This is a genomic window from Mycoplasma sp. 1199, from assembly GCF_034863365.1.
Classification (GTDB): domain Bacteria; phylum Bacillota_I; class Bacilli_A; order Mycoplasmatales; family Metamycoplasmataceae; genus Mycoplasmopsis.
Genome location: NZ_JAYFFA010000001.1, coordinates 57,672 through 115,342, shown reverse-complemented (window position 1 = coordinate 115,342; position 57,671 = coordinate 57,672). Strand labels below are relative to the sequence as shown.

The window sequence follows — 57,671 nt, the reverse complement described above, 5'->3', positions numbered from 1 at the left end:
CATCTTTTTCCTCAGATTTAATTATTGACTTAATGTATTCTAAATCAGTTCCATAATATAACTTCATATCATTCCTTTAAATTCAAATATTAAAATTATTATACAAAGATATTCAAATATTCTATTAGCTCTTTATTACTGCATGAGTACTAAAAAGGTATAAAAAAATAGCACAAAGTGCAGTAAGTTGGTGCCTTAGACAGGATTCGAACCTGCACGGATTTCTCCAGTGGATTTTGAGTCCACGGTGTCTGCCATTCCACCACTAAGGCATATTATTTATTATATCAATTTTTAACCATCTAAAAATAAAACAAACTGAATAATCAGCTTGTTAAATTTACTATTAAAACAGAAAGTGATAAATAATAAAAATTACAAAAACAAAACTTCTTACTTAAGGTATTTTATAATTCAGAATTCAACTAACAATAAGAATTTCTTATCTTTTTCCTCTTTTGTAAAAATCAATGAAAAGATAATTAACATTTTACTCACTTATAATAAGCATACTCCTTTAATGTCAGAAATTTGACTTTTTGCAAAATATTCATTTAGTAAAAGTGTGTAAAAACGCACATAGTTTTAAAGCTATGTGCAAGGATTATTAGGTATAAATAATAATTGTGAAGATAATTGATAAAAGTAAATAAATTGAAAAGTTAAATACAAATGGAAACTTAGATGGTGCAGGTTTGTCTATTTGTCTTTTTTTAGTTTTTTCCTTTGTATGAAGATAAGCTCTCTTTTCTTCATTAGACATAGACTTGAGTCTTCTTTGTTCTTTAGCATCTTGTAGATTAGTTCAAGACATCTTGAATTTTTCAATACTTTTTTCTAAAAAACCAAGTTTGAAAATAATACATAATAAAGCCACTAAACAAGTAACATAAGCCGGAATTGAAAAACCATTTATGAGTATGTTGTAATGATATTTTTCCTCGGCTAATAATGCATTATTTTTTCCTAAATATGCACCAACTATCACAAAGTATATAACTAGAAAAGCTAGTGATATTAAATAAAATCTAAGTGTTGCAAATTCAAATTTTAATTTATTTAAACTTCTATATATTAACTTTTTCATTAATTGTATTTACCTTCTTTTCATTTTTTAGCTTGTTCATCAGTTGCATAAATATAATGTTTATTTTTCTCAACTACATGAATTGTTGGAATATTAGGGAATTGTTGTTCATCTAAATATGATAATTCAAACTTAACATCTTGGAATTTTTCATTAGCATTTGAAATTTTAGGTATTGCTTTGAATAAATTAAGTGTGTAAGGGTGAATTGGTTTTGCATAGATTTCTTCAGTTTCTCCTGATTCAACAATTTTACCTAAATGCATAATCTGAACTCTGTCAGCAACATATTCAATCATTGATAAATCGTGTGCTATAAAAATCATAGCAATATTTTTTTGTTTACATAAATCTTTTAAAAGATTAACAACTTGAGCTTGGATAGAAATATCAAGTGAAGCAATCGGTTCATCAGCAACAATTACTTTAGGTTCTGTAATTAATGCTCTTGCTATAACTATTCTTTGTCTTTGACCACCACTAAACTCGTGTGGATAACGGTAAGCAAATTGTTTTAACAACCCAACATCTTCTAAAGACTTGTAAATTATATTTCTTACATATAAGTTACCAACTCTTAAGAAACGATATGGAGCAATTAAGAATTTAACAAAATTAGCACATCGTCTGTTTTGAAGTCACATATCTAAACTTGAAATTCCCATAAGCAATCTAATATCACTTAAGTTCGCATTTAAATATTTTGTTTCAATTTTGAACGATTCAATTCCATTTAATCTATCTGAAACGTTTGTTTTATAGATATTTAAATCAATTTGTCTTTGTTTAATTAAAGCATTATTTCTAGATGCTTTAGGCTCTTTAAGTAGTGGTTCAATTAAGTTTTCTTTGTAAAACTTAATAAAGTTAGTGTGATTTTTCTTGAAGTTTTCGAAGATCACATTATCTTTACTTCTTAACTCTTGTTGGAATTTTAATGCTTCATTAATTTCTACTCTAATTTCATAAATTCTATTTGAGTATTCTTGCAAGTATTTTGCAAGTTCAAAATTAAACACTTCTTGTTTTTGTTTAAGTTCTTCTTTTGCGACTTTGATTTGATCGCTTACATCTTGAGGATCTTTAAAGAATTCTACAAACATTCTAAAGAATGTTTTATTTTTCGTTTTTTTAGCTTCTTTATAGTTTTGATGTAACTTAGAACCCAAATGCTGTGATCTTTGAATGAACTTTGAAAGATCAAAATTGTATTCTTTTGAAACTATGTTTTGAAGTTCTTTGATTGATGATTTAAATCTTGTATCCACATTTAATTTTGTATAAAAGTCCTGTGAGTAAGCTCTAAACTCATCTGAGAGCTCAACCAAATCTTCAAATGATAAAAATTTAAGCAAACGATAATTTTGTTTTAACTGTCTATATAAGCTATAGTTAATTAAATAAAGTTTGTATTCGTGAAAATATAATTCTAAAAATGTTGTACTTCTTGCATCATTTTTGTGCATTGTGTATTCATTTTTAACTTCTGCTAAAAAGTTTTTAATTGATGTTTTTGAAATTGACACAGTATCCTTGAAATTCACTTTTTGCTCTTTGTAGTAGGCTTTTTGGTCATTGTACAAATCTTTTAATTCAAAGTACTCTGGGCTAAAACTTGCAAGTTGTTTAATTTTTTTGTATTTAAGTTTAGCTTCCTCAAGGTCAATTTCATCTAAGTCGATTTTTCTATGTCTAAAGTCAGATTGTTTTTGCTCAAATAATTGAATTAACTTCTCATTATTCTTATAAAGGTTGTTAATAACTTGAGAGTTAATTTTTGTTCTCTCTTCTAAATATGCAAAATATGAGTTAAATTGATCATCAATATTGTTTTCAATATCAAGTTGAATGTTTTCAGATAACTTTTCTCATTTTTTAATTAATGGAATGTGAAGTTTGTTAATTATTTTTAGGTTTTCGAGTCTTAACGATAATTCTTGTTCTAAAAATGTGTATCTGAAGTTATTTGTGACATCTTTTCAATCTTTTTTAATGTTTTTAATTTTATTTTTAATTATTCCATTAACAATTAATGGTTCTTTTAAAATACTGAAAATTGTATTTTGTCCATTAAGCGATGCCATTGGGTCTTGGAAAATCATTTGGATATTTTTGTTCATAAATTTCTTACGTTTTTTAGAAATTCTTTTTCCTGAAATGATTTTTCCATCTAATCTAACAAAACCGTTGTAATCATTATATAAACGTAATAATGAACGTCCGATTGTTGTCTTACCTGAACCTGATTCACCTATGAGACCTACTATTTCACCTTCTTTTAAATCAAAAGAAACATCATCAACAGCTTTGTTAACATTATTTTTGTTAACAAAGTATTTTTTAAGATTAATAATTTCTAATATTGTTTTTTTACTCATTAAACACCTTCTTAAAACTTTCTAATCTAACTTGTAATTCTTTTGATAATTCAACTTTTGGAGCATCCGGATGCAATAATCAAGTAGCTGCTCAATGCGTTGGTGAAACTTCGAATAAAGGAGGTTCTTTAAGAAAATCAATTTCTAATGCATATTGGTTTCTTGGTGCAAATGCATCTCCTAAGGGCAAGTTATTCATATCAGGTGGTGTTCCACTGATTGAATATAATCTATCTTCTCTATTTTCAGGAATAGCCGAAATTAAAGCTCACGTGTAAGGGTGTTTTGGTTCTGTGAAAACATCCTTTTTTGTTCCTTTCTCAACTATTTTTCCTGCGTACATTACATAAATGTAGTCACAGAATTTAGCAACAACTGAAATGTTGTGTGAGATTAAGATAATTGTAATATTGAATTCTTGTCTAATATTTTCAAATAATGATAACACGGAAGCTTGAACTGTAGGATCAAGTGCTGTTGTAGGTTCATCAGCAATAATTAAACTTGGTTTAAGTGCAACAACCATTGTAATAACAACACGTTGTTTCATACCACCACTAAGTGTGTGTGGATACATATCAAAAACAGCTTCAGCTTGACGAATTCCAAAACGCTTAAGTAACGAAATTAAGTATTCTCTTTTTTCTAAGTATGTTGATTTTTTTCATTCAGGATTTTTGTTAAGTGCATCTAATAATTGTTTACCAATTTTTCTAGTTGGGTTAAGTGATGTAAGTGGGTCTTGATGAATGTAACCGATTTTATGTCCCCTAATTGTTTCTCAGAATTTATCTTTTTCGCTACTGAGTAAGTTAATTCCATCAATTTCCATTTTATCAGCTGTAATAAATGAATTCTCATTTATGTTGAGTAATGATTTAGATGTAACTGATTTTCCTGAACCAGATTCACCTACAATACCTATGATTTCACCTTTTTTGATTTTTAAATCAACACCACGTACGATAGTGATAAATTTATTTCTTCTTAATTTAAATGAGACTTTAAGGTTTTTAACATCTAATAATAAATCTTTGTTTTCCATAAATTTACCTCCTATCTTGTTTTAATAACTTTTGGATCAAGAGCATCGTGAACTCCTAATGCGACAAAGTGAAGTGAAACTGAAATTAATAATAAGATTGATGCAGGTAAGATTAAGATAAATGCGTTATCTCCTGCTTGTGATGCTGCGTTAGATAAAATTGTCCCTAAGTTAGCACTATCTGATTTGAAGAATCCTAAGAATGCAAGTGATGAAATTTGCATAATAATTGATGGAATAGATGCAACGAAGCTTGTTGAAATTTTTCCAATGATTGCAGGTAATGCGTGTTTGTAAATTAATCTAGCTTTTGATGCACCGATTGATTGTGAAGCTGTAATGTATTCTTGATCTTTAACAGTAATTATGAACATTCTTGTACTTCCAACCGATCTAACTCAACCAATAAATACAAGTGCTATTCCTAAAGTTAAGTTAGATGTACCGAATGTAGCAGCAAAGATTAATAATCAAATCATTGTTGGTGGCGCCATAAAAATATCAATAAGTCTCATTATTGTTGTATCAATTCAAGTTCCAACGTGGAAACCTAAATAAGCACCAATTGCAACCCCAATAATTGTTTGAATTGTAGCAACTATTAAAGCTAATTTAATTGCTTCTCAAGTTCCGACTCAAGATTGTGTTCATATGTCAACTCCAGCTTGGTTTGTTCCTAAGTAAGTAGATAATGAAAATTGTGGATTGTGATTTAAGATAGCCTGAATGTATTCTCTAGCTTTTTCAGCTGAAATTGATGGGTCAATCTGTGATTTTTCTAAAGCAATACCGATATTTTGAACCTTGTTAAACACATAAGCATTAACTAAAACTTTGTTTGTTGAATCTGAGATATCAACAATTTTAATTGCATTAGCAGGATTATTTTCACCAAAGTAAATAAAGTCCCTTCATAAAACTCCACCATAATAATCACTACTTGCTCAAGTATTAATTAATGTCTCATAGTTATCAATGTGACCTTGAGCAGGATATCAAGGACTGCTCATCGGTGGTAGTCCTATGATGTTACTTGTTGATGAATCAATGTATTTACCAACTCGCATTGTTTGTGGATCAATTGTTCAAATTCCAACTGAATTATAAAGTGGTTTTGTAGCTGAATATTTTGCAGTTTCAGTTACAAAAATTGAAATTACTAAGATAGTTATAAATACAATTAATGCGACAACTGCAACTCAGTTTGTAAAGAAACGCTTAATTATTTCAACTAAAAGTTTTTTAGGCTTACCAGCGATTGAATTAAGCGTACTATCATCTTTAGGAGCAAATTGTGAAATGGCTGGACGAATGCTATCTAAAGATAATTTATATTTCTTTTCAAATTCTCTTGCGTTCATATTTGCTCCTTTCTATGATTGTTTTATTTTTTCATTTTCTTTAAATTGTTTATTTCTTAAGAAGTAGTTTCTTATAAATCTTGTAACACTATATGGGTTAGATGCAGAGTATTTAATTCTAGGATCTAAGAAAGCAAATGATATATCTACAAGTATTGTTGTAAATAAACTAAGTGATGTGAAGAACACTGTTGAGAACATAATGATGTTAATTTCACCATTAGGGAATGCTTGCGTAATAACTTGGGATGTACCAGGTACTCCTCAGTAAGTTTCAATAACAATTCCACCACTTAAAAGAGGAATGTAAGATGGAATTAAAATTGCAGCAAGTGGGATTGAAATATTTCTTAAAACATATTTAAAGAAAATTTCTCTTTTGCTTAAACCTTTAGATTTAGCAATTAAAATGTAGTTTGATGTAAGAACTGTAATAACTTGGTTTCTTGTGTAAGTAATGTACCCTGATAGTGAACCAAGCACGATAACTATGATTGGTGGAAGTCAACTTAATATCATTTTACCTAGACCATAGGCTTCAACTTCAGCAGGGTTATTAAAGTTAATGAAATTTGGTGGAAAGTTCATTGAGAACAAGATTGAAATAATAATAGGTGCGATAACAAATGATGGAAGCGCTATAAAGATAAGTGCAAAGAAGTTAATTGATGCATCAGCAACTGTTCCACGTTTGTATCCTGAAACTATTCCTAAAGTAATTCCGATAAGAGAAGAAATTAAGAAAGCAGGTAATGTGATAATAATAGAGTATTTAAGGTACTTAAAGAAATATTCAGGAATTGTTTTAACGTCTGCATTTTCTAAAAGTGAATTATTGAATGGATATCCAAATGGGTTTGATGGGTTGCTAAATAAATCTCCAACTCAGTAACCAAATCTGATAACTGGATTTAGTTTCATATTAAATCATTCTGTTTTAACATTCTCATAAATCAAATTATCAGGTATTAAATGGTACTTAACTGAGTTTTCAAATAACCTTTTCATCTCACCTGCATTAACTGCTGAAGAATTATTTTCACCAGCTTGCTCAAGTGCTTTTTTAGCAAATGGGTTATCTGAAAACTGAGCAACCATAAGGTAAACTACCATTATAATGATAAACAAAGTAACGATAGCAAAACCTATACGTTTAAATAAGTATTTAAGCATCTTTCTCCTTTCAATTATTTTCCGTTAACTGTTCTAATATCTACTCAATATGGAATTTCTGTTTCAAATTCAGGAACTAAATAGTTAGGGTTTTTAAGTCTTTTAGCAAGTATTGATGTACTCATATATGAGAATGCACTCGGTACTGCTCCAACAAAGTTTCCAATTTCTTGTGCTAAATGAACTAAATCTAATTTTGAAACCATTTCACCAGTAACTGGATCTGGATTTTGTGTGTAATCTAATCAGAAGTTTGCATTTAAGTTATCTCAAGATGTATATGAACTTAAGTTATCTGATTCATCCATTCTGATTAATTTTTCACCATCTCATTTGTACATACCCATAATGTTTGAAAGATGTTGAACTTGACTGTTTGTTAAATTGAATGTAACTTGTTCTGGTGTAATTGATAATTTATTTCCATCAATTTTGATAAATTCACCAAGTCTTTGTGCCACTTTATAAAGTTGAGGATATAAAGCTTGCATTTTTTGTGCATATTCGGGGTCAGCTAAAATTGCAAGCATTGCAGTAGTTATATGAGCTCTTTGCGCGATTCCTGTAATACCTGAACCAATTCCGTTGTAGTCGTATCCTCATCCAATTAAGTCTACCGGAGATGGTGTTGTAGTTCAGAATCCTCTTCACTCGTCTTTATCTATTGGTTTGATTAATTTAATGTTTAATCTAGGATCTAAACCGTTTCAAGCCTTAATAAGTAAATCAAGTGCATTAACGGCTAAAGTTGGATAGTTGAAGAATCTATAAAAAATACTAATATCTACTGTTTTACCTAGGAGAGTGGGGTTTTGAGCATAAACTCTATCGAGTAAGTCTTTCATTCTTGCTTTAAGTTGCTCATAAACAACACTCTTAACTGAATCATCAGCTGTTGTATTAATGTTTTGAGTATCGCTCGGATTTATTAAGTTTCCAATTGCACCGAAATCAACTCTTTGTCCTGTTTGTGAATCAACTACAAAGAACGCATTAACAATATCACTATTGCTTCTTAAACTGTTTGTGGTTGAGTTATCTAAAGCGTTTGAATTAATATCATTATCAGGTGCAAGGTAACTTACTCACCCAACTGCAGGTTGTGGTTTTCTTTGCATCATACCGATTGTGTTTCAATCAATTGCAGCTGATAAAATTGTTTTAAATTCAGCTCCTGTACCTACAGATACTGATTTAATTGCATTTTTAGAAGATTGAGAAATTGCTTCGGCAGTCGACATATTTCACATTACATATGAATAAGCATCATTAAAGTAAGTTGTTGATGAACCTTCTTTTGGTAAAAGTGATCAAATAAAGTTTTTTGTTAATGAACCTTTATTTGATAACTTAACTGAGTTAAGTCCATAGTCATTTGGATCTTGTAACACTGCATCTCTTCTTTTTTGAGTTAAGGCTGTAAATGGATATGATGCTTTTTGACCAAATAAATATTGGTTATATGATGAATCATCAAAAATTGCAGCATCAACTAAATAGTTTTGAAATCTTGAAGAAAATTGATTAATTGTTGTTGGGTTATTAACAAACTCTGAATCTCAATAATGCATATTTTTAAATGTTGATTGAGTCAATGTGTCTGAATTAAATTTAGAACCATAGTATTTTCCGGCAAATAAAGTTTTATCTTGTGAAAATCCATATCAGTAGATACCTGAATCTTTTGCAAGTCCATCAATCGATTGAACTGATTGTCTAATTTTGTTAATTTTGACTTCATTACTTTGATCTTCTTTAGTTTGTGGAGTTATGTCCTGATCATTTCTTCTGTTTTTATCTTTAATAAATTCAGATGGAGCTGCAGCAAATTCATATGATTTAGTAATCATATCTAAAATATTTACAAATGATGCTGTTGCATTTTCATTAAGACGTTCAAGTCCGAAATATGAGTGTCCATCTTTGTTAACAACTGAATTTGAACGATCTAATATTTTGTCTAAGCTTACATTAAATAAATCAAATAAATAAGAGTTTGTATATTGTTGTCTATCATCAAAAAGTTTATTTGGTTCAGATAACATCGATCTAATATCATCATCTGCAGTTTTGCTTCCACCATTTTGTCTTCTAAATAGTGTGTCATTCATTTTTGTTCTTAGAATTGAAATATAAAAGTCATCTGCAACAACAGGATATTGTGTTTTATTACCGTTTGAATCAACTCAAAATACACCGTTTCTAATTCTAAATTCCATCCTGTGAGCTAAACCTACTTTTTCGAAGAAGTTAGCTGAGTTAATAGAACGTGGATTAGATGAAGTTCTTTTAACAATACTTGTTGTGTAGTAATCTACATTAAGCACATCATCGTGTTCAGTTGGTCCAGGAACTAATCCAGCGTCATCTTGATCAAAAACAATAGCTTCTAAAATTGGCTTACCATTTGAGTCAACTAATTTAGTTCCGTTTTCTTCTTTTTGAACATATAGAATGATTGCGTCAGCTAAATCTAATTTAAATCTTTGTAATGTAGGTTGTAAGATAAGTTCTGTTTTCTTGTTTGTAATTCCATCTTCAGAAAGTGCTGATTTTTCATTGTTAATAAATTTTGCCTTACCTGAACTTTCTAAAGAAATAAGAGATGAATAAGTTGTTCAAAGTAATGGGTCAACTGGATTACCATATCCAGCACTTGCATCTCATGGATATGTGCTTGATGAATAAACTGAGTTATATACTTCTTGATAAATTTGTTTTTGAGCGAATCTATCACTGACTTTAGATTTATTGAATGCAATATTAGGATAAAGAATGTTTTTAACTTGTGCACTTGTCAAAAAGTTATTTTGACCAGCATTTTTATCAACATAATCTTGTCGATATGAAGCTAAATCATCTTCAATTAATTGGGCTTGATAATTTCTAGCTAATTTATTATGAAGATTGAACTTTTCTAATTCAACTTTCATTTGTTCTGCATATTGAGAATTGAATTGATTTTCGATTTCGACAAGTTTCGATCTATAGGCATTATCGGCAGCATTGAATTTTTCATTGGTTTTGTTGTATTCAACTTCTGCAGATTTTACTTGTTCTGTTAATTCATTTAGCTTTTGTTGTCTTTGTTCTGCAAAACTTGAGCCCATTAAGACATCTTCATTAATTAACTGTGTTAATTTATCTAATGTATGTTTCGCAATTTCTTGTTTAGATTTAATATCTGCAATTTGCTCGTTTAAATCTTGAATATTTTGTTCTAACTGACTAATTGTTGATTTGAATTTTTGTGCCTCTTCTGAATTTTTATCTTCTAACTTCTTATATTCAGCAGTTTTTTCTGCAAAAGATTTTTTATTAATATCAAGATTAATATTTTGGTTTTCTAACTCTTGCTTTAATTTTTCAATATTAGAAAGTGTTGCGTTATATTGTTCTGATTTAGGTGTTGAACCTTCTTCTAAAACAACTTTATAAGATTTATTTGTGTAGTTCCCTAATATATCTAAAACTTCTAAGTTGACATCATTGTTTTTAGGTAAATTCTCAACTGCTAAAATTAACGCAGATAAATCGTTTGAGCTAGACACCAAGCTATAAAAGTTTTTTTCTGATTGTAATGAAACTAATTTTCTAAATGAATTTGTATTTTCATTTTTAGCAGCTCTATATTCAGTTTCAGTATCGTGTAATTGTTCATAAAGAGCTTCTTTTTTGGCGTAATACTCTTGATATTTTGCTCAAGCTTCATTAGCAAGATTTGTTTCTTGGGCAGATAATCTTTGATAATTTGTTCTCTCTTCGCTGCTCAAAGGTGGTTTTTCTGGTTTATCACCTGTATTCGAACACGAAGCAATTACTAATGGTGATATTATGGACAAACCGGATATAGCACCTAATAATAATTTTTTGTATTTTTTCACGGATACCTCCTTATTTTTTATCTAATTTGAAAATTTTGTTTCCTAATTTAATTCATTGATTTACTAAATCTGATAAGTAATCAAAACTTTGTTTATAGAAGTTTTTATCAAGTAAATCAACTCCAACTTTTTTAAGAATTTCAAGTGGATAGTCGCTTCCACCGGCTTTTAAGAAATTGTCAATGTAGTTATCTAATGCTTCTTTACCTTTTTCTTTATATTGAGCAAAGAAGTAATTTGCTGTTAATTGTCCAACTCCATATTTATATACATAAAAACCATAGTAATAGTGGGGTACATAAATTGAGCCTAAGTTTTCTTTAGCTACATATTTAGCTTTTTTACCCTTCTTAGATTTGTATTTGAATTTAAGTGAGTTTTCGTGGTAAAGTTTTGAAATTGCTTCATAGCTTCCTGCAACATTTCCTTCTTCTATACCTTTGTACAAGTTGTATTCGTATGAAGCTCATTCAACTTGTCTTACTACTGTACCAATAAAGCCTTGAATAATTTTTGATAAGATTTCAAATTTAAATAGGTCGTTTTTAGATGTTTTAAGTAAGTAGTCATATAACATTGACTCATTGAAAATTGATGCAATTTCAGCCAAGAAAATTGGATATGAGCTAAGTGGTAATGGTTGATATTTAGTTGCAAAATATGAATGCATTGAGTGGCCTAATTCGTGAGCTAAAGTTTCTACTGAATCTAATTGACCATCAAAGTTCATTAAAATGTACTTCTTATCAATTCCATAAGTTCCACCTATACTGTAAGCTCCTGAACGTTTGTTTTGGACACTCATAAAATCAACTCAATTTTCTGTTAACGCTTTGTTAGCTTCGTTTGCGTATTCTTCACCAAACGGTTTTACAGCTTCATTAACTAAATCAATCGCTTCTTCAACTGTGTATGAGGTTTTAACATTTACAAGTTCTCTTAATGTATCTCATTTTTCCATTTTTGACTTATATTTGGCTTTATAGAATTTTTTGTATGCTTCTGAATATTTAGCTAATACTTTAATGTTAGAAGCGACTTGATCAAATAATGTTTGTAAGATTTCATCAGTAACTTTATCTGAATTAGTTAACATCATAACTGCTGATGGGTATTTTCTAACTTTTGCAGCTACGGTTAAGCTCTTAAAGTGTTGGAATAAAGTTTCTGCTAATGAATCTTTGTGTTTGTAGTAAGCATCTCAGAACTTTTCGAAAGCTTGCTTTCTAACTTCTTTTTTATCTGATTTAAGTAATTGATTTCTATTTGTTTTATTTAATTTAATTTTCTTTTTGTCTGATAAATCAACATATCCATAATCTAATTCTGAATTAGTAATAATTGAGAAAATGTTGTGTGGATCAGGTTCTCCATATGATGTTTGCAAAATGTATTCTTCAACATCATCACTTAATTTATGTTTATGTTGTTCAATTGTTTCTTCAATTTGCATTTTGTAATCTGCTAATCTTGGATCATCTTTTCAAACTTTCATTTTGTCTAAGTTTGCATAAAATCTATTAATTTCAGAACCAAATTCAGTTTCAAGTTGATTATCTAAAAATTCAACATCTTGTGATTTTTTGATAATTTCAGGATCAATCAAATTAACATTTTGTTTGTTACTTAAATAATTAGAAACCTTGTTACTAATAAGTGTTAATTGCTCACTAACTTTTAAATCTTCTAAATACGCTTCAATTGAGTCGTATTTTGAATCTTTATTTTTAATTCTTTCTTTGTATAGTGCTACATACTCATCGATTCAGTCATCTAATTTTTTACCTTGTAAAATGTCTTCTAAATCTCAACGATATTTTTTAGGTACATCTTCATATTTTTTGTATTGTTTTGCTTTCATAATAACTCCAAATAATTAAATAAAAAGTTTTGTAGAACTATAAATCTACAAAACTTTAATACAAAATTTAAAATAAATTAATGTTATTAAAAGGATGTAAATCTATAGCACCAATGGTTAAACCAAAGAGTAGAAATCTTTTATGCTTTTCTACCAATATAGAAGTTTGCCAACCTCTATATTTCGGCTTTTATATCCTTTCAATATTCATCTTCGCATGCCTGCTAGAATATTTACTTTTATTAAAAGCTCCTCTATAGTATTTATCACATAACAGATTTCATTTTTAATGTAATCTGTTATGTTTTTGTTAACAGAATACACCAAATTAAACGTTAATATGAAATCAACGAATATTGGTGATATTAATAATTCTGTTTTTCTGCATTTTCATTTTTTTATTATAAACCATAATATTGATTTATTTTTAAAAATTAAAATATTTTTATATATGTGGGTAAGGGATAAATAAAAAATAGCATTACTGCTACTTTTTATAATTTGTTAACTTCAATGATTGCTGAATGTTTTTTATTTTTAACTAATTCAATCACCTTGAAGCTAATTTCATCTTCGATAGTGAATTTTGTTGATTTAAGTAGTTTAGTTGAATTTGTCTTAGTTAATAAATAAGTTTTTAAGTCCATAGCTTTTTCATCATCGCTTATAAGTTCTTCATCAATCTCAAGTTGCTTAATTAAATCAGACATTTTAACGTTTGAATGAGCTTTAGCTCTTTCGAGTGAAATTTCATAAATTTGCTCATCATCATCGTATTCATCATAGATTTCTCCAATGATTTCTTCAATGATGTCTTCAATTGTAATGATACCTAAAACATCTGTAGAGTTGTTGTTTTCAACAACGAAAGCCATTTGAGCTCTTGCTGCTCTCATTTTTTCAAGAGCACTTGAAAGAATTGAGTTAGCTGAAATGCTTGGAACTTGTTTCATATAATTAATCACTTTACCTTTTTTAAGTGAGAATATGTCTTTTAATAGAACGATTCCAATAAGTTGCCCATCTTTTTCAATTGGTAATCTTGAATAGTTTGTATCCTTGAATATTTCAATTGCTTCTGCTACACTAGCTTTATAAGAAATGTAAGTTACATCTTTTAATCTAATGTAGTGTTGTGCAACTTTTGTTGAATCTAAATCTAAAGCATTTTGAGCTAAAATACTTTCTCCGGTTTGTAGCACTCCTTCTTCGTTAGCGAGTGCTAGCATTGATTTAATGTCACTTTCTGAGTTTGTAACATAAACATTTTTGCTAAGTTTGCTAATAAAGAAAGTGATTGGGAAGAATATTCAGAACATTAGTTCATTGAATAAACAGAAAACTTTTAAGTATCTAATTGGATTATTTTTAGCAATCAATTTAGGTGTTATTTCACCAAATAATACTAAGATTGGAGTAACTACCACTGTTGAGATAATAACAACAAGCGAGTCATTATCAGAAAGATATTTTGATAAAACATAAGACATTGTAGCTGATGAAGCTACGTTAACTAAGTTGTTACCAATTAAAATGGTACTTAGAATTTGATTGTATTTCTTAACTTGCTTGTCAATTAACTTTCCAAATCTATGTTCGTTTTCAACTAATTCATAAACTTTAGCAGGTGAAACTGTTGAGTAAGCAGTTTCACTTCCACTAAAGATACTACTTAAAATAAATAATATAAGCATAACTATGCATAAAACAATTGTAATTACTGTTTTATGACCCATAGCACACCTCTGAAGAATTATTTTTTTGGTTCCTATAATAACTGGAGTCCATTAAAATCCACCTCTTTCATTTGTCATATCGTCTAAAAATTGTACATATTTACCTGTGTAAATTAAAGTTGCTTGACCAGGTTCACCATTACGGTTTTTAGCAACTGATAGAGTCACAGGGATTGATTCGAATTTTTTAACTTCGTCATCATCACTGTGTGCTGATTTTTTAAGTTTCTTTCTACTTAAGAAAATAACAATGTCAGCATCTTGCTCAATTGATCCGGATTCTCTAAGGTCACTTAATTGTGGACGCTTATCTTCACGATTTTCAACACTTCTGGATAACTGTGAAAGAGCAATAATTGGAATTTTAAGCTCTAGAGCAAGTGTTTTTAGTGAACGTGAAATCATTGCAACTTCGTTTTGTCTATTTCCTGTTGCTTGATTTCCTCCTGAAATCAATTGTAAATAGTCAATTACAATTAAGTCCACTTTGTTTGTGTTTTTAATTAAATGTTTAATTTTGAAAATGATTTCATTAATTTTTGATTTAGGATCATCATCAAATCAAATTTGATTTTCAACAGGTGTTCTTTGCATACTTGAAACAACGTGATGAATTTTCATTAAATCTTCATAATTGTTTTTTAAGAGTTTGATATTTTGCAATTTGTACATATCTATTAGTGTAGAAGTTGCTAAATATCTAGTTGTAAGCTCTGATGTAGGCATCTCAAGAGAAATGAAAGCTACATTTTTTGGTTTACCATCTTTCATTCCTTTTTCGATAATGTTTCTTGCAATGTTTAATGCAAGCGCGGTTTTTCCAACTCCTGGACGAGCAGCTAAAATAATTAGCTGACCAGGTTTAAATCCTTTAACATATTTATCAATTGCATTAAATTCTGTAAGAAGAGCTTTTTCTTCATTTTCATCATTCTTAAGGCGACTAAAGTATTTCTCAAGAGCGCTTTCAAGTGAAATAAATTCACTATTTTTGATTGATAAATTATTACTACTAATAATGAAGTTTTCAACATCAGTAACAATGTCTTCTCAAGTGATTTTAGGATTTTGCCCTAATACAGCTAAATAATTACTAAAGAAAGCTTCTGCTTGTCTTCTTTTGTGAAGTTCAATTAACTTTTCAACATTTGGTAAAAAGTTTTCATCTGAAGAAAGTGTTGAAACAATTTTGTTTAATGTTTCAATTGATAAAGGAGCTCATTCAAGACTTGGGTTTTGAGCTTTGAATTTAGGTATTTCGTTTAAAAGTGTGTTGTAATCAAAAATGTAATTTTGATTAGGTTCACTTGCTTTTCTAGTTTTTAAAAATCTAAATAATGTAGAGTATTCAAGGTTGAAAAATGCTTCAGGGACAAGGTAGTCTAAACCAAGAGTTTGTTTTTCAGTATCATTAATTATCGTACTTAAAACTTGTCTTTCGATTTTTTCATCTTTGTACAAAGTATTTGCTAAAGGACGAATTATTGTTTCAACTCACTTGTATAAAGAGTTTTGATTGTTTCTATTATTTCTTAACATTTTTAATTTTAATTTCCACTCTTAAAGTTGCTTTTATATCTTTGTATAAAACAATTTCAACATCGTGCAATCCTTCTGATACTAAATGCACTTTTTGGATTGAATGTTTTGGTAACTTGTAACCTAATGAAGTTAATTTTTTATCAACATCTTTTGTAGACACTGAACCGTGTACATTTAAATTAGAATTTCCATCAATATTAGCTTCTAAAGTAAATTCTAATCTTAACTCTTCTAATTTTTCTTTAAGTCTTAAAGCACCTGTTCTTTTTTCATGTTCATCAGCTGATAAATCATCTAATCTTCTTTGTAATTGTCTTGCAGTTTGTTCATTGTATGGAACTCCAAAACCATTTTTAACTAAGTAGTTTGAACCATAACCATTTGATACTTCGATAACTGTGTTAGCTTTTCCATCTTTACAATCTTTAATTAGTATAACTTTCATCTTTTAACTCTCTTTCTGTTGTTGTTATTGCGTGGTGCACATTGTTAACAAATGTTTCTAATTCCTCATTTGAAATAGCAGCAGCTGTTCCAAAGTGTCCACCTCCACCAACTTGCTCCGTAATAATCTGAACGTTTGTATTTATACCTCTAGCACTAAGTTTGTACAAGTTTGTTCCCTTAAGTCTTGCAATAACGAAGGAAGCAACTCTGCCTTTTGTTTTAAGAAGTTCATTAGCAGCCATTGAAATAACGTCAGCTTCAACTTCGATTGGAGAATACGCTAAGTAGTAGCCTTTTTTAACTTCTTGTGCATTTTCTAAAATAGTATTAATTTGTTCTTTTGTTGTTTCATCAATTTTAAGAATTTCGCTTCCTTCAACTACATTTGCACCTTTTGATTGCAACCAAGCACTTGCTTGGAATGTTCTAGCTGAGACTGATTTTGTAAATTGTACTGTATCAACTAAAATACCACCTAAAAGTAATTGAGCACATAATGGCGAGAATTTTCATTCCCTATCTGTGAGCATAAAAATTTCAGTAACAATTTCTGAAGCTGAAGAAGCTGTTGTTTCAACATAAATATTTGTAACAGGACAATAATCAATTTGCTTTCCAACTCTGTGGTGGTCAAATACGAAAATATTTTCCCTGTCTGCATTTAAAATAGCATCCTTATTATCTGTACGACCTGGATCTGAATTATCTACAAACACAACTAATGTGTTTAAATCTGTTAATTTTGACGCTTTATTTGCACTTATGATAATTTTTTCTAAGTTTAAATCTGTATCTTCATAAACATTGTTTTTGTAACTAAGTTCATTTCTAAAATATGTTGTAGTCATATCGAACGATTCAGCACATATGTAAGCTTTCTTACCTCTTTGATGAGCTAAATATGCAATTCCATATGATGAACCTAATGAGTCCATATCAGCTGATTTGTGTCCATAAACAATAACTTTTGTAATTTGTTTGCTATCAAGTTTTTTAAGGAACTCATCTGAAATTTTCTTAATTTTAGTCATATTATTGTTAGACACAATTTCGATACTTGAACCATAATAAATCGCAGTCTCAGTATCGCTGAAAATCGCAACCTGGTCTCCTCCACGGTTTTGAGCTTGAACTAAAGCTTTTTTAGCTTGCTCTAATTTTTCTTTAAGCGAGCTTCATCCTCTAGCAAACCCAACACTAAGCGAAAGTTTACCAATTGATGTGTCCGGAACATTCTTTTGAATATTTGTAAATAAAGAAAACTTATCTTTAGACATATTGTAAAGTGAAACCTGGTCTGTAATAACAATGAACTTACCATTTGTATATTGTCTATAAATTAAGTTGTATTCTTTTGAATATTCATTGAATGTATCAATAATTGTTTTATTAACTAAGTAAAGTTGCTCTTCAGATAAGATTGATTGATACATTTGGTAGTTATCAATTTCAATTTCACCAATAACAGTTTTTTGATCATGAACTTCATTTTTAAATAAAGTTTCAGTTGTAATATCACGAATAATTATGATGTTTGATAATGGTCAGAATTGAGCTTCATAAATGTTTTTATTATTTTCAAACTCAATTTTAGTTTGATTCATATCAAGCTCTAAAAATTCTTTGTTATCTGAAATTGTTGTAAAGAATGTTTTAATGTGAATATCAATAAAATCTTTGTGAAACTTGTTTTTGATAAAGTTACTTGCTCAAATGATTTTATGTTCAGCATTGTAAATAACAAATCCAATGTTATTACTTGACATAATATCTTCAGTAAATGAATCAAAAGAGTTTTTAACAATGTTTCTTGACCTTGCAAAAATCTTTGTAATTCAAACTAGTGTAGTTGCTAGTGATGCAAAAACTAAAATCATTGCAACAATAACTAAACCAATTTCTCAAGTTAATGCAGTTGTTTCGTTATTTTTTACTAAAATTGCAGTTAGTAAAATAAACAGAATTACAAAAACTACGCATAAACACGAAAGTAAGCTTATTTTGTATTTTGTTTTCATTCAAATCCTTTTTGTTTGTGTTGTAAAAATTTAAATATTTAATATTTAAATTATATAAGTTTTGCAGAAATTGTTATCAATATGTTTTATTACACCGAAAATATCTACAGGAATATGATAAATAAAACAAAAACTCACAATTAATGTGAGTGATTGTGTGTATGGAATGAAAGAATTAATGCAGCAAAGATTACACCAATAAATAAGAATGCAAGAATGAAATATCATTTTTTCTTCGACATATGTGAATGATAAAACTCAGGAATAAACTCAATTAAAGTAGTGAAAATGAAAATTCCTGCGATTGCTGACATCATCATCCCTTTTAGTATTCAGTTTTTCTCAATTGCTGCTCCTGCATAGCAACCAATTAACATAAATGGTAAAAATAATGAAAGCCCTAAAAATGATAATAACAATGATTGAATTCTTGAGTAACCTGCCTCTCTAAGTCTGAAATAGAAGATTGTTTCTTCAGGAATTAAGTGTAAAACTAAAGAAGCAAAATAAGCCATAGTAAGTGAGTTTTCGTGACCGTTTGCTGCTAAATTTAAGTTGTATCCTAATAATAATCCTTCTGGAATTCTGTGAGTTAAAAGTAGTAATAAAGCAATAACTTTTAATTTATTTGAAGCTGAATTAATCGCTTCTTGTTCAGCTTTAATAATTGACTCATCATTTGAAAAGATGTAATCAGGATGATAATGAACGTGTTTTGAGTTATTATAATTTTTACTTTGTCTTAAAAATATATTTTGATTTTTATTATATTTCTTAACTTCGTAAAAATGTTCTGAATGTGGGTGTGAGAAATCAAAATCATCGTGCTCGTGTTCATCGCCGTGATCGTGGTCGTGAACAAATGCATTTAACTTTCTATTATTTGATTTTTTAAGTTTTTTATTAATTTGATAAGTAATCGCATATTTAAGTGTGAATGAAAATAAGATACCTACAGCAAGACCGACAACTACGACTAAAATGCTATACCCATAGACGTTTACATTGTCTGTTCATGCACCTTGATTCGCTAATTCAAGCGATTCTCTTAAAAAACCAAATGTAGCTAATACTAAGAAAAAACCTGTTGAAAAAGAGTATAAATAAAATGACAGATTTTTTCAACCATTCTTACTTAATTTAATAAGTGGAAAAATGAATGAAAGAATAGTTGGTATAGCTAATAAGCAAAGTAATGTGACAAGTATTAGAATGAAGTAAGATAACCCTTCATTACCTGTGCTTAATTTGAGGGTTTCGAAAAAATCTCTAATTATTTGCATTATTCTTCAGTTTCGATGTTATGGTAAACATCTTGAACGTCATCATCCTCTTTTAATTTGTCTGCAAATTCTAATAATTTGTCTTTCTTTTCTTGATCATATTCTACATACATATCTGGCACATATGTTACTTCACATTGGATAAAGTCAATTTGACCGAATTTATCTTCAATTGCATTTTTTAAATCTGTGAAGTTTTCAGGTAATGTAGTTAATACAAATGATTCATCATATGTTTCAACATCTTCTGAACCATTTTCAAGTGCAACTTCCATTAAATCATCTTCATTAACTAATTCTTTAGCAATTTCAATGATTCCTAATTTTCTAAATGGATATGGAATTTGACCTGTTTTACCTAATGTAGCATTTTGTTTGTTAAAGTATGACTGAATATTTGATTTAACTCTGTTAAGGTTGTCTGATAATGTAACAACAATAAATGTTGCTCCTCCACCTACAGTAGCGTTAAAAACAGTTTCGATAAATGCGTTTGCATTTTTATCTCCAGCTGCTTTAGCAATTGCTCTTTCAATGTTGTCTTTTGGCATATTTTTTGATTTAGCTTTAGCAATTGCTAATTTTAAAGCTGGGTTAGTATCAGGATCTGCTCCTAATCTTGCTGCAACAAAGATTTCTTTAGATAATTTTTGAAAAATTTTTCCTCTTGCTGCATCTTGTGCACCTTTTCTATGTGCTATATTCGCTGCGTGTGAATGTCCTGCCATAATTTATCTCTCCTAATCTATATCATTTGGTTTATAAATTGAATCTCTTTTGTGTTGTGAGATTTTATGTTTATATTCAATTTTCTTAATAACTTCTTCTGGTAATACTGATTTGATTTGTTCATAGTCATTTAAGTGATCTAAATAAAAATCAAGTTGAGCATATGAGAAACCTAATTCATCTTCATCAGTTTGATTTTCTCATAATCCTGCTGATGGAGCTTTGTCAATAATTTCACTTGGTACATTTTGAAGTGAAGCTAAAAATCTAACTTCACCTTTTGTAAGATGACAAATTGGAAGTAAATCAACTCCTCCATCACCATACTTTGTGAAGTAACCAATGAATGTTTCATCTTTATTATCTGTTCCTAACACAAGTGAATTATTTTCTTGAGCTAGAGCATATAAAGTTGTCATTCTTAAACGTGGTTTAATGTTAGCAACTGCTAATTGATTTTTAACATTAACTTGCTTGCTTAAAGCGTTAAAAGCATCAGTTAAATCAATGTACTCAAATTTATCATCAAACTTTTCTTCAAGTTTTTTAATGTGTTCTAAATCACTTTGTAACATTCCATTGACCGACATCACAACTCCCTTAACTTTTAAAGGAAGTTGTTTTGCTATTGCATACACAAGTGAAGAATCAATCCCTCCACTGATGCCTACAATAAAACCGTAACAATTAGCTTCTTTTGCTTTCGCTACTAAAAAGTCTTTAATAACCTCAACATAAGCTAATCCATTTTCTTTGTCATAATATGGTTTGTTATCTTTGTAAAATGTAATCTTACCCATATTGCCTCTTTATTAACTAAATTGAATATTTTTAACAAAATATTGATTGTAAAAATATACTTAATTTTACCATAACAATCTAAAAAATAAACTGAATATATTACTTTTTAATTGTTTAAAATTCAACACATTTGTTTTTTATAGTTATATGAAAAATGAACGAATTCAGTCTCTAGTTCATAATTTGTTCTTTTTTGCATTTTTTTACTAATAAGATGAAATAATGATATTATTTAATGAATATATTTTTATATCGCACAAAAGAAAAAAGTGCAGAAAAGGAGGAAAATAATGCAAAAAAAACAATTTTTAGTTTGAAATAACAAAAATATGAATGTTATTTTCAAAATCGCTTTCACAGGCTTGATGTTAGCTATTTCTATTGTTTTTAGCATTATCGGAAGTTTTATTCCATTTAATTCATTTTTAACTTTCAATTTCCTTTTAATTACAACTTTTTTAACTGCTTTTATTATTGATATTCAATATTCGTTAATAATGCTTATTTCAAACTTTTTGATAAGTCCTTTTATAACAATTAAATCAACTACATTAGACATTGCATTTCTAGGAAACTTTATTCTTTTATTAATGCAAGGTGTCTTTGTTTTCAGTTCTTATTTATTTGGAAAATTATTATGAAAATCTAAGCTTAAAAAAGAACTTTCAATCCTTGTAATCTTAGGTATAAGTTCATTAGTGACAATTGCAATAATAACATTTTTGAATACATTTTTATTTAACTTAATTTATTTCAAATTATTCAAGCAACTAGATGCTGTTTCGTTTAATGAACTGCTTGCTAATTATGATAAAAAATTCAAAATTTTCTTCTTTGGTATTCCAAATTACTTTGCAGGTTCTATCGCTTTATATTTATCATTTAATTTGAGCAATATTGCAATAAATTATTTTATAATTTATATATTTATTTTTACCTTATCTAAAACTAAGTTTTTAGATAACATCCTAAATAATTTCACAGTGAATAAGTGTGATTCATAGAAAGGTGTTTATGTCAAAATTTAACTTTAAAGAAATTGATTCAAAGTGAAGAAAAATCTGAGCAGAAACTAATGCTTTTGAACCAAAAGATGATTTTAGTTTACCTAAAAAATATGTCTTAAGTATGTTTCCTTACCCAAGTGGAAAATTGCATATGGGACACGTTCGTAATTACTCAATCGGTGATGCTGTAGCTAGATACTTTAGAAGAAAAGGTTTCAATGTCCTTCACCCATTTGGTTGAGATGCTTTTGGTTTGCCTGCTGAAAATGCAGCAATCAAAAACGGAACACATCCAAAAAGCTGAACATATCAAAACATTACATCAATGGATGATGAAATTAAAAGATTAGGAATTTCATTTGCTTGAGATTATGAAACAATCACTTGTGATGCTTCATACACAAAATGAGAACAATACATTTTCATCAAACTTTGAGTAAAAGGTTTAATTTACAAAAAGAAAAGCTCATTAAACTGATGTGAATTTGACCAAACAGTTTTAGCTAACGAACAAGTTGAAGATAACAAATGTTGAAGATGTGGAAATCAAGTTATTCAAAAAGAAATGGATACTTACTACTTAAAAATTACCGAGTATGCTGATGAATTACTTGAAGATCTTAAATCTCTTGAAGGACATTGACCTCAACAAGTTCTTACGATGCAAAAAAATTGAATTGGTAGAACTGAAGATTACAAATTAACATTTGAATTTGCAGATAACAGTCAAAACACACTTAATGTCTATGAATCAAATTTAGATTACATTTCAAAAATTGATTATGTTGCTATCTCAAATAAACATCAATTAGTTGATGCCTTAAAAGAAGCAAACTACTTTAATCAAGAAGCTTTAGACTTACTTGAAGAAATCAATTTAAACTTTGTTAAAAAAGAATTTTCAAAGAAAATTTTTATCAAAACACCTTACACTGTTAAAAATCCTTTCGATGGTAGCTTAGTTCAAGTTATCATTACTGATTTTGCATCAAATAATCCAAATAAAGATGCGACGATTGTTTCATCAAATAATCAAACACACACCACTTTTATGGAAGTTAACAATTTAGACTTTTTAGATAATAATTTAGTTCAAGTTGAGGAAACTAAATTAACTAAAGAAGTAAAATACAACTTACGTGACTGAGGTATCTCAAGACAAAGATATTGAGGAACACCAATTCCTCTTGTGCACTGTGAAAAATGTGGAACAGTTCCTGTTTCACTTGAACAATTACCTGTTTTATTGCCTGAAGAAGTTAAGTTCACAGGTCAAGGTAATCCACTTTTAACTAATGAAGAATGAATGAATACAACTTGTCATCTTTGTGGTTCAAAAGCAACAAGAGAAACTGATACATTAGACACATTCTTTGAATCAAGTTGATATTTCTTAAGATATACTACACCATCAAACTTACGTGACGAAGTTATTTTCAAGAAAGAAAACTTAGATTACTGAAATTCAGTTGACTTATACATCGGTGGAATCGAACACGCTATCTTACACTTACTTTATGCAAGATTTTTCACCAAAGCATTATCTGACTTGGGTTTAGTAAACTTTAGAGAACCATTTGCTAATTTATTAACTCAAGGTATGGTGCTTAAAGATGGCGCTAAGATGTCTAAATCAAAAGGTAATACAGTTGAACCTGGAGAAATGATTAACACCTATGGCGCTGATACAACTAGATTATTTATCTTATTTGCAGCTCCTCCTCAAAAAGAACTTGAATGAAGTGATTCAGGTGTTATTGGATGTTTTAAATTCATCAATAGACTTTACGATAGAAGTTCTGAAATTGATGTAAATTCAGACTTTAAAAACATTGACAAGTCAACCTTAAGTGCTCAAGAAAAAATTGCAAGACTCAAACTTTACCAAGGAATGCAAAAACAAAAGAACACATTTGAAAGTGATGATAATTCATTCTCATTTAACACTTTAGTTTCTTGAACTATGGAAATTATGAATGAATATGATTCAATCACAAAACCTGAATTAATCACAGAAATGTTCTATGTTTTATTAAACATTCTTGAACCATTCATTCCACACGTTGTTTGAGAATTATCAAGCAAATACTTTGACTCAAAAAACCTATATGACTTTGCTATAGATAATTCTGCATTAGAAATGGATGAAGTAACTTATGGAATTACAGTTAACGGAAAAGTTAGAGCTGAATTAACAGTTTCAAAAGCAGCACAAAAAGAAGAAGTTTTAGAAAAAGCAAAAGAACAAGTAACAAAATGATTAGAAGGTAAAGAAATCGTCAAAGAGATCTTTGTACCTGGAAAAATCGTTAACATTGTTGTAAAAGACAAATAGAAGGAGAATGATGACTTTTAATGAATATATTAAAAAAGCGAAAGCTGATAAATCAGGCTATATAACATTCTTTGAAACACCAGATTTTTATTCAATTCCTGGTGGTTTTATGGAAACTGAGGTTACAGAAAAAGTTCTTGTTGAAGATCTTAAAAAGAACCGTGAAGAATTACTTAAAGAATCAGGAAGAGCAGTTGTTTTATATGCTAAACCTGAATCAACAGATGAAATTGTTTATGGTAACTATGTAAAACCACTTGAAGTAATTTACAAAGCTACAACGGATTCATTTATCGTAGTTTATAAAGTTATTTCACAATTCTATTTACCTAATGGATTTAAAATGCTTGAAACTCTTCCTGAAGGAGTTCAATCACACGTTGAATATAAAGGTTTCATAGGTTCAGAAAATGGAGAAGGTGGAGCATTTGTTGACTTGCCTGCTACATTATCTAAAAAAGAATTAAGGGAAGTTTATGACTACTTGCAAACTTTCTCAATTTTTGCAGGTGTCGGAATTGACCTTGAAGAAGATAAACCACAACAATTTGCTGATTCCGATTTTATTGGCTTATTTAAAACTGAACCTTTATCAGGAAGACACTTTACATTCACAAGTATTGTCGATTTAACAAACAGATACTTTGAAGGTAGAACTGATAGATTCTCTGAAGATTATGCAAGTGCATTAATCGCTACTTTCTTAAACCACATTTCACCTGTAGTTGTTCCAGAAAGACTTGAAATTTTCAAAGAACCATACAACAGATTTTGATACCAAACTTACTTAATTCAAGCTACTGCAAAAATTAATGAAATTCTTCAAGCAGAAACAGAATTAAAAGGTAAGATGACACAAAAATTAAGTAAGCAACAAACAGAATTCTTACTTAGAGAAAAATTAAAAGCTCTTCAAGAACAAATTAAAGAACTTAACCCATCTGCATCTGATGATGAGTATGCACAAATCATCAATTCAAAATTCAAAGACATCTTCCCTGAAAGTGTTATTAAACTTATTGATGCCGAAACTAAAAAATCAGAAGAAATGGTTCCTGTTTCTCCTGAAGCTTCAATCATCAAATCATACATTAATACTCTTAAGAAACTTCCTTGAAGAAAAGTTCAACACGAATTATTAGACATAAACAGAGTTAGAGAAGTTTTAGATAAACACCACTATGGTTTAAATGAAATTAAGCAAAGAATTATTGAATACTTAGCTGTTATTATTAAAAACAACCAAGTTAAAAAACTTGATGAAAATAAAATCAAGATTGATGATAAATTTGAAATTGACCTTTCATTGTTTAAAAACAATGAAGAAACAAACACATTTAACAATGTTCCTATCTTAACTCTTGTCGGTCCTCCTGGAACAGGGAAAACATCACTTTCAAAAGCTATCGCAAGTGCTTTGAATAGAAAATTCGTTAAAGTTTCACTTGGAGGAGTTCATGACGAAAGCGAAATTAGAGGACACAGAAGAACTTACGTAGGAGCTATGCCTGGAAAAATCATCAAAGGAATGATGTATGCAGGAGTTTCAAACCCTGTTGTCCTTCTTGATGAGATTGATAAAATGGCATCTGATATGAAAGGTGATCCAGCAAGTGCAATGCTTGAAGTTTTAGACCCAGAGCAAAACACAAGATTCCAAGATCACTACTTAGAACACGAATACGACTTATCAAAATGTATTTTCATTGCTACAGCTAACTACTACGAAAACATACCACCTGCATTAATTGACAGGGTCGAAGTTATTGAATTATCTTCATACACATTGAGTGAAAAATTAAGCATTGCTAGAGAACACTTAATACCAAAAGTGCTTGAGCAAGCTACTTTAGCTGAAAAATACTTCCAGATTTCAGATGATATGCTTAAATACATCATTCAACATTACACACTTGAAGCTGGAGTCAGAGGTCTTAAACGTACATTAGATAAGATTGCTAGAAAAATAGTTGTTAAGACTTTTGATGAGCCATCATTAAAAGAATATGTAATTACACTTGATAAAATCGAAGAATTACTTGGTGTAATTAAATTCAAACAAGAAGAAAAAGAAGAAGATGTTGTTCCAGGTTTAGTAACAGGATTAGCTTACACATCATTTGGTGGCTCAACATTGCCGATCGAGGTAACTACATACCCAGGTAAATCAGAAATTAAGTTAACTGGTTCACTTAAAGAAGTTATGCAAGAATCAGCTCAAATTGCTTTAACTTTCGTTAGAGCAAATGCTGAAAAATTCGGTGTTGATGAGTTTGATTTTGAAAACAATACAATTCATATTCACGTACCTGAAGGAGCAGTCCCTAAGGATGGACCAAGTGCTGGTGTAACATTTACAACTGCAATTATTTCTGCTCTTTCAAAAAGACCAGTTCCTAACACAATTGGAATGACTGGTGAAATTACATTAAGAGGAAAAGTCCTTGAAATTGGTGGTTTAAAAGAAAAATCATTTGCAGCTAGTCAAAAAGGACTTGAAATGATTTTCATACCTGAAAACAATATTAAAAACTTAAAAGACATTCCTTTTGAAATTAAAGAAAACTTAACATATGTACCTGTTAAAACATATGATGAAATTTACAATGTAATTTTCAATAGTCAAAAACCTTCTAACGAAATAAAAGCAAAATAATAAAAAATGCAAAAGCAGTTCACACAGAAAAGTTTTACATTTTTTACAATTAATTTTGTCGTTGGTATAGGTTTTATAACTACAATATCAACAATTATGAACATATCTTACTGAGGGTATCTTGTAATGATACTCTCAGCATTTATATGCTTCGGAATAATGTTGGTATTCTCTAGATTATCAAATCAATATAATGATCACTACGGTGGTTCGTATGCTTACGCAAGACATTTAGATGATGATGTTGTTGATGGTAAATTAACAAAATCAAAGAAACGCGGTCTTAGAAATCTTGTTTTCTTCATCGGATGAAACCAATTTATTCAAACACCACTTTTATCAGCGATTGCACCTTTATTCTTAGCTGATGTTGTTGAAATCATACTACCTAAACCAGAAGAATTTCCTCAACACAGCTTAGTTATGTGAATAGTTAGAGGGATTTCGATCTTACTATTCATTTCCATAATTGCTATTTCAACAATTGGATTAAAAACAAATAAGAAAATTATTTTCATTGCCTCATTATTTAAATGAATAATACTTATCTTAGCCATCTTTGTAATGTTAGTTGCTGTTTCAAAGGAAGCTACATTACCTGACTCGGCTACATACAAAAAAGTTACACCTCAATTAATTATCGCTGATGTTCTTTTATTTATGTATGCTTTTGCAGGAACTGAAGATGTTGCTGCTATGGCTAAAGATGTTAAGTTCAAGAGTTTTAGAAAAATATTATTAACATCATTAGCTTTCATATTTGGATTTTATCTAATATTCTTTTCACTCTATTTATTCATACCAAACTCATTAAAAGTAACTAATGGAGATGGCTCAAACGAAATTTCAAAAATCTACACCTATGGATTAGGTGCATTTGGAGTTTCTATCTTCATTATTGGATTATTATGTAATGATTTAGGATTTAGAATTTTTCAAACAGTTGCGACTGCTAGAAAGCTTGTTCCTCTTTCTGAAGATGGTTACTTATTCAATTCATTGCATCATAAAAATAAAAAGGGTGAATTTAAAAATGCGATCGTTTTCTCTACAGTTATAATAATGATTTCAATGATTACATTATGACTTGTTCCTACTATATTCTTAGATAAAGAATATAGCGATGAGTTCTTCAAAGCAACAATTATAACCAGTTCGATTGCATTATTAATTGAAGACTTAATCACATTCTTTATAGCATTCAGATTAGCTGCAAAGAAAAGAATTTCAAAAATACCTGTTTGAGAAAAAACTATTTACATTATTGATATTTGTATAATGTCATTTATCTTATTAATCACATTCTTCCCTTGAATTTTAGGTGGCCAATGAGAATTCAAAAATACAGTATCAATTATCATTTACGTAGTATTTATTGGGGTTGGTTTTGCACTAAAACTTCTCAATAAATACAAACACAAATTCAAAATTTACAATAAATGAATTGCTAAGCACAATAAGCAATTTGATAATTTAATTTTTATAAAAAATAAATAACCAACTTCTGTAGCTGGTTATTTTTTAATAATTATTTTTAATACGGTCGTAGTTCTTTTGATTTTTAAGAACATACGCATCATATAAATCTTCATATGTAAACCCTAACATTACAAATGAACCCAATGCAACTTGAAACGCGTGTTCGATATTTGATTTATTAACTTTTTTCATTATGTTTGCTAATGAAATAAATAAATGTTGGAATTGAATGTTTATATCCTGATTAATTATTTTTGGTTCTATTTCAGGTAGAACATCAAATTTATAAGCAAAATTAACTAAGAAATGGATTAAATCAGCAAATTCTTCAGTTACAGCTAATTTATTTACATTCTTTTGTGATTTTCAATATTTAAAACTTTGAACTTCATTTACATATTCAGCAGCTTCAATTAAAAGCGCTAGAGTTTTTTGAACTATAAAGTCTTCTTTGTTAAATGTTGGATTAAGACTTAAACTTTTTTCTCTGATTTTATTATCCAATTCTTTTTGCATCTCAAATATCTTTATTAAATTCATGTTCTAATTATATTACAAATAAATGTTTGTATATTTAAACTTTTACAGCTTGCAGACTATGCTTTTAGTTTTTGAGAAGTTAAATAAAAAATCAGAGAACTGAATCTCTGATTTTCAAATTATTCGTTTACGAAGTCTTCTTCATAATCATCATCAGATGCATATGAATCTTCAAATGAGTTTTGTAATTCTTCGTTTTCTTGTGCTAAGTCACTTAAAACTTCGTCTAAGTCACCCATTTTTTCAGATTCTTTTAATAAGTCTGATGTGTACTTGTTAAAGTCTTCTGAAATGTATACATTACCATTTTCATCTTCAAGTGTATCATCTAAGATAATTTTGTTTGTGAAGTATGAACGTGGGTCGCGAATGTCATATTTACCTTTAAGTTGGTAATTTGAGTTTGTTCCAGCAGGAATTTTGTGACCTAAAATAATGTTTTCTTTAAGACCGTCTAAGTTATCAACTCTTTCTGCGATTGATGAGTTAACAAGAATCTTAGCTGTTTCTTGGTATGATGCAGCTGATAAGAATGAGTCACTTAATAAAGGAGTTTGTTTTGCTCCACGGATTTTAACTTGACCATAAGCTGGTTTAAGTCCTTGAGCAATTAATCTTCCATTTTCTTTTTGGTAGATGAATGTATCCACTAAGCTTCCTGTGAAGAATTTTGAATCTCCTGGGTCTGTAATCATAATTTTTGAAAGCATTTGTCTAATAATGATTTCAATGTACTTATCTGAAATTGTAATACCTTGTAAACGGTAAAGTCTTTGAATTTCTTTTAATAAGTAGTTTTGAACTGCACGTGTGTCAGCAACTTCAAGAAGGTCATTAATAATAATTGGTCCTTCAAAGATTTTTTGTCCTGGTCTAAGTGTTTGTCCAACTTTAACACGTAATTTTTGAGAAACTCTACCTGATGTTGTAACGATTTCTTTTTGTCCATTTGGTCTTGTTGTTTCAATTTCAACAAGCATAATGTCATTTTCTTTTCCGTTTTTATCTCTAGCTGGTGCAATTGAAACAACTGTTCCAGTTACAGGTGAGATAACAGCAGGTTTTCCTCAAGGTTTTTCATAGGCATCGATAAGTTCAAGAAGACGTCCAAATCCTCCTGTAATATCTTCAACCCCGGCAACCCCTCCGGTGTGGAATGTACGCATTGTAAGCTGTGTACCAGGTTCCCCGATACTTTGCGCAGCAACAACCCCAACAGCTTCACCGATGTTAACTAAACGGTTTGTTGCAAGGTCTTTTCCATAACAGTGAACACAAACTCCATTTCTTGTATGACAAGATAATACTGAACGAATTTCAACTTGGTCAATGTTGTATAAGTTAACAATTTTATCAGCCATTTCTGCTGAAATTAATGTGTTTGCATCAATAATAATGTGACCATTTGCATCAATAATTGGTTTGTTTGTGAATCTTCCTTCGATTCTTTCTTGTAATGACTCAATAACCGTGTTTGTCTTTGTATCTCTGATGTCTTTTACAACAAATCCAAAGTCTGAACCACAATCAACTTCTTTAACAACAATACTTTGAGCAACATCAACAAGTCTACGTGTTAAGTAACCTGATTTAGCTGTGTTAAGAGCTGTATCTGTAAGTCCCTTACGAGCCCCGTGAGTTGATGAATAGAATTCGTAAGCACTAAGTCCACTAAGGAATGATGATTTAACAGGAACTTCAATTGTTGAACGAACAACACGGTCGTTTTCAGCATCGGCTTTAAGAACTTTAGTGTTGTTACTCATAAGTCCACGCATACCAGCTAACTGTGTAAAGTTAGATGAGTTTCCACGAGCCCCTGAAGTGAACATCATAAATAATGGGTTATCAATATCTGATTTTGTAACTTCTTTAAGATCTTTTTCAATAGATTCTTTAACTTGTGATCATTTTTGAATTGTTAAGCTGTAACGCTCATCATCTGTTAAGTAACCTTCAAGGAAGAATTGTTTTAATTGGTCTGTGTATTCTTCTCCTTCTTTGATCTTTTGAGCTGTTGTATCTAATGTTGTAATATCATTCATCGAAATAGTTGTTCCTGATATTGTTGAATATTTGAACCCTAATTCTTTGATATTGTCAAGAATAGAAGCAACATAGTTTGTATATCTGAATCAAACTCTTTCTAACACTAATGTGTAGTCATTAATGTTTCATTGTCTCTTAAGTTTGTGTGTTTCTTCATCTGTACCAATGATGAAGTTGATTCTTTCGAATTCTTCTTTAATGAAGTTTGAAATGTTTGTTGCGTGAATTGTAGGAATACGTTCACCTGCATAGTCAATTAATGCAGCACAGTCATTGAAACGACTTTCAAAGTTGTTTACATCTGTAGAATCAATAACACCTGCGATGTCTTCCATTGTTACAACGGCAACATATTTTTTGTACACATTAAGAACAATTTTTGCAATGTCTTTTTTGTTTAATCCTAAGTTGACAGGGATATCTTTAAGATATTCAGCAAAGTTTGTTCCATAAGGCATTGTGTATTTGTCTAATGCATTTTCTGATGTATCTAATCTTTCTTTTTCAGAAACTGAAATTGAACCATCTGCATTAACTGTTTCTTTTCTTACTATTGATTTACCAAAGATAAATTCAAAATCTGATGGGAAAACTTTGTTCAAGATGAATTTACCTACTGTTGAGAAAATGTAAGGATTTGATGTATGTAATTTAACTGAATTTTTATCTAATTCAGAAACTGGTAACACAACTCTTGTATGTAAGTTAACAATACCATTTTCATAAGCTAACATCATTTCTTCATAGTTAGCAAAGATTTTACCTTCATTAGGTTGTCCTGTTTTTTCAATAGTTAAGTAGTAAAGACCTAAAATCATATCCTGTGAAGGGTTAATGATAGGTTCTCCATCTTTTGGTCCAAGGATGTTTTTAGAAGCTAACATTAATTCACGAGCTTCTCTAACAGCTTGATCTGAAATAGGGACGTGAACAGCCATTTGGTCCCCATCGAAGTCGGCGTTGAACGCTGTAGTTACTAATGGGTGTAATTTAATAGCTTTTCCTCTAATTAAAACAGGTTGGAATGCTTGAATTGATAAACGGTGCAATGTAGGAGCACGGTTTAAAAGAACTGGTCTTCCATCAATAGCTTTTTCAACATATGGTCAAATGATTGGGTTTAATGAGTCAATCATTTTCTTAGCTGATTTAACAGATGTGATTGAAGTTTCATTCTCTAATAATTCTTTGATAATTCAAGGTTCGAATAATTTAGCAGCCATATCTCTTGGGATACCAACTTCGTGCATTTTAAGAGTCGGTCCTACAACTATAACTGAACGACCTGAATAATCAACACGTTTTCCTAAAAGGTTTTGTCTGAAACGACCTTTTTTACCAACAAGTGCATCAGAGATAGATTTAAGAGGGTGTCCATCTTTTGATGTAACTGGTGTAGGTTTCTTTCTGTTGTTGTCAATTAAAGCATCAACAGCTTCTTGAATCATACGATACTCGTTTTGTTTAATTAACATAGGAGCATCAGCTTCGTTTCATTTAGCTAAACGGTTGTTTCTGATAATGATACGACGGTAAAGTTCGTTAACATCACTTGTTGAGTGTCTTCCACCATCAAGTTGAACTAATGGACGTAAGTCAGCTGGAATAACTGGTAAGTTGTAAATCAACATATTTTTTGGGTGTTGACCTGATTTAATAAATGAGTTGATGATTGTTAAACGTTTGTAAAGTTTTCCTCTTTCTTGTTCTTTTGTTGAAGAAAGATTTCCGTTCTCATCAGCTTCTTGGTTAATTAAATCAATTTCAGCTTGAACTTTTTTAGCTTCTTCTTCTAAATCAATGTGAGTTAATAAATATTCAATCGCTTTTGAACCTGTGTCAATTTTAGCATCTGAATATTCGTGAATGATTTCGTTGTATTGATAGAAGTCAATACCGAAGTCTTTACCAATTTTAGATTCAGCATATGTTCTTAGTTCATCTAAAGCTGTAGCGATGTCTTCGTATTCATCTGTATCTTTATCATACATTTTTAACATTTCCATTAATGCAGCTTCATAAATGTTTGCAGCTTCGTTAATATCAATGATTGTGTTTTTCTTTAATGACTCTAAACCTCCATCTTCTAAAACGATGTGTGATTTGTAATAAATTAATTTTTCTAAGTCTGCTTTTGTTACTTGTTTTGAAGAGTCAGCAACTCTAAGTCCAAGTAATTTAGCAATAATTGAGTGATCGATTTTGAAGAATCAGAAGTGGACAACAGGGTTGTGTAATTTGATGTGTCCCATTCTGCTTCTACGTGTTATTTTAGGTAAAATAACTGGTTTGTATTTTTCACAAGCAGGTGTTCTAGTACATACTGAGTTTTCATCACTTTTTTTGTATTTTGTACCACAAACAGGACATTTGTAGTCTGTTGTAGGTCCGAAAATAAGTTCATCGAATAAACCATCTTTTTCTGGTTTATATGATTTATAGTTAATTGTTTCAGGTTTTGTAACTTCACCGTGAGATCATTTTAAAATGTCTTCATCTGTTGCAAGTGAGAGAGTAATTTTATTGATTTTATCTTCTACTGATTTAGCATCGAAATTTGAATTATTCATATCAATCTCCCCCTGTTTCATGTGAATCTACATAGTGATATTGTTCACTATCATCGTAATCATTGTCGTAGTTTTCTACTTCAGTTGTTTCAAGTTTCATCCCAAGACCTTTAAGTTCATATGAAAGAACGTTAAATGATTCTGGAATACCTGGTGTAGGTAATTGTTTTCCTGATACTAATGCACTATATAACGCATTACGTCCAGCGATGTCATCTGATTTATATGTAAGGATTTCTTGAAGAACGTTTGTTGCTCCATAGGATTCGATAGCTCATGTTTCCATTTCCCCGAATCTTTGTCCCCCGTTTTGAGATTTACCTCCAAGAGGTTGTTGTGTAATAAGTGAGTATGGACCAACTGAACGAGCGTGCATCTTGTCATCAACCATATGGTTAAGTTTAAGCATATACATAACACCAACAGAGATAGGTTTATCAAATTTTCTACCTGTAATAGGGTCGATTAAAATTTGTTTTCCACTCTTGTTTAATCCAGCTTCTTCTAAACAAGCTTCAATGTCTGACTTCTTAATACCATCGAATGATGGAGTAACGAATTTAACATTTAATTTTCTAGCAGCCATTCCTAAGTGAAGCTCAAGAACTTGACCAATGTTCATACGTGAAGGAACCCCTTGAGGGTTAAGCATAATGTCAAGTGGTGTTCCGTCTTCTAAGTATGGCATATCTTCTTCAGGAAGTACGATTGAGATAACCCCTTTGTTTCCGTGACGACCAGCCATCTTATCCCCGACTTTGATTTTACGTTTTTGAGCAATAGAAACCTTAACAATCTTGTCAATTCCTTCTTCTAAAACATCACCTTTTTCTCTAGAAAGAACTTCAACGTGAATTACAGTACCATTGTGACCGTTTTTAACTTTAAGAGATGTATCTTTTGATGTTTGTGGACGCTGTTGAAGAATAGCCATTAAAAGTTTTTCTTCTTGAGATGGGTTTTCTTCTCCTTTAGGTGATAATCTACCAACTAAAACGTCACCAGCTAAAACTTCTGATCCAACTTTAACAATACCGTTTTCATCTAAGTTTCTTAATGAGTATTTAGAAACGTTTGGAATGTCGTTTGTTAAGATATCGTCACCAGCACGTGATGATCTGAATTGAATTGTTTGTTCTTCAATGTGAATTGATGTATAAACATCATCTTTAACCAATCTTTCATTGATGATAACAGCGTCCTCAAAGTTGTATCCGTTTCAAGTTGTAAATCCAACAAGAACGTTTTTACCAAGAGCCATTTCTCCATCTTTGAATGAAGAACCATCAACTAATAGGTCACCAGCTTTAATTTCTTGTCCAACTTCAACAATTGGTTTTTGTTGAATTAATGTACCTTGGTTGCTTCTTTCGAAGTTTCTAAGTGTATATTTATCAAAGCTTTCTTTTGTTGTAATTTCTCCTGTTTTAGGATCTTTTACTTCTTTAAAGTGTTTTACGTGGATTTTTGATCCATCAACAAAATCAACAACCCCATCGCCTTTAGCTCTTAAGTTGTATGATGAGTATTTAGCAATATCTGCCTCAATACCTGTTCCAACATATGGAGCTTCTGCTTGGATTAATGGAACTGCTTGACGTTGCATGTTTGATCCCATAAGTGCACGGTTGGCATCATCGTTTTCTAAGAATGGGATAGCAGCAGCAGCTATAGAAACAATTTGTTTTGATGAAACCTCTATGAAATCAATTTCATGTGGTTTACCAATGATATAGTTGTAATCACGTCTAATTGTTAATAAGTCATCTGTAATTTTGTTGTCGTCATCAACGTGAACTGATGATTGAGCAAATGAGTATCCAATTTCTTCAGCAGCTGTTAAGTATCTAATGTCGTTGTAATCTACAACCCCATTGTTAACTTTGTAGTATGGAGTTTTTAAGAACCCTAAATCATTAACTTTCGCATATGTTGCATAGTTTAAGATAAGACCGATGTTTGGTCCTTCAGGTGTTTCAATAGCACAAATTCTTCCGTAGTGAGTTGCGTGAACGTCACGAACTTCGAATTGAGCTGTATCACGGTTAAGACCTCCAGGCCCAAGTGATGTAACACGACGTTTGTTTGAAACTTCTGATAATGGGTTAATTTGATCCATAAATTGTGAAAGTTTTGATGAGTTAAAGAATTGTTTCATTTGGTTTGTTACAAGTTTGTTGTTTGTAACGTTTTTAGGTGTAACCTTGTCAGCTTCTTTAGCTCCCATACGCTCACGAGTTGCTTTTTCAAGTTTTGTTAAAGCAACTGATAATTGACCTTCTAATAATTCACCAACTGAAACGATACGTTTGTTTGTTAATGAATCTGGATCATCGTCTTTACCAATTCCATCTGTTAAGTTGAAGTAGTAGTTAATTGCAGCAACTATATCTGAAATTAATAAGTGTGGCTCAACTGATTTTGGATCGTTACCGATTACTAAAACAGGCTGTTCTGGTTTTTCTTCCATTCATTTTCTAGTTGGGTAAACTCAAACTTTAACAATGTGTGTTCTCTTTGATAACACCTTGCTGTTCTTAATAACGTGGTGGTAAACAATTTCTGGATCAATTCCAGGAATTCTTTCGTATGAAATTTTTCCTTCGTTAAATAAGTTTTGAATTTCTTTAGCTTTTCTAATGTCGATGAATGTTCCTCTTGTAAATGCAGGTTCATCTGCACCTTTAAGGTAAATATCTTTAGCTAAGTATGTGTTTGTAATTCTGTCAACTAAAGAAAGTTTTTCATTTAACATATGACGACCTGTTACAGATAAGTTGTAACGTTTCTTATCAAAAAGCATTCCTGGTAATAATGAACGTTTAGCTTCTTCAGAAATACGGTCACCTTTTCTTAAACCTCTGAAAAGTTCTTCTTGACACGCGTCAAGTAATTCTTCAGATGTGAATTCTGAGTTTAAGATAAGTTTGTCTTTCTTAAGTGTTTCATCAAGTAATTCATTATTTTCACCAAATAACTCTCTAATTGTTTTTTGTGAAAAACCAAATGCTCCTAAGAATGTAGCTAAGTTAACATTTTTGTTTTTGTCAATTTTAATCTTAACTGCATCTAATGTTGATGATGTAACTTTGTGAGAAACTTCAAGTCAAGAACCAATTCTAGGTAAGATTTCTAATTTGTTGAAAAGGTCATCAGATTGTTTGTTACGCACACCTAATCCGAAGTATGCTCCTGGTGAACGAATTAACTGACTAACGATAACTTTTTCAGAACCGTTGATAATAAAACTTCCACCACTTGTCATGTATGGAATTTCCCCAAGTAAAACTTCATCTTCTTTAATTTCACCTGAGTTTTTAACTTCACTTTTTAAAGTAACGAAAACTTTTGCACTAAAGTTCATTCCCTTCGCTTTAGCTTTTTTGATTTCTTCACTTTCACTAGTGATTTTTTTGAAAGGTAATTCTAATCTAACAGAACCCTTTTTGTATTCAAGCTTAACTTCTCTGTTAGCAGCTTCAATAGGGTAAATTTCTAAAAGACATTCTTGAATCTTTTTGTTCATAAAAAGTTCGAAACTTTCTTTACTTGTTTCAAGAATATCAAAAAGTGGAAGAGTAGTCTTTGTGACTGAGTAATCTCTTCTTCAAGTTTTTGGACCAAATTTACGTAATTTGTAATTGTGTTGTTCCATATTTGTCATTCCTTTCTTGCAGATAAACCTTCAATAAGAATAAAAAAATACACCTCTATGTACAATTTATATAAAAGGTATATAAATTTTACATTAAAAATGTAATTTTTAAAGGTGTATTTTAAAGCATTTTAAGTGAAATCATAAGATATTTTTTAGTATTTTTAAACCTATGTGCTAGGCTTAAAAATTTATTTTGTAAAATTTTCTCAAAAAATTTTGTTAAAAATCTTTTTTAAAGAATAGTAAATCTTGCGATTTTGGAATAAAATTTTGCTGCTTTTTGAATGAATTTCATAACTTTGAATTATTGATATAAAACTTGAGTTTATCTTTGTTTTTGAAGATTAAATACGCAAGTTCCAACATAATTAAAAACACATAAGCAGGCAATATTAAGGGAACAATTTTCGAATACTCTTGAGTCTCTTGATATTTATTAATAGTTTTATAAATACTGATATTCGCAAATGCTCCATAAATAATTGCATTTCTAAATGATTTTTCATATTCAAATAAGTTAGTTGAAATTATTTGATTTTTAATTTGTGGAATTATAAAGTTTCTATAAATAAATCATTTTGAATGACCCTGAGTTTGCATATTTGAAATTTTTCTTCTATCAATTGAGTTAATTGATTCAGCAAACTGCTTGCACATATGTCTAAATGATGAAATTAAGATTGCTGAAGTTATTGCAACTTGACTTTTCATCAGTGGGTTAAACATATAAAATCAAATTACTGCAGGTATGATTTTGATAATTATCAAAATCGTTTTGTTAAATCACACAAGATATGAATTAAATAAGTTTTCTGACAATATAAATGAGTAAGCTATTGCGAAAATAAACGCAAGAGCAACAGCCACATAAGCACACATAAAAATGTATAAATAATCTTTATAAATGTCAGTTTTCACAACATCGCTGAAGTCTCAAATAAATAGCGATTTAAAGAATAGTGAGAATGTTTTTACGTCTACCTTACTATGGAATAAACCTGTTAAACTTCAAATAAATATCCCAAAGTAAATAGTCAAAATAAATCAGAAAGCATACTTTCTTCAGTTATATTTGAATTTATTTAAGTCTGCTTTAGAATTAATTGTAATGTTAGGTTTAACAAATAAAACTTTATTAAAGAAGAATAATAATCCTTCGTTGATTAATATAAACAAGAATATAAAGAATAAGGTTATCCCTATATTTTTTTGGTATTTACTTAAATCACCAAAAAAGAACCCTAATCCATTTATTCCAACAATACCTAAAACTGAAACTCATCTTATGTTTGATTCATAAGATAAGAAGAAGTTCACTCAAAACTTATTTTTGAGTACTAATACAATATTTGTATAGAATGACTTTAATTTTGAAGATCCTTTTGCAATATCATTTCAATATTTTTTAGTATCAGCTGCTTCTATTAAATCATTAATGTACTTGTGCAATCATAATCAAGTAAATCAGAAATAAATAGTAAATGCAGCTAAATAGGGGTCAAAGGAAATTTTAAATATCAATAAAAACACAATTACAGGGAAAGCTCTTAGCAATAAGAGAATTATTTTAATAATTAAAGGTATTGATTTGTGTTTATGAATGTTCGTTGAAGCAAAAAAACCTGTAAATAAAGCTGCTAGAAAACCTAAAATGCTACCACAAGTTATTGTTTTGACTGTCTGGATAAAGTATTTAAAGTTTAATTCTCATAAGTTTTCAGTTAAGTTTTTGTTATATGACTCAAATGAAAACATATCTGTAAAATTTTTAGCAGCTCTTTTTCAACCTGGATTCGAAACCGGAGAAAAGAAACCTAAATAATACATTGAGACTATTAATAAAATAAGTGCAACTAATATTAATATTCACTTTTTGAAAAGGGACTTATTTTGATATTTTGTTAACTTGGTTTGGTTCATCAAAATAACTTTCTATTTGTTTTTTATCAAATTCATCTTTAATAAATACTTTATCCACTTTTCCACGTTTAAGCGATATTAACTTATCACAGTATTGGATTGCTAAATTCAAATCATGAATTGCGATAATTGTATATCTATCTTTAGAAAACTCTTTTAAAAGTTTCATAACATTATGTGAATTTTGGTTATCTAAATTACTTGTGAGCTCGTCTCCAAGTAAAATTTGTGGTTCATTGATCAAACTAATTAATAATTGAGCTCTTTGTTTTTGACCACTAGATAACTTATTTATTGGTGCAAGGAGCAAGTTAGAAATTTGTAATCTTTCAGCAAGATTTCAAATTTTATCTCTTGTTTCTTTATCGATAAATTTAAAGAACTTATAAATAAAGTTTTTGTAGTGCTTGTAATTAAATTTCAGATTATCAAAAGTTGAGTAATTAACTAAATTTAAACCATCAGGATCAACATATTCGATTTGGTTTTTATATTTTCTTTTTTGCTTTTTCGTTAAATTTTTAATATCTAAATCATCTACAATGACTGAACCGTTTGCTATAGTTTCAACGTCATAAAAGGATTTAAGGATTGTTGATTTTCCTGCTCCTGATTTTCCAATTAGACCAACTAATTGGCCTTTGGGGATAGTAAAATTAAGATCTTTTAGATCAAAATTTCCATTATCTTTATATTTAATTACTACATCCTTAAACTTTATCATCCTTAAATCTCACTTAATTTATTTCAATATTCTGTTTGTTCATTATCAATTGACCTGTATCCGTAGAAACCATTTTTAGGTCCTCAGATATCTTTATTTTGTTCTGATAATGATTTAAACACTAAGTTAATAGCTTTTTTAGCTTTGTCAGTAACTCTTGAACTGTAAACTCCTACATTGTATGGTAATGGGTCTGTTACAGTCAAGAAGTAAATATCTTGTTGCTGATCCCCTTCACTCAGTCTAACTTCTGGATTAACCTTGTATGAAAACTTTTTACTATCTTTATATTTTGTATATGAATAAGAACCTTCATTATCAAAGAAAATGTGAATATTAGCATTAGCTTGTGTTGAAGCTTCAGTTAATTTAGCTTGCTTTATTTTATCTGAGTATGTAACTCTTAATTGATCAAGTGAAACAAAAGGTTTGTTTGTTTCTGTATTAAAGTTTTTAGCGAATAATGCTTCTGGTAATAGGTATTTGCTTCCTGATGAGCTTTTACCAATACCTATTCCATATGAAACAAATTTTTCTAAATCTTTAGTTTTTCAAGCTTTAATAATTTCATCAGCCATAGTACGAGTTGCAACGATTGCAATTAATCCTCTTTGGTATGGTACTAATTCATTTGAATAAAATCTAGGGTAGTAGCTTTCAGCTCATTCTCCCTCAGGTTGATTTCAACCATTCCCTCAGTCTTTTTGTTTGAAGTACATGTTTTCAGAAGCTGCAATCGTCATTAAAGATGCACCTGAATCTTTTGAATAAGTTGCATCTTTAATGTCACCTTTAAATTGTTTTGTTAATGTTTGAAGTGCAACTGATAAGTTTTCTGAAATGAATTCATCTTTTTTGCTTAATAATGTTCCTGAATTAATGAAAGCTAAATCAGTTTCACCTTTTAATAATTCATCTTTTGCAACATTATATGAATCATCTTCAACTAACTTAATGTTAAGTTTGATTGATTTATCAATCTTTTGAATTTCTGAATTAAATAAATTATTTAACTCAGTTTTGTAAGTGTCTGCATTTTCAATACCATAAGGTTTGATTAGAGAAAGTGTATAAGTAGTCACTTTTTCATCTTCTCTTGCAGAAGAACACTGACCAGCAACAGCTGGTAATGTTGTTAGCGCAAGTAAACTTGCACCAAATAGTAAGCTTTTTGATTTTATTTTCATATAAATAAAAAATCCTTTCTTTTGAATGAAAGGACATCGAAAAAGAAAGACTCGCTACGCTGGCATTACCCAGTTCAGCTAATAAGAGTATTTCTCAACCTGCGATTAAAAAATAAAAGCAAGTACCTCTGTCCTTGCTTAATATTTTACTTTAAAAATCAAAATACAAAGTTGTTTTTACAATTTTGTTTCTTCATCATAACTAAAGGCTAATTCTTCATTATTTTCATCATCTTCAGTTGTTGAAATTGAAGCTAAATTTTTATTATTAATAAGTTCATTATAGAGAGTTAAGTCTTCAAAAATTGGATTGTCTTTTTTCTCTCTAACACTTACTCCATGCGATGTAAGTAAAGCTTGCGATTCATTAAATACACTTACTAAATCTGTATTAACTAATGAAGTATGAGTCTGAGTTTCTCCTAAATCAATTGAACTTTCTATATTAACTGTTTGAATAACATGAGTTCAAGTTTGAAATTCTTTAAGAGTACAGTAAACATAATGATCTAAATTATCATCAATTGAGAATGAGTTTCTTTTGACAAATGACTCAACATAACTTGAGTTTGTTTGAGAGTTAAGTGATTGAATTTTGCCTTCAATAAGCATTTTAACAAGTGGCGAAACTGTTTTGTTAAATACTTTAGAAACCCTTCCTCACTCAAGAACTTGAGTATCATCAAAGAAGTAAACATAATCACAGCTATTTTTGATAAATTGAAGATCATCTGTGATGATAATAATATTCATATTATTTGCATTAGCAAATTTGAAAAGAACTCTATAGAATTCATTTCTAGCTTCAGGAGGAATTGTTTTTATGTCATCAGAGATGAATAAAAACTTGATTTCATCCAATGCAAATTTTGTAATTTTAAGTTTGATTTTATCCAATGTATCTAGAGTTTTGTATTTATCTAAATACTTGTGGTGTGTAATTGCTGAGTTTTCGAATGTTTCGACAAATTTAAACATTGCACTTAAATCTTTAACAAACTCAAACTTAGGTGCTGTAGTCGTTTTAGAAAAATCAATTAAATCTGATAACATCTTAGAAACTCAAGTGCTTTTCATTAAAAATTTAATATTAGCAAAACTATTCAATACTTTTGTTAAGTTTTCCGAATTATCATTTTTAAATACAGCAGAAAGTTCAGATACTGTTTTGTCTAACATTTTTTCAATCTTTTTATAACTTGCATTAAATTCTTGGAGCTTCCTGTCTTTATTTTTAATAAGATTCTTAAACAATCTTTCTTGAGTATTTGTTTCTCACTCTAATTCAGCATTTGCGAGTTGAATCGTTTGACTAAAATCATGAACCATAACTTCATTTTTATAACTTGATATATAGTTAAAACGTTTAGATTGAATAGTTTTAATTATTGCTTTATTGCTACTAATTTGATTTTTAATAAACTCAAAATTACTTTTTGATTTACTAATAAATCTATTGATATTAATATCAAATTCCCTAGAAATAAAACTCTTAATCCTACTTACGGTTGTATTTTTATATTTATTTCTGATATCACCAAAGTTTTTATTGATGAAAATATTGACTTCAGACTCAATTTGTGATTTAAGGTGTTCTAAATCTTCTTTCTTCAAGAATCTAAGATTTCAATAATTCTGCTCTCAAAGTTTTAGCTCTTGTTTTTTAATTAAAATATCTTTTATACAATCAAAATATTCAGGACTTTTAAAGACTGCAATTCTTGATTGAATTTCAAAAACATTAATTTGTTTTTTAATTTGTTTAATAGTTGCAAAAATGTATTTCCGAGAATAAGCTTTGAGTTGTTCTTTATATTCTTTGTAAAATGCAATCTCAAACTTTAAGTCTCTAATTTTGAGATCGTTTTCTACTTTTGCAATACTTGTGCTATTAATCTTTTCAATAAATTCAAGTTTGTATTCACTTTCTTGAATTTTAGTTTTTTTATCACTTAATGCATTATTTTCAACGTTGTTTAAGACATCTATAAATTCTTTTGAAACTACTTTGAATAAGTCAATAAAGATTTTAAATAAGTTTTTATTAAACTCATTTGCAATGAAAAATATGTTTCCTAATTGAACTTCTTTGTTTTGTTTATCTTTTTTTACAAACGCTTCTTTAGCAGCGTTGAAAAAGTGTGATAAGTCACCGTTGAAGTTATCTGAAAGTTCGCTAAAGTGGTTAATGAAATCACTTATGTGTCCATATGTTAGGTTTTTTAGTGGGTGAGCGAATTGCTCATAAACTTTTTGTTCTTTTAAAAGTTTATCTTTGTTCTTAACAACTGATAAACAACTAAGTCAAATATCGACTAAAGGAATATTGTTATCATCGTCATCACTAATATTAAGAAGGTCAAAATAGTCACTAATATAATCTAAATCTTTCTTTCTATTTGTGAAATCATTAGTATTATCGTATCTATCTGCTTCATCAATTAATTTATTGTAGTTATATAGGGTTAAAAATGAATTCTTGTCCTTAAGTTCGAAGTTTCTAACTTTTTGATAAGTTAAATTTTTGTTATCTTTGGAAATATAGAAGGCTGTTTTTGAATTAGAATAGATTTGAATTTCAGGAATAGAAATAGAAGAGTAAGGCCATTTATCTTGCTCCTCACTCTTTTTTATAAAGATATTTGAAATTGTTAATTGAAGATCTTTATTTTTCATTAGTATCCTAATTTTGAATTTTTCTTAATCAACTTAATAATAATTGAATATGAATAGTAAATAACAAAAACGTTAAATCAAATCTTGACAGGACTGGAAATAATATGTTGAGTTATTCATAAGAAAATATCTTTTGTTTCTCCATTTCCTAAACTCATATTATCCCCAAGAGATAAGATTGGTATATTAATAAGTTCCAAGAAAGCAGAGAACACTATGATCGGGACAAATATTAAGAATCGCTCAACCCTCATTTTGAATCTTGCGACAATTATGAAAATAAGTAATAATGACATCCCTGTGATCATTAAAGCAAGTAATCCTCAACGATTTGGAATTAAACCTTTTTCAATATATTTATCTGGAACTCAAAAACCTACATAGTAAGTTATTATAATAATTACCAATGATATTAAAAAGACTGCTGCAGTGGTATAAACATTCTTTAAGATGTCTTTTGAATTATCATCTCTAATGAATGCTCTTTTTGAATTAAGTTTAATTAACTTATCGCCAACTTTAATAGCTTTTTCCATAGTAGCTTCATTTTTAGAAAGCTTTCTATATTTCTGAGCTAATAAAGTAATTTTAATTGAAATTCTTTCAAGTCTATATTCCTTACTGAAAGCATATTGTAAAAACGACACAAAGTAAAGTCCAAAGATACCTGAAATAAGACCGTTAATAGCTGTCGCTAGAGTGTACATTGGGTTATAACCAACAGGTGGGACAAAAAGTAACGATAATAAATCTGACACAACACCAACAAAAACTCCAATGACAGGCCCAAAAACAAAACCTGTGATTTTTACAGGTAATCCTATAAATGAGAATTTGAATGATGGAATATTAACAATAGGCATTAACTGAGCTGCAACAACGGTAAAGCTAACTGATATAGCAATCAAGATGGCTATAAAAACCATATTCTTAATAGTTCATTTACGTAATAGTCCTCACTCCGATAATGACGACATAAGCTTAGCTGTTACCTTTGTTTTCATATTATTAATTTTATAATAATTCCTATTTATTAAATTATTAATTTAATAAATAAAAAAGACCTATCTAGTAGGTCTAAATGTCTAATATCATTTATTGAAAATTTGAAGTAGTTTGAGTATTTTTGGTTTATTTTGCAATATCTTTAAAGTTCTCTTTTCTTTATAGACTTGTGTTTTATAAATTACAGGTTTTTTGTGTGTGAATGTATCAAAACCAGCTTTACCTCTATACTTACCGATTCCACTTTTACCTCTACCTCCAAATGCTAAACGTCTATTTTGTAGTTGTAAAAGTATATCATTTATAACTATTGAACCAGCTTTAATTTCATTAGTTACTTTATCAATTTCATAACCATTTCTCGTGAACAAGTAAGCTGTTAATGGTTCAGATTTTGAATTTACAAATTTAACTGCATCGTCTAACTCATTAAAAGTAATAATAGGCAACAATGGTCCAAAAATTTCTTCAGACATAACTTTCTGAGTTGTATTATCTGATAATTCTAAGATATTTAAATCGAATTGTAATGTTTCTTCATTTCTTTTAGCTTGTGGCGCTAATTTAACTAATCTATCATAATGTTCCTTATTTACAATTCTTACAATATCCTTATTCATAGCATTTTTTTCTTTAAAAATAGAATGGTATGAATTGTTAATTTCCTGAATTAACTCTTCTTTTTTCTCTTTATGCACTAATACATAATCAGGCGCAATGCATGTTTGACCTGCATTAAGTAATTTTCCTAAAACCAATTTGTTAGCTGCTTCTTCCATATCTGCTGTGTATCCAACAATAAAAGGCGATTTTCCACCCAATTCCAATACACATGGAATTAATAATTCAGCAGCTTTCTTGTAATAAATTTGTCCAACTTTTTCAGAACCTGTAAAGAAAATAAAATCAATCTTATTTTCAGAGTAAATTTGCTCAACTATTTCCTTGTCTCCTTCATAGATTTTGACTTGTGCACTATTGAAAACACTTGTTAAAATCTTTTTAACAACTTGATTCGTGTTAGGACATAATTCAGATAATTTCAATATTACATTATTACCTGCTCCTATTGCATTAATAACAGGAATGAGAGATAAATTGAATGGATAATTTCAAGGACATACAATTAGAACATTTCCGTATGGTTCACTTTTTATGTATGTCTTGCTGTAAAAAGTCTGAATTGAGTTTATTACTCTTTTATTTTTTCATCATCTTTTTAGCTTTTTAATATATAAATTAAGTTCATTTAAAACTTGACCTACTTCAGTGGCTTCAGCTTCTAAGGGATTTTTATTTAAATCTTTTTTGAGAGCTTCATAAATTAGTTCTCTGTTGTTTAATATTTCTTCTTTAAGCTTTTTTAAATTTGATTTTATTTCCTTAATTTCGTGTTTATACATAACTATTATTTTACTTTATTTTATGATCATAATAAACACCTTTTACATAGTGTACAAGATGTAAAAAATTAAAAAGTCACTTCAGTAAAGTGGTTGAACTAAATTAGAAAAGCAAATATTTTTCATTTTGTTTATTTAGAAAATAATCTTACTAATTAAATATCATAATTTGTGATAATTACTTCTTAAACTATACCTCTACGATCTGATTTTGAGTTGATACCTCTTTTCGCATCGATCACATGAATATTAAAACCATCATAGTGACCATATTGTGTTTTAATTCTCATATTTAAATGAAATAAAAAAATCACACATTTTGTTGCGTGATGATTTATTCGACTATTTTATATTAAAACAATATTTTAATGGTGCGCGAAGAGGGACTCGAACCCTCATACCGTAAGGCACTAGAGCCTAAATCTAGCGTGTCTGCCAATTTCACCATTCGCGCATATTTTTATTGCTGAAAGGCATAAAAAAAACACCATGCTTGGTGCCGTCTATAGGACTCGAACCTACGACCTACTGATTACAAGTCAGTTGCTCTACCAACTGAGCTAAGACGGCAATGGTGGAAGATAAGGGACTCGAACCCATGACATTCGCCTTGTAAGGGCGACGCTCTCCCAGCTGAGCTAATCTTCCAAAAATGGCAGTCTGTACGGGGATCGAACCCGTGTATGCATGGATGAAAACCATGTGTGTTAACCGCTTCACCAACAGACCATAAATGGCGCCGATTATTGGGATTGAACCAACGACCAACTGGTTAACAGCCAGCTGCTCTACCGCTGAGCTAAATCGGCATTTTGATTTGCTAATATATTATACATAAAAATTATTTTTTCAAAATTATTTTTATATTTTTTATTTCGGTATTTATTTGGTTCGAAACTATTATAACACATTTTAATAAAGCAAATAAAAATTATTAAAAATCCAAGACATGCATCTTGGATTTTTAATTATTTATACGCCTCTTTAAGTTCATTAAATATTTGAATTAATTTATTTTTATTGTTTATATCCCACTGTGTGTGCCCGGCTTGTTCTATGAAATACAAGTTGCAATTGTCTAATTCTTTAGATAGTAAATAGGCACCAATAGGTCTTGTATCGATATCATTTCTTCCGTGAACTATATCTGTTGGAATGTGTTTTATTTTGTGTGCATTCTCTAATATATAGTTATCCGATGGTAAAAATGATTTATTTACAAAATAATGTGATTCCATTAGTGAAATTTGATAATCATCTTCATCAGTTGATTCAAATAATTTAGGATTTATGGAAACAATTGATTCTTCTCATTTTGCAAAAGCTCTACCTGCTTTATATTTTTTTTCTAAATCATCGCTAGTTAATAATGAATAGTATTTTTCTAAAATGCTATTTCCACTTACATCTTGTACATAGGAAGCAAATTCATTATGTTTTTCTGGATAGAAAAATGAAGCACCTTTTTCATAAAGAAAATCAACATCTTCTTGTCTAGCTAAGAAAATTCCACGTAAAACCAAGTGCAATATATCTTCAGGATATTTAATTGCATAAGCTAGAGATAAAGTTGTTCCTCAACTGCCACCAAACAGGATCATTTTATCTATATTTAAGTGTTCCTTGAGTTTTCTTATATCTTCAACTAATTGATTAGTATTATTTTTTTGAAGTTCAAACCTAGGTTTTGATTTACCACAACCTCTTTGATCGAACATAATAACTTTATAGCAATTTAGATCAAAGAATTCAAGCGATTTAAGCGAACTTTGACCACCCGGTCCACCATGTATTATAAAAACAGGTAATCCATCTGGATTACCGCTAACACTGAAATAAATTTGATGGATAGAATCTACTTGTAAATATCCATCATGATTTATTTGCGAATTATTGTTATTATTGTTCATTTGGTCTAGAAAATACATAGTGACCATTTTCAGTAACTAGAACATCATCTTCAATTCTAGCTCCACCTAAACCTTCAATGTAAATCCCAGGTTCAACTGTAATAATCATTCCAGGTTCTAAAACAGTTTGTGAATGAGGTGAAACTGATGGTCATTCGTGAACATCAATTCCTAATCCGTGTCCTGTTGAATGTAAGAAGTAATCTGCATACCCTTTTGAAGCAATGTAATCTCTACATACTTTATCAACTTCACAAGCTTTAATACCAGGTCTTACAGCTTTTCTACCTGCTGCAGCGGCTTCTTTAACAATGTTTAAGATTTCAAGTGCTTTAGGATTTTTAACTTTATCTTCACCTCCTAAAACTCATGTTCTTGTAATGTCTGCTGTATATCCCTTATATTTAGCACCGAAGTCAACTTTAAGTAATTCACCTTCCTCTATAAGTTTATCAGTTGTATGGTGGTGTGGTTCGGCTGACGATGAAGCTGTTGCAACTATTTCATCAAATCCTTCTTTATCTCCACCGTGTTTCTTAAGTAAATAATTTAAATAAGCTCCAGCTTCTTTTTCAGAAATACCTGGCTTAACTCATTGTTTAAATTCTTCAAGTGCTGATAGAGAAATATCAATTACTTTTTGCATTAATTTAAGTTCTTCAGCTGATTTAACAATTCTTAAATCTTGAGCATCAACTCATGAAATTTCTTCAGGTTGCACCATTGATACAATTCTGTCTTGAACCTCTTTTGTTAAGTAGTTTTTTTCCAACACAATCTTCTTGAAGTTTCTTTTATCAAATCACTCTTTCATTGAGTTTCCTTTGATTAAAACAATATCAACATTTTTAGCATGCTTTGTTGCGTATTCAATGTATCTTCCATCAACAAATAATGTTGCTTTATCTTTTTCAATCGCAATATATCCATCTGATGTTTGAACGTGTGCATATCATAATCTTGTTTGAGGTGCTTCTGAAATTAAAACTTCAGCTCCTGTTTGTTCAAACATTTGGTCTAGTCTTCTTCTGTCCATAGTTATCTCCTATTGATTGTTAATGATTTAATAATTATAAAACTTTTATGCATTTTAAATAAAAATCTAGCAGATGCTAGATTAGAAATTATTATAGAGAAAAATGTGACTATTTCTTTTCTCTGTGTGTTTTGTGAGCGTTACATTTTGCGCAAAATTTAAGTAACTCAATTTTTTCAGGGTGTGTTTTTTTGTTTTTCTTTGAAATGTAGTTTTCCATTTTACATTCAACACACACTAATGTGAAACCTTCTCTAGCCATTTTTTCTCCTTTACATTGAATGAAAATTAATATTTATAAATATTTTTATATATTATAAACTATAACTGAAAAATACAAAAAGTATTTAAGTCCAATAATTAAGTGTTATTTATTAACTTTAAATTATTACTTTTCTAATAATCAAGCAATTTCTTCTTTATAAATTGGTCCAGTTTCTGGAACTGGTGTTTCAAGGATTATTGGAATATTATCAAAATCAGGATCATGAACAAATTGTTTTAATGTTTCATATCCAATTGCTCCCTTACCAATATTCGCGTGTCTATCTTTATGCGAAGCAATTTCGTGTTTAGAATCATTTAAATGGATAACCTTAACTCTCTTAAGTAAATCTCATTTGAGTAATTCTTTTTTAAATTCTTCATATTCTTGAAGATCATAACCTGCATCTCACATATGGCAAGTATCTAAACAAACTTGAACTCTATCTGAGTTAACTCATTTAAGAACATAAGCAATTTGTTCAAAATCAACACCAATTTCAGTACCTTTTCCAGACATTGTTTCAATACAAATAACAACATTATTTGTATTTTTAATTATTTCATTTAAAGTGTCAATTAATGTATCTAGTGCTTCCTCAGTTGGGTGTCCAACTGCTGCACCGGGGTGTAGAACTAAATATTTGAATCCTGCTTTTTCCATTCTTTGAACTTCTTGAATTAAGAAATCTTTAGCAAAAGTTGATTTTTCTGGATTGGCCGGGTTAACAATATATGGAGCGTGAACAATAATATCCTCTTTAGGGATAATCGAAGAAAACTCTTCTTCATATTTTTCTAAATTGTATTTAGATACATCAACCCTGTTTGTATTTTGGGGTGCTCCTAAATAAATCATAAATGTGTTAGCGCCATAACTAATAGCTTCCTGACCTGATGCATATAAATAATTTGGAGCTTTAAATCCTATGTGTGATCCTAATTTAATCATTTTGTTCCTTTCGAGTTTCTTGTGTATTTTGTGAGTTTTCTGCTGAAGTTGTTGCAGGTCCATTAGATTTTGATTGATTTGTTTGATTATCAGCATCATCTGACTTTTTTCTAAATCCGAATCTTGATTTTTTGTTACCTGTAGTTGAAATATGTTTTTGCATTTCTACTAAAAATGCCCCAGCAATAAGACCTGATGGAATAGCAATAATTGCAACAGACATTAATGATAAGAATGAAATAATTCCTCTTGTTATAGATGCATGAGGTGTAAAATCGCCATAACCAATTGTTGTTAGTGTAATTGTTACATAGTATAAAGATGAACCAAATGTAGTTACGTAACCTGATTCTAGACTTAAAAATCCATCCATATAACCAATAATATTGTCATTTGGTAAATCTGCATAACTTACTGATGATAAATAATCAAAGATAACCACAGCTTTATCGTGAGATGTTGTTGCATCTTGTATTCTTTGAATGTATTCTTGATTATTAATTTCTTTGAAATACTCTAAATTAAATGTTTGATCTCATTTGTGATCAATGATGTATTGAATTTGAGATTGTTTTAAGTGATTTTTTTCATTGTTTCAAATTAATAAAGCAAATAAGAAAATTAAAATAAGGATTAATATAAAAATGTAAGTTAATATCTGTCTTTGTTTTTTAAACACATTAATAATAATTTGGAATGGTGCAAATAATGTTAAAACAAAGAAGAAACGGATAATTTTAAATACGTTAAATGATTTAAATAAATGGAAAATTTTTGCTTCTTCATTTTTGTTATATGCAATTTCTTCTGATGCAGGCATAATAAAACTGATTGCATAGAGTGAAGCTAAAATACAGAATAAAATGCAAATTCCATTGAATGAAAAAATATACTTCAGTACGATTTTTCAGACTTTAGTCTTTCCATCTGTATATAAATACTTGTAAGTAATAAAGTGTAGAAAGTAATCTACTATAAATATAAAGAATGTAATGACTTGGACAACAACTAAAAAACGATCAAAATGAGCTTTGTTCGGCCCCTCTTTAACTGTAATCAGTGAAAAGAAAGAAACTAAACAAGCAAATGTTATTATAGCTGCATAAATGTATGAAAAAAGTTGAATTCTCTTAGAATATGGAGATAAATTATCATCATAATTTGAGTTAGATCAAATAATATGAGCTAGTCCTTTTCACGTATTTTTACTTAAATTTCTTATCTTAAACATAATTTAATATTTTATATAGTTTTTTACAAATTTAAACATATTAGTTAGTCGGATATTTAAACATACAAGTAACTTTTTCTTAATTTTTCACGAATGTGAAAAAAATAAAATATTTTCTTATTAAAAAGTGATCCACAATCTTGATAAGGCATATAAACAGGATATATTAAATAAATCAAAAATAATATTTTAGAGAAAGGTTATCTTATGTTTAAAAAATGAAAAATTAAAAAAATTTTTTCTATATTAGGGTTTTCTACAATAGCATCAGCATCTATTGGTGGTATATCAAGCAAGTGCTACTACAAATAACGATTTAGAAACAATCGCAGTTCAGGATTTAGATAGCTTCAGATAGTCTACGATTTCATACACAAAGGATTTGTATATGAAATACTTTGAGAAGGTGTGTATTTCGCATTTAGTAAATGATGAAGGCATTCTTGAGAAAACAACTCAATCACAAGTTAAAATGTGTGTTATAGAATTAGGATTTGTTAATCCATGATTATTCTTCGAAAATAACAGTAATTCAGACAATTTAAAATTATACCTACCTAGCGACCCTCGCATACCGAAATATTTCCATTTTGATTATAAACCTTGTTATGCCGAAGAACACGAATGAGAAAAAAGTCACTTTAATATTGTTACAGGTAAGACAGGTAGTGATTTCAGGAGGGGGTAATGACTTTCATGAAGTACATTTAGATGATGAATATACCGAGGAAGATGAAGATTATAGATAATATTTAGTTGAGTATTACAAAATAATAATAAAAAAAATAGTGAACAATTTAATTTTTTGTTCACTACTTTTATAAATTCGTTTCTTATATCACATTATCTTTGTGATTTATCATATGGGATACCAGCAGCAGCTGGTTGTGAAGATGTTTTTGAAATGAAAATCATTATGATAAGTGTGATTGCATATGGTAATGCTTTAAATAAACCAGAGTATTTATCAAGTTTTAATAAAGATGTTCCATAGAATGAGAATGATAACATAAATGAGAATACAAGTGAAACAAAGATAGAAATCGAAATTCTTCATCTAGATGTAATCATAATTGCTAATGCTAAGAAACCTAAACCTTGAACATCTTTTGATATTGAGAATGGTTCAATATTACATTGTGCATAGAATGAACCTGCTAAACCTGCAACCATACCTGCTAAAATAACTGCTTGTCATTTAATTCTGTTAACATTAATTCCAGCAACATCAGCTGCTTGTGGATTTTCACCTATAGCTCTAAATCTTAAACCTCATTTAGTTTTTCTTAAAGCAAATCATGAAGCGAAAACTACTACGATTGTGATAAATGTCTTAAATGACACAATATTTTTATATGAACCTACAGATGAAGATAATGCTAATTCTCCTCTATCTCAAAATGTTATAGATTGTCCACTATCTTGAATTTCAAGCAAGAATAACACTAATAACGCAGCTATACCTGTTGATAACAATCCGATAGCAAAACCTGAAATTGTTTGATTTGATTTTAACTTAATTGTCGCAAGACCAAATAATAATGAGAATAATGCTGACGCACCAACAGTCAATAATGTTATTGGAATTTGTCAAAACATTGATGTTTCTGTTTGTTTAAATATTAAATCTGTAATAATCGTACTGAAAAGAGCATACATTATCGCACCAAAAACCATGAAACCATTAATAGCGATGTTAACAATTCCTGCTCTTTCAGAGAAAATACCTGATATTGAACCTAATAAAAGTAAACAGAAGAAGAAAACTGTATAACCAATTACTGTTTCCATATTAATTATCCCCTTCAGTATTTATTGCTTTTTGATCTTGAATTCTTTTTACTCTGTTATCTCAAGGATTAACAAAATGTTTAAGCATAAAATCATTGTAAATTTTTGTCTTAACTTGACCATACACAGTTTTTCTTGAAGATCTAAGTGTTTTTGATTTTTGAACAGCACTTAAGTATTCATCAAGTCCTAAATCAGTTCTAATTTTTTGTAATGCAAATTTCTCTTTTGAAATCTCATCATAAATCGCCATTCTTTCTTCTGCTGAATGACCTTTTAAAGTAACAATTAATTGAGCTACTCTATTTTCATAATTTTGTTTATATTTAGCAAATATTGCACGTTTTGCCTTTGAGTACTTACGAAGTACTTTTATTTCATCTTTAATTGATGTGTTAGAAATTTTTGATTTTAATTCCAATATTTCAAATTCCACTCTTTTTGTTTCGTTTGAAACTTCCTCTAAAATTTTAAATTTCTCAGAATTAAATATTGCTAAATAATTTTCCTTAACATGTAACCTTCAGTCAGCATGAGCCTTTTCTTTAGCCAACATTAAGGCTCTTAAGTATGCAGGAGAATTATTATCTAATTCTTTAACATGTTCATTAATTGATCAATATTCAACAAATTTATTTAATTGTTCAGAATAAAATTCTTTAAATTGTAATTTTGTTGATAAATCTTGCAATTTTTTATTTTGTTGTTTTTTATATTCATGTAATTCAGAAATAAGAGAGTTTATTTTTTCTCTATTTTCTGCGACCATTTTATTATATTCAATGACTCAATCATTGAAGTATGCATTACATTTCTCATCAATTTCTTTATTTGAAATTTCTGAATTTTCAGAAAGTAATTTTTCAACATATAATGCTCTTGCTTTTCTGAAAGATTTTTTGACATGTGATCTTGTCGTGAATTTATGATATATTGCAAAATTTTGTCAATATTCTTTATGACACATTAATACAATTTGTTTTCAAATATAATGCATTGGTCTAAGTTTATAGAACATGACTGATAATGCTGCCATAAAGATAATGATACCTGTAATAATTGGGAAGAAATCTTTTGATACAGTTGGCCCATTGCTTGTATCAAAAGCAAATGTTAATTGTGAATTTTGTAATATTGCATATAAGAATGAAGCACCAATAACACCAAATGGATTATTAAGAGCAATAAGCGCGATAGCAATTGATTCGAAACCAACAGCCAATGGAGCTTGTGGTTTAATGATTAATTGCTTTTGTCAAATAACAATATAGAAGAAACCAGCAAGACCTGCTAATCCTCCAGAAATTGCCATGACAGCAGTTGTAACTAATTTTTCATTAGTTCCTACATATTTTGAATTAGTTTTATTTAACCCAACCATTTTGATTTTGTAGCCAAGTGTTGTCTTTGAATATACAAATCAAATTACTAATGCTAATATCGCAGTTAATCCAAGTCCAATGTAAATAAATAATTTTTCAACACTAATACCAAGTTGATTGTCTAATTTAGTTAATATAAGACTACCTGAAACACCGTGTTCTAATCCGATTCAAGTTCTTACATCTGTATTTGTAATTGGCATGAATATTTCGTTTGAATCAGTAAATAATCAAATACCAATAAAAGTAATAATTCAGTTAAGAAAAATTGTTGAAATAACTTCATGTACATTGAAGTATGCTTTCAAAATCCCTGGGACTGCTCCAATGATAGCTCCTATAAGAATGCTCATAAATAACATTCCAAATAAGAAACCTAGTGAAACATCTTCCGGTATAACTCTTGTCCCTGCTAAAATAGCAAAGAATAAAATTCCAGGTAGCATCATTTGACCGGCAACTCCAATGTTAAAAAGTCCCGATTTAAATGCTATAGAAACTGAGAAACCAGTTAATGAAAAGAAAACAATAAGTAATAAAGTATTGTTGAATAAAGTTTTTCTAAATGCAAAATTGAAAACATTTTGAATAAAACTAAAGATACTTGTATCAACACCAGATACAATACCCTTAATTCAATAAATAACTGATGCAAATAGTAAACCAATTACAACAGCTCATAAAGATGAATAAAGTTTTCTTCTTGCTGATTTTTTGTCTTCAAACATAAAGTTTTTCATAACTTTATTTGCAGTTAATGTAAACATTATTCACCTCCTTTTTTATGAGCCATATAAACTCCAATTTCTGTTCTTGTAAGGTCTTTAGCTTCTCTAACAGTTAAAATTTCACCTGTATTAATTACGGCGATTTTATCAGCTAAAGCTAGAACTTCATCTAATTCATATGAAATTAATAAGATTGCTTTACCTTCAGCTTTTTCCTTAAGTATTCTTTCATGGATATTTTTAATGGCTCCAACATCAAGTCCACGTGTTGGTTGTAAGATTAAAATGAAATCATGTGGTGAGTTCATTTCACGACCTACAATGAATTTTTGTTGGTTACCTCCTGAAAGGGATCTGGACATTGAATATCCATTTCTTGCTCCACGAACGTCAAATTTCTTGATAATATCTTCTGTATCTTCTTGTACTGACTTAGAGTTAAAAATACCAAATTTATTGTATTTTTTATCTCAAAGTCTACGTAAAACAGTGTTGTTTTTAATATTATAATCAAGAACCAATCCATGTTTATGTCTATCACTCGGAATAAATGAAAGACCTAATTTAGAAATATCATAAACTGATAATTCATTAATAACTAAGAAGTCATCATTTTTCTCTGGTTTTTCATTTATATCTGATAAGTAGAAATATGTGGCTAATGCACTTACTGTAAAGATAAATGATAAAACAGTGAATAAGATAGTTAATCCCATAATAACTGCAGTTGCTGATGAAAATGCAACAACACTTGCTAAGACTATTGAAATAGTTGCAAATGATAAAGAAAAACTTGATAATGTAACGAATGATTTGTTACGGTTTAAAAGTTTTTTATATGTATTTTTGAAATTCAATAATTTGTTAACTGATAATAAGCATATTGTTAATACTAATAAGCAAATTCCGATAAGTCCAGAAACTAATGCAATTATTGAAGCTGTTTTTGTGAATGATAAAATTCCAAAAACAGATAGCAAGGCAATTAAAGCAAACAAGAATACTGAGATGAATGTGAACTTGAAAACAACATATTGTTTCTTAGTCATTTCTTTTTGTAAGCTAGACCTTGCAAAAATAGTTTTTTCTTTAAATTGTGGTCCATATATTGAAAATAAAATCAATATAAGAAGAATTATGCTAAATGCAATTAGCATTCCTCCACCAATATTCATGATTGCAGCATTAGAGTTTTCTGCATAATTAGATGCAGCTAATAAACCTAATCCTGAGTATAAGAATACAAATAACGAAACCAATAACATGATTATATTTTTTCTTGTTTTTGATTTTTGGATTGATTGCATTCTTTCTTTAACAAGTGGTGTCTTTTTATAAAGGATTTGACCTGTTGTTGGTTTAATCATTCCACTAACAACTTTTTCTAAGTCAGTTTGCCCATTACCTTCAACTCCGGCAATAGCAACAATTTCACCACTTCTTACTTCTAAATTAACATTTTTTAATGGTTTTTCACCATCTGTAGAAATGTTATCTAATTTGAAAATAACTTCATTTTGTGATGTGTCTGAGTATTCATTTCTAATAATTTCAACATCACCACCAACCATACGGCTAGCCATTTCTTCAATAGAAACATCTGCTACTTTAAAGTTTCCTACAACCTTACCATGCCTTAAAACTGTTGCATTATCAGCAACTTCTTTAATTTCGGCAAGTTTATGAGAAATAAATAAAATTGTTTTTCCTTGTTCTCTAAACAATTTAAACGTATTCAATAGACCTTGAATTTCTTGATCTGTTAAAACAGCAGTTGGTTCATCGAAAATTAAGATATCTGAATCACGATATAACATTTTCAT

Annotated in this window: 36 protein-coding genes, 6 tRNA genes, 1 pseudogene and 2 riboswitches (2 of these 45 cut by a window edge); of the genes and pseudogenes, 5 read left to right on the top strand and 38 right to left on the bottom strand. The window is 29.4% G+C overall.

The window, feature by feature from the left end; translation table 4 throughout:
- The 16 genes from holA to nadE form a co-directional block, all read right to left on the bottom strand.
- Window positions 1-67, bottom strand: the 5' portion of a protein-coding gene (gene holA, locus VBM89_RS00430) for a DNA polymerase III subunit delta (protein WP_323188384.1). Its footprint begins 887 nt before the window's first position; the window shows 67 of its 954 coding nt (coding positions 1-67); its start codon is at window positions 65-67; its stop codon lies beyond the left edge, outside the window.
- A gap of 121 nt (window positions 68-188) precedes the next feature.
- Window positions 189-272, bottom strand: a tRNA-Leu gene (locus tag VBM89_RS00425).
- A gap of 335 nt (window positions 273-607) precedes the next feature.
- Entirely contained in the window at window positions 608-1,087 is a 480-nt protein-coding gene (locus tag VBM89_RS00420; RefSeq protein ID WP_323188383.1) for a DUF3899 domain-containing protein, read from the bottom strand.
- Window positions 1,087-3,465 carry an ATP-binding cassette domain-containing protein gene (locus tag VBM89_RS00415; RefSeq protein WP_323188382.1) on the bottom strand — a complete coding sequence of 793 codons (2,379 nt, stop codon included), beginning with the start codon at window positions 3,463-3,465 and terminating at the stop codon, window positions 1,087-1,089. Before VBM89_RS00415 ends, VBM89_RS00420 begins: the two co-directional genes overlap by 1 nt.
- Window positions 3,458-4,510, bottom strand: coding sequence for an ABC transporter ATP-binding protein (locus VBM89_RS00410; RefSeq protein ID WP_323188381.1), 1,053 nt, complete (start codon window positions 4,508-4,510; stop codon window positions 3,458-3,460). Before VBM89_RS00410 ends, VBM89_RS00415 begins: the two co-directional genes overlap by 8 nt.
- Before the next feature lie 11 nt (window positions 4,511-4,521).
- Window positions 4,522-5,871, bottom strand: a complete 1,350-nt coding sequence (locus tag VBM89_RS00405; protein WP_323188380.1) for an ABC transporter permease — start codon at window positions 5,869-5,871, stop codon at window positions 4,522-4,524.
- A gap of 12 nt (window positions 5,872-5,883) precedes the next feature.
- On the bottom strand, window positions 5,884-7,044 hold the full coding sequence (locus VBM89_RS00400) for an ABC transporter permease (protein WP_323188379.1): 1,161 nt from the start codon (window positions 7,042-7,044) through the stop codon (window positions 5,884-5,886).
- Between the two features lie 14 nt (window positions 7,045-7,058).
- Window positions 7,059-10,928, bottom strand: coding sequence for an OppA family ABC transporter substrate-binding lipoprotein (locus tag VBM89_RS00395; RefSeq protein ID WP_323188378.1), 3,870 nt, complete (start codon window positions 10,926-10,928; stop codon window positions 7,059-7,061).
- Between the two features lie 10 nt (window positions 10,929-10,938).
- The gene (pepF, locus tag VBM89_RS00390) at window positions 10,939-12,789 is read right to left on the bottom strand and encodes an oligoendopeptidase F (RefSeq protein ID WP_323188377.1); all 1,851 of its coding nucleotides are present in this window, start codon (window positions 12,787-12,789) and stop codon (window positions 10,939-10,941) included.
- Window positions 12,790-12,886: 97 nt separating this feature from the next.
- A riboswitch (Lysine riboswitch) is annotated at window positions 12,887-13,054 on the bottom strand.
- Window positions 13,055-13,283: 229 nt separating this feature from the next.
- The gene (locus VBM89_RS00385) at window positions 13,284-14,525 is read right to left on the bottom strand and encodes a CNNM domain-containing protein (protein WP_323188376.1); all 1,242 of its coding nucleotides are present in this window, start codon (window positions 14,523-14,525) and stop codon (window positions 13,284-13,286) included.
- A 51-nt stretch (window positions 14,526-14,576) separates the two neighbouring features.
- The gene (locus VBM89_RS00380) at window positions 14,577-16,064 is read right to left on the bottom strand and encodes a DnaB-like helicase C-terminal domain-containing protein (protein WP_323188375.1); all 1,488 of its coding nucleotides are present in this window, start codon (window positions 16,062-16,064) and stop codon (window positions 14,577-14,579) included.
- Window positions 16,051-16,512, bottom strand: a complete 462-nt coding sequence (gene rplI, locus VBM89_RS00375; protein WP_323188374.1) for a 50S ribosomal protein L9 — start codon at window positions 16,510-16,512, stop codon at window positions 16,051-16,053. The genes VBM89_RS00380 and rplI overlap by 14 nt, the downstream gene beginning before the upstream one ends.
- Complete coding sequence (locus tag VBM89_RS00370) at window positions 16,493-18,532, bottom strand: DHH family phosphoesterase (protein WP_323188373.1); 2,040 nt, start codon at window positions 18,530-18,532, stop codon at window positions 16,493-16,495. The genes rplI and VBM89_RS00370 overlap by 20 nt, the downstream gene beginning before the upstream one ends.
- 140 nt (window positions 18,533-18,672) lie before the next feature.
- Window positions 18,673-19,815, bottom strand: a complete 1,143-nt coding sequence (locus VBM89_RS00365; RefSeq protein ID WP_323188372.1) for a ZIP family metal transporter — start codon at window positions 19,813-19,815, stop codon at window positions 18,673-18,675.
- Entirely contained in the window at window positions 19,815-20,543 is a 729-nt protein-coding gene (locus VBM89_RS00360; protein ID WP_257088921.1) for a YebC/PmpR family DNA-binding transcriptional regulator, read from the bottom strand. Before VBM89_RS00360 ends, VBM89_RS00365 begins: the two co-directional genes overlap by 1 nt.
- Before the next feature lie 12 nt (window positions 20,544-20,555).
- Window positions 20,556-21,344 carry an NAD(+) synthase gene (gene nadE / locus VBM89_RS00355; RefSeq protein WP_323188371.1) on the bottom strand — a complete coding sequence of 263 codons (789 nt, stop codon included), beginning with the start codon at window positions 21,342-21,344 and terminating at the stop codon, window positions 20,556-20,558.
- 291 nt (window positions 21,345-21,635) lie between these two features.
- On the opposite strand from nadE, the gene VBM89_RS00350 reads away from it, so the two are divergent.
- Genes VBM89_RS00350 through VBM89_RS00335 form a run of 4 tightly spaced genes read left to right on the top strand, consistent with a single transcriptional unit; the run spans window position 21,636 to window position 28,840 of the window.
- Window positions 21,636-22,349, top strand: a complete 714-nt coding sequence (locus tag VBM89_RS00350) for an MPN527 family putative ECF transporter permease subunit (protein WP_323188370.1) — start codon at window positions 21,636-21,638, stop codon at window positions 22,347-22,349.
- 10 nt (window positions 22,350-22,359) lie between these two features.
- Complete coding sequence (locus VBM89_RS00345) at window positions 22,360-24,687, top strand: class I tRNA ligase family protein (protein ID WP_323188369.1); 2,328 nt, start codon at window positions 22,360-22,362, stop codon at window positions 24,685-24,687.
- A 7-nt stretch (window positions 24,688-24,694) separates the two neighbouring features.
- A complete protein-coding gene (gene lon, locus VBM89_RS00340) occupies window positions 24,695-27,343 on the top strand; it encodes an endopeptidase La (RefSeq protein ID WP_323188368.1) in 2,649 nt (882 codons plus the stop codon).
- A 6-nt stretch (window positions 27,344-27,349) separates the two neighbouring features.
- On the top strand, window positions 27,350-28,840 hold the full coding sequence (locus tag VBM89_RS00335; RefSeq protein WP_323188367.1) for an APC family permease: 1,491 nt from the start codon (window positions 27,350-27,352) through the stop codon (window positions 28,838-28,840).
- 24 nt (window positions 28,841-28,864) lie between these two features.
- On the opposite strand, the gene VBM89_RS00330 is transcribed toward VBM89_RS00335, so the two are convergent.
- From VBM89_RS00330 to VBM89_RS00240, 19 genes and pseudogenes are all read right to left on the bottom strand, one after another.
- Window positions 28,865-29,362: a dUTP diphosphatase gene (locus VBM89_RS00330; protein WP_257088930.1), complete on the bottom strand. Its 498-nt coding sequence runs from the start codon at window positions 29,360-29,362 to the stop codon at window positions 28,865-28,867.
- 664 nt (window positions 29,363-30,026) lie between these two features.
- Window positions 30,027-33,981: pseudogene (locus VBM89_RS00325) on the bottom strand (DNA-directed RNA polymerase subunit beta'); the annotation flags it as partial.
- On the bottom strand, window positions 33,974-37,636 hold the full coding sequence (locus VBM89_RS00320; protein ID WP_323188365.1) for a DNA-directed RNA polymerase subunit beta: 3,663 nt from the start codon (window positions 37,634-37,636) through the stop codon (window positions 33,974-33,976). The pseudogene VBM89_RS00325 and the gene VBM89_RS00320, both read right to left, overlap by 8 nt.
- 222 nt (window positions 37,637-37,858) lie before the next feature.
- The gene (locus tag VBM89_RS00315) at window positions 37,859-39,466 is read right to left on the bottom strand and encodes a hypothetical protein (protein ID WP_323188364.1); all 1,608 of its coding nucleotides are present in this window, start codon (window positions 39,464-39,466) and stop codon (window positions 37,859-37,861) included.
- A gap of 58 nt (window positions 39,467-39,524) precedes the next feature.
- Entirely contained in the window at window positions 39,525-40,283 is a 759-nt protein-coding gene (locus VBM89_RS00310; protein WP_323188363.1) for an ATP-binding cassette domain-containing protein, read from the bottom strand.
- A gap of 2 nt (window positions 40,284-40,285) precedes the next feature.
- Complete coding sequence (gene cypl / locus VBM89_RS00305; protein WP_323188362.1) at window positions 40,286-41,470, bottom strand: ABC transporter thiamine pyrophosphate-binding lipoprotein p37/Cypl; 1,185 nt, start codon at window positions 41,468-41,470, stop codon at window positions 40,286-40,288.
- A gap of 34 nt (window positions 41,471-41,504) precedes the next feature.
- A riboswitch (TPP riboswitch) is annotated at window positions 41,505-41,610 on the bottom strand.
- 37 nt (window positions 41,611-41,647) lie between these two features.
- The gene (locus VBM89_RS00300) at window positions 41,648-44,146 is read right to left on the bottom strand and encodes an MAG1360 family OppF-related protein (protein WP_323188361.1); all 2,499 of its coding nucleotides are present in this window, start codon (window positions 44,144-44,146) and stop codon (window positions 41,648-41,650) included.
- Window positions 44,146-45,123 (bottom strand): ECF transporter S component, encoded by a 978-nt coding sequence (locus VBM89_RS00295; RefSeq protein WP_323177322.1) that lies wholly within the window; start codon window positions 45,121-45,123, stop codon window positions 44,146-44,148. The genes VBM89_RS00300 and VBM89_RS00295 overlap by 1 nt, the downstream gene beginning before the upstream one ends.
- 108 nt (window positions 45,124-45,231) lie before the next feature.
- Window positions 45,232-46,554, bottom strand: a complete 1,323-nt coding sequence (locus VBM89_RS00290; RefSeq protein WP_323188360.1) for an aldehyde dehydrogenase family protein — start codon at window positions 46,552-46,554, stop codon at window positions 45,232-45,234.
- A gap of 369 nt (window positions 46,555-46,923) precedes the next feature.
- Window positions 46,924-47,008 (bottom strand) — tRNA-Leu (locus tag VBM89_RS00285).
- Window positions 47,009-47,048: 40 nt separating this feature from the next.
- Window positions 47,049-47,124, bottom strand: a tRNA-Thr gene (locus tag VBM89_RS00280).
- 2 nt (window positions 47,125-47,126) lie between these two features.
- A tRNA-Val gene (locus VBM89_RS00275) sits at window positions 47,127-47,202 on the bottom strand.
- 5 nt (window positions 47,203-47,207) lie between these two features.
- Window positions 47,208-47,283, bottom strand: a tRNA-Glu gene (locus tag VBM89_RS00270).
- Between the two features lie 5 nt (window positions 47,284-47,288).
- Window positions 47,289-47,363 (bottom strand) — tRNA-Asn (locus tag VBM89_RS00265).
- A 159-nt stretch (window positions 47,364-47,522) separates the two neighbouring features.
- Window positions 47,523-48,464 carry a prolyl aminopeptidase gene (pip, locus tag VBM89_RS00260; protein WP_323188359.1) on the bottom strand — a complete coding sequence of 314 codons (942 nt, stop codon included), beginning with the start codon at window positions 48,462-48,464 and terminating at the stop codon, window positions 47,523-47,525.
- Window positions 48,454-49,500: a M24 family metallopeptidase gene (locus VBM89_RS00255; RefSeq protein WP_323188358.1), complete on the bottom strand. Its 1,047-nt coding sequence runs from the start codon at window positions 49,498-49,500 to the stop codon at window positions 48,454-48,456. The genes pip and VBM89_RS00255 overlap by 11 nt, the downstream gene beginning before the upstream one ends.
- A 109-nt stretch (window positions 49,501-49,609) precedes the next feature.
- Complete coding sequence (rpmG, locus tag VBM89_RS00250) at window positions 49,610-49,762, bottom strand: 50S ribosomal protein L33 (protein WP_257088959.1); 153 nt, start codon at window positions 49,760-49,762, stop codon at window positions 49,610-49,612.
- Window positions 49,763-49,888: 126 nt separating this feature from the next.
- Window positions 49,889-50,716 carry a deoxyribonuclease IV gene (locus VBM89_RS00245; protein WP_323177319.1) on the bottom strand — a complete coding sequence of 276 codons (828 nt, stop codon included), beginning with the start codon at window positions 50,714-50,716 and terminating at the stop codon, window positions 49,889-49,891.
- The gene (locus VBM89_RS00240; RefSeq protein WP_323188357.1) at window positions 50,709-51,947 is read right to left on the bottom strand and encodes a potassium channel family protein; all 1,239 of its coding nucleotides are present in this window, start codon (window positions 51,945-51,947) and stop codon (window positions 50,709-50,711) included. Before VBM89_RS00240 ends, VBM89_RS00245 begins: the two co-directional genes overlap by 8 nt.
- Window positions 51,948-52,335: 388 nt before the next feature.
- Between VBM89_RS00240 and VBM89_RS00235 the strand changes: the two genes are divergently transcribed.
- Window positions 52,336-52,635, top strand: coding sequence for a hypothetical protein (locus VBM89_RS00235; protein WP_323188356.1), 300 nt, complete (start codon window positions 52,336-52,338; stop codon window positions 52,633-52,635).
- 155 nt (window positions 52,636-52,790) lie between these two features.
- Here the strand turns inward: VBM89_RS00235 and VBM89_RS00230 are convergent, their stop codons facing one another.
- The 3 genes in view from VBM89_RS00230 to VBM89_RS00220 are tightly spaced (at most 1 nt apart) and all read right to left on the bottom strand, a layout consistent with a single transcriptional unit that may run on beyond the window.
- On the bottom strand, window positions 52,791-53,738 hold the full coding sequence (locus VBM89_RS00230) for an ABC transporter permease (protein ID WP_323188355.1): 948 nt from the start codon (window positions 53,736-53,738) through the stop codon (window positions 52,791-52,793).
- A gap of 1 nt (window position 53,739) precedes the next feature.
- A complete protein-coding gene (locus VBM89_RS00225; RefSeq protein ID WP_323188354.1) occupies window positions 53,740-55,887 on the bottom strand; it encodes an ABC transporter permease subunit in 2,148 nt (715 codons plus the stop codon).
- Window positions 55,887-57,671, bottom strand: partial view of an ATP-binding cassette domain-containing protein gene (locus VBM89_RS00220; protein WP_323188353.1) — the 3' portion only. It continues 468 nt past the right edge of the window; 1,785 of the gene's 2,253 nt are visible here — the last part of the coding sequence; its start codon lies off the right edge, out of view — the gene reads right to left on this strand; it ends in the stop codon at window positions 55,887-55,889. The genes VBM89_RS00225 and VBM89_RS00220 overlap by 1 nt, the downstream gene beginning before the upstream one ends.